Annotated in this window: 47 protein-coding genes and 2 pseudogenes (1 of these 49 only partly in view); 28 read left to right on the top strand and 21 right to left on the bottom strand. The window is 65.8% G+C overall.

The window, feature by feature from the left end; genetic code table 11:
• A protein-coding gene (locus tag P0Y43_RS25285) for a chorismate mutase (RefSeq protein WP_275639977.1) crosses the window boundary here: on the bottom strand, positions 1–76 show its beginning. Its footprint begins 467 nt before the window's first position; only the first 76 of its 543 coding nucleotides appear in the window; its start codon is at positions 74–76; its stop codon lies off the left edge, out of view.
• A 154-nt stretch (positions 77–230) separates the two neighbouring features.
• A complete protein-coding gene (gene glnA, locus P0Y43_RS25280) occupies positions 231–1,637 on the bottom strand; it encodes a glutamate--ammonia ligase (RefSeq protein WP_275639976.1) in 1,407 nt (468 codons plus the stop codon).
• Positions 1,638–2,094: 457 nt separating this feature from the next.
• Between glnA and thiI the strand changes: the two genes are divergently transcribed.
• Together thiI and typA are read left to right on the top strand one after the other, a co-directional pair.
• Positions 2,095–3,549: a tRNA uracil 4-sulfurtransferase ThiI gene (thiI, locus tag P0Y43_RS25275; RefSeq protein ID WP_275639975.1), complete on the top strand. Its 1,455-nt coding sequence runs from the start codon at positions 2,095–2,097 to the stop codon at positions 3,547–3,549.
• Positions 3,550–3,675: 126 nt separating this feature from the next.
• On the top strand, positions 3,676–5,496 hold the full coding sequence (typA, locus tag P0Y43_RS25270; RefSeq protein ID WP_275639974.1) for a translational GTPase TypA: 1,821 nt from the start codon (positions 3,676–3,678) through the stop codon (positions 5,494–5,496).
• A gap of 129 nt (positions 5,497–5,625) precedes the next feature.
• On the opposite strand, the gene P0Y43_RS25265 is transcribed toward typA, so the two are convergent.
• Positions 5,626–6,030 (bottom strand): YkgJ family cysteine cluster protein, encoded by a 405-nt coding sequence (locus tag P0Y43_RS25265; RefSeq protein WP_275639973.1) that lies wholly within the window; start codon positions 6,028–6,030, stop codon positions 5,626–5,628.
• Between the two features lie 201 nt (positions 6,031–6,231).
• Here P0Y43_RS25265 and P0Y43_RS25260 point away from each other — a divergent pair, with 201 nt between their 5' ends.
• From P0Y43_RS25260 to P0Y43_RS25240, 5 genes are all read left to right on the top strand, one after another.
• Positions 6,232–8,697 carry a glycogen/starch/alpha-glucan phosphorylase gene (locus P0Y43_RS25260; RefSeq protein WP_275639972.1) on the top strand — a complete coding sequence of 822 codons (2,466 nt, stop codon included), beginning with the start codon at positions 6,232–6,234 and terminating at the stop codon, positions 8,695–8,697.
• Positions 8,698–8,865: 168 nt separating this feature from the next.
• A complete protein-coding gene (locus tag P0Y43_RS25255; RefSeq protein WP_054895279.1) occupies positions 8,866–9,876 on the top strand; it encodes a class 1 fructose-bisphosphatase in 1,011 nt (336 codons plus the stop codon).
• Positions 9,877–9,879: 3 nt separating this feature from the next.
• On the top strand, positions 9,880–10,476 hold the full coding sequence (locus tag P0Y43_RS25250) for a DUF924 family protein (protein WP_275639971.1): 597 nt from the start codon (positions 9,880–9,882) through the stop codon (positions 10,474–10,476).
• Between the two features lie 281 nt (positions 10,477–10,757).
• Positions 10,758–11,012, top strand: a complete 255-nt coding sequence (bamE, locus tag P0Y43_RS25245) for an outer membrane protein assembly factor BamE domain-containing protein (RefSeq protein ID WP_275639970.1) — start codon at positions 10,758–10,760, stop codon at positions 11,010–11,012.
• Entirely contained in the window at positions 11,009–11,581 is a 573-nt protein-coding gene (locus P0Y43_RS25240; protein WP_275639969.1) for a lipocalin family protein, read from the top strand. The genes bamE and P0Y43_RS25240 overlap by 4 nt, the downstream gene beginning before the upstream one ends.
• Positions 11,582–11,614: 33 nt before the next feature.
• Here P0Y43_RS25240 and P0Y43_RS25235 read toward each other — a convergent pair whose 3' ends face one another.
• Positions 11,615–12,979 carry a formimidoylglutamate deiminase gene (locus tag P0Y43_RS25235; protein ID WP_275639968.1) on the bottom strand — a complete coding sequence of 455 codons (1,365 nt, stop codon included), beginning with the start codon at positions 12,977–12,979 and terminating at the stop codon, positions 11,615–11,617.
• 141 nt (positions 12,980–13,120) lie between these two features.
• Between P0Y43_RS25235 and hutC the strand changes: the two genes are divergently transcribed.
• From hutC to hutG, 11 genes and pseudogenes are all read left to right on the top strand, one after another.
• Positions 13,121–13,831, top strand: coding sequence for a histidine utilization repressor (gene hutC, locus P0Y43_RS25230; protein ID WP_275640227.1), 711 nt, complete (start codon positions 13,121–13,123; stop codon positions 13,829–13,831).
• The gene (locus P0Y43_RS25225; RefSeq protein ID WP_275639967.1) at positions 13,828–14,406 is read left to right on the top strand and encodes a HutD/Ves family protein; all 579 of its coding nucleotides are present in this window, start codon (positions 13,828–13,830) and stop codon (positions 14,404–14,406) included. The genes hutC and P0Y43_RS25225 overlap by 4 nt, the downstream gene beginning before the upstream one ends.
• Positions 14,407–14,820: 414 nt before the next feature.
• Complete coding sequence (gene hutU / locus P0Y43_RS25220; protein WP_275639966.1) at positions 14,821–16,500, top strand: urocanate hydratase; 1,680 nt, start codon at positions 14,821–14,823, stop codon at positions 16,498–16,500.
• Between the two features lie 91 nt (positions 16,501–16,591).
• The gene (locus P0Y43_RS25215) at positions 16,592–17,560 is read left to right on the top strand and encodes an ABC transporter substrate-binding protein (RefSeq protein ID WP_275639965.1); all 969 of its coding nucleotides are present in this window, start codon (positions 16,592–16,594) and stop codon (positions 17,558–17,560) included.
• A 26-nt stretch (positions 17,561–17,586) separates the two neighbouring features.
• Positions 17,587–18,438 carry an ABC transporter permease gene (locus P0Y43_RS25210; protein WP_275639964.1) on the top strand — a complete coding sequence of 284 codons (852 nt, stop codon included), beginning with the start codon at positions 17,587–17,589 and terminating at the stop codon, positions 18,436–18,438.
• The gene (locus P0Y43_RS25205) at positions 18,435–19,265 is read left to right on the top strand and encodes a quaternary amine ABC transporter ATP-binding protein (RefSeq protein ID WP_275639963.1); all 831 of its coding nucleotides are present in this window, start codon (positions 18,435–18,437) and stop codon (positions 19,263–19,265) included. The genes P0Y43_RS25210 and P0Y43_RS25205 overlap by 4 nt, the downstream gene beginning before the upstream one ends.
• A gap of 9 nt (positions 19,266–19,274) precedes the next feature.
• Positions 19,275–20,798: an HAL/PAL/TAL family ammonia-lyase gene (locus tag P0Y43_RS25200; protein ID WP_275639962.1), complete on the top strand. Its 1,524-nt coding sequence runs from the start codon at positions 19,275–19,277 to the stop codon at positions 20,796–20,798.
• Positions 20,799–20,825: 27 nt separating this feature from the next.
• Complete coding sequence (gene hutH, locus P0Y43_RS25195; RefSeq protein WP_275639961.1) at positions 20,826–22,358, top strand: histidine ammonia-lyase; 1,533 nt, start codon at positions 20,826–20,828, stop codon at positions 22,356–22,358.
• 207 nt (positions 22,359–22,565) lie between these two features.
• Positions 22,566–22,814, top strand: a pseudogene (gene proY, locus P0Y43_RS25190) (proline-specific permease ProY); the annotation flags it as partial.
• 15 nt (positions 22,815–22,829) lie between these two features.
• The gene (gene hutI, locus P0Y43_RS25185) at positions 22,830–24,035 is read left to right on the top strand and encodes an imidazolonepropionase (protein ID WP_275639960.1); all 1,206 of its coding nucleotides are present in this window, start codon (positions 22,830–22,832) and stop codon (positions 24,033–24,035) included.
• 10 nt (positions 24,036–24,045) lie between these two features.
• Entirely contained in the window at positions 24,046–24,849 is an 804-nt protein-coding gene (hutG, locus tag P0Y43_RS25180) for an N-formylglutamate deformylase (RefSeq protein WP_275639959.1), read from the top strand.
• A 102-nt stretch (positions 24,850–24,951) separates the two neighbouring features.
• Here hutG and P0Y43_RS25175 read toward each other — a convergent pair whose 3' ends face one another.
• Positions 24,952–30,513: a dermonecrotic toxin domain-containing protein gene (locus tag P0Y43_RS25175; RefSeq protein ID WP_275639958.1), complete on the bottom strand. Its 5,562-nt coding sequence runs from the start codon at positions 30,511–30,513 to the stop codon at positions 24,952–24,954.
• A gap of 168 nt (positions 30,514–30,681) precedes the next feature.
• Here P0Y43_RS25175 and pip point away from each other — a divergent pair, with 168 nt between their 5' ends.
• The 7 genes from pip (at position 30,682) to P0Y43_RS25140 (ending at position 39,540) form a co-directional block, all read left to right on the top strand.
• Positions 30,682–31,653 (top strand): prolyl aminopeptidase, encoded by a 972-nt coding sequence (gene pip, locus P0Y43_RS25170; protein WP_275639957.1) that lies wholly within the window; start codon positions 30,682–30,684, stop codon positions 31,651–31,653.
• Positions 31,650–32,087 (top strand): D-aminoacyl-tRNA deacylase, encoded by a 438-nt coding sequence (gene dtd, locus P0Y43_RS25165; protein ID WP_275639956.1) that lies wholly within the window; start codon positions 31,650–31,652, stop codon positions 32,085–32,087. Before pip ends, dtd begins: the two co-directional genes overlap by 4 nt.
• A gap of 262 nt (positions 32,088–32,349) precedes the next feature.
• Positions 32,350–34,098, top strand: coding sequence for a glucan biosynthesis protein G (locus tag P0Y43_RS25160; RefSeq protein WP_275639955.1), 1,749 nt, complete (start codon positions 32,350–32,352; stop codon positions 34,096–34,098).
• Entirely contained in the window at positions 34,091–36,664 is a 2,574-nt protein-coding gene (mdoH, locus tag P0Y43_RS25155; protein ID WP_275639954.1) for a glucans biosynthesis glucosyltransferase MdoH, read from the top strand. The genes P0Y43_RS25160 and mdoH overlap by 8 nt, the downstream gene beginning before the upstream one ends.
• Before the next feature lie 241 nt (positions 36,665–36,905).
• Positions 36,906–37,703: a transporter substrate-binding domain-containing protein gene (locus P0Y43_RS25150; protein ID WP_275640226.1), complete on the top strand. Its 798-nt coding sequence runs from the start codon at positions 36,906–36,908 to the stop codon at positions 37,701–37,703.
• Between the two features lie 147 nt (positions 37,704–37,850).
• Positions 37,851–38,813 carry an amino acid ABC transporter permease gene (locus P0Y43_RS25145; RefSeq protein ID WP_275639953.1) on the top strand — a complete coding sequence of 321 codons (963 nt, stop codon included), beginning with the start codon at positions 37,851–37,853 and terminating at the stop codon, positions 38,811–38,813.
• Positions 38,806–39,540, top strand: a complete 735-nt coding sequence (locus tag P0Y43_RS25140) for an amino acid ABC transporter ATP-binding protein (protein WP_275640225.1) — start codon at positions 38,806–38,808, stop codon at positions 39,538–39,540. The genes P0Y43_RS25145 and P0Y43_RS25140 overlap by 8 nt, the downstream gene beginning before the upstream one ends.
• Positions 39,541–39,644: 104 nt before the next feature.
• Here the strand turns inward: P0Y43_RS25140 and P0Y43_RS25135 are convergent, their stop codons facing one another.
• The 12 genes and pseudogenes from P0Y43_RS25135 to ubiE form a co-directional block, all read right to left on the bottom strand.
• Positions 39,645–41,588: a methyl-accepting chemotaxis protein gene (locus tag P0Y43_RS25135; RefSeq protein WP_275639952.1), complete on the bottom strand. Its 1,944-nt coding sequence runs from the start codon at positions 41,586–41,588 to the stop codon at positions 39,645–39,647.
• Positions 41,589–41,768: 180 nt separating this feature from the next.
• Positions 41,769–42,632 (bottom strand): methyl-accepting chemotaxis protein, encoded by an 864-nt coding sequence (locus P0Y43_RS27215; protein ID WP_430540288.1) that lies wholly within the window; start codon positions 42,630–42,632, stop codon positions 41,769–41,771.
• A pseudogene (locus P0Y43_RS27210) lies at positions 42,627–43,685 on the bottom strand (methyl-accepting chemotaxis protein); the annotation flags it as partial. The gene P0Y43_RS27215 and the pseudogene P0Y43_RS27210, both read right to left, overlap by 6 nt.
• Before the next feature lie 99 nt (positions 43,686–43,784).
• Complete coding sequence (locus P0Y43_RS25125; RefSeq protein ID WP_275639950.1) at positions 43,785–44,492, bottom strand: 16S rRNA (uracil(1498)-N(3))-methyltransferase; 708 nt, start codon at positions 44,490–44,492, stop codon at positions 43,785–43,787.
• Positions 44,489–45,280, bottom strand: coding sequence for a twin-arginine translocase subunit TatC (gene tatC, locus P0Y43_RS25120; protein ID WP_275639949.1), 792 nt, complete (start codon positions 45,278–45,280; stop codon positions 44,489–44,491). Before tatC ends, P0Y43_RS25125 begins: the two co-directional genes overlap by 4 nt.
• Entirely contained in the window at positions 45,277–45,648 is a 372-nt protein-coding gene (gene tatB, locus P0Y43_RS25115) for a Sec-independent protein translocase protein TatB (RefSeq protein WP_275639948.1), read from the bottom strand. Before tatB ends, tatC begins: the two co-directional genes overlap by 4 nt.
• Before the next feature lie 3 nt (positions 45,649–45,651).
• The gene (locus P0Y43_RS25110; RefSeq protein ID WP_275639947.1) at positions 45,652–45,936 is read right to left on the bottom strand and encodes a twin-arginine translocase TatA/TatE family subunit; all 285 of its coding nucleotides are present in this window, start codon (positions 45,934–45,936) and stop codon (positions 45,652–45,654) included.
• 79 nt (positions 45,937–46,015) lie between these two features.
• Positions 46,016–46,348 carry a phosphoribosyl-ATP diphosphatase gene (locus P0Y43_RS25105; RefSeq protein ID WP_275639946.1) on the bottom strand — a complete coding sequence of 111 codons (333 nt, stop codon included), beginning with the start codon at positions 46,346–46,348 and terminating at the stop codon, positions 46,016–46,018.
• 2 nt (positions 46,349–46,350) lie between these two features.
• Positions 46,351–46,743, bottom strand: a complete 393-nt coding sequence (hisI, locus tag P0Y43_RS25100) for a phosphoribosyl-AMP cyclohydrolase (RefSeq protein ID WP_275639945.1) — start codon at positions 46,741–46,743, stop codon at positions 46,351–46,353.
• 74 nt (positions 46,744–46,817) lie between these two features.
• Complete coding sequence (gene ubiB / locus P0Y43_RS25095; RefSeq protein ID WP_275639944.1) at positions 46,818–48,428, bottom strand: ubiquinone biosynthesis regulatory protein kinase UbiB; 1,611 nt, start codon at positions 48,426–48,428, stop codon at positions 46,818–46,820.
• Positions 48,425–49,048 (bottom strand): ubiquinone biosynthesis accessory factor UbiJ, encoded by a 624-nt coding sequence (locus P0Y43_RS25090; protein WP_275639943.1) that lies wholly within the window; start codon positions 49,046–49,048, stop codon positions 48,425–48,427. The genes ubiB and P0Y43_RS25090 overlap by 4 nt, the downstream gene beginning before the upstream one ends.
• A complete protein-coding gene (gene ubiE, locus P0Y43_RS25085) occupies positions 49,048–49,818 on the bottom strand; it encodes a bifunctional demethylmenaquinone methyltransferase/2-methoxy-6-polyprenyl-1,4-benzoquinol methylase UbiE (RefSeq protein ID WP_275639942.1) in 771 nt (256 codons plus the stop codon). The genes P0Y43_RS25090 and ubiE overlap by 1 nt, the downstream gene beginning before the upstream one ends.
• 125 nt (positions 49,819–49,943) lie before the next feature.
• Here ubiE and P0Y43_RS25080 point away from each other — a divergent pair, with 125 nt between their 5' ends.
• The 3 genes from P0Y43_RS25080 (at position 49,944) to P0Y43_RS25070 (ending at position 51,612) form a co-directional block, all read left to right on the top strand.
• Positions 49,944–50,219: a polyhydroxyalkanoic acid system family protein gene (locus tag P0Y43_RS25080; protein WP_275639941.1), complete on the top strand. Its 276-nt coding sequence runs from the start codon at positions 49,944–49,946 to the stop codon at positions 50,217–50,219.
• A 153-nt stretch (positions 50,220–50,372) separates the two neighbouring features.
• On the top strand, positions 50,373–50,795 hold the full coding sequence (locus tag P0Y43_RS25075; RefSeq protein ID WP_275639940.1) for a phasin family protein: 423 nt from the start codon (positions 50,373–50,375) through the stop codon (positions 50,793–50,795).
• 10 nt (positions 50,796–50,805) lie between these two features.
• Positions 50,806–51,612: a phasin family protein gene (locus P0Y43_RS25070; RefSeq protein WP_275639939.1), complete on the top strand. Its 807-nt coding sequence runs from the start codon at positions 50,806–50,808 to the stop codon at positions 51,610–51,612.
• Between the two features lie 118 nt (positions 51,613–51,730).
• On the opposite strand, the gene P0Y43_RS25065 is transcribed toward P0Y43_RS25070, so the two are convergent.
• The 4 genes from P0Y43_RS25065 to phaC (P0Y43_RS25050) form a co-directional block, all read right to left on the bottom strand.
• A complete protein-coding gene (locus tag P0Y43_RS25065; RefSeq protein ID WP_275639938.1) occupies positions 51,731–52,345 on the bottom strand; it encodes a TetR/AcrR family transcriptional regulator in 615 nt (204 codons plus the stop codon).
• A gap of 4 nt (positions 52,346–52,349) precedes the next feature.
• Positions 52,350–54,032, bottom strand: coding sequence for a class II poly(R)-hydroxyalkanoic acid synthase (gene phaC / locus P0Y43_RS25060; RefSeq protein WP_275639937.1), 1,683 nt, complete (start codon positions 54,030–54,032; stop codon positions 52,350–52,352).
• Positions 54,033–54,185: 153 nt separating this feature from the next.
• Positions 54,186–55,037: a poly(3-hydroxyalkanoate) depolymerase gene (phaZ, locus tag P0Y43_RS25055; protein ID WP_275639936.1), complete on the bottom strand. Its 852-nt coding sequence runs from the start codon at positions 55,035–55,037 to the stop codon at positions 54,186–54,188.
• A gap of 61 nt (positions 55,038–55,098) precedes the next feature.
• On the bottom strand, positions 55,099–56,778 hold the full coding sequence (gene phaC, locus P0Y43_RS25050) for a class II poly(R)-hydroxyalkanoic acid synthase (RefSeq protein WP_275639935.1): 1,680 nt from the start codon (positions 56,776–56,778) through the stop codon (positions 55,099–55,101).
• Positions 56,779–56,943 lie beyond the last annotated feature (165 nt).

The following is a 56,943-nucleotide window of genomic DNA, read 5'->3' as shown; positions in this document are numbered from 1 at the left end:
TGGGGTGGGGCACGCTGCTGCGCATGCAGCCGGATAGCGCGAGCAGGCAAAGCAGGGGCAGGGAAAGGGAGCGCATGGGGTGTTCTCCGGGGGTAGGGGAGGCCCAAGTGTGCTGGCTGATACTTGCGCTGCGGGTAGGACGCGTCCGATCTGGCTGAGTGTAAAAGCAGAAACGGCTTCCCGAGGGAAGCCGTTTCCAGTGATGAAGGCGGCGGCAGGCGCCGCTCACATCAGACGCTGTAGTACAGGTCGTATTCCAGCGGGTGAACGAAGGTGCGGACCTTGATTTCTTCTTCGGACTTCAGCTCGATGTAGGCATCGATGAAGTCGTCGGAGAACACGCCGCCCTTGGTCAGGAACGCGCGGCCTTTGTCCAGCTCTTCCAGGGCCTCTTTCAGGCTGCCGCACACCTGCGGGATTTCCTTGGCCTCTTCAGGCGGCAGGTCGTACAGGTTCTTGTCGGCGGCATCGCCTGGGTGGATCTTGTTCTGGATGCCGTCCAGGCCGGCCATCAGCAGGGCGGCGAAGCACAGGTACGGGTTGGCTGCCGGGTCCGGGAAGCGCGCTTCGATGCGGCGCGCTTTCGGGCTGGAAACGTACGGGATGCGGATCGAGGCGGAGCGGTTGCGAGCCGAGTAGGCCAGCATCACCGGGGCTTCGAAGCCAGGCACCAGACGCTTGTAGGAGTTGGTGGCCGGGTTGGTGAAGCCGTTCAGGGCCTTACCGTGCTTGATGATGCCGCCGATGAAGTACAGGGCGGTGTCGGACAGGCCGGCATAGCCTTCGCCGGAGAAGGTGTTCTTGCCGTCTTTGGAGATCGACATGTGAACGTGCATGCCCGAGCCGTTGTCGCCGTACAGCGGCTTCGGCATGAAGGTCGCGGTCTTGCCGTAGGCGTCGGCGACGTTGTGCACGCAGTACTTCAGGGTCTGAACTTCGTCAGCCTTGGCGACCAGGGTGTTGAACTTCACGCCGATCTCGTTCTGGCCGGCAGTCGCCACTTCGTGGTGGTGAACTTCGACGACCAGGCCCATTTCTTCCATGGCGTTGCACATGGCGGTACGGATTTCGTGGTCGTGGTCGCACGGCGGAACCGGGAAGTAGCCGCCTTTGACGGCAGGGCGGTGGCCCTTGTTGCCGCCTTCGACGTCGCCGTCGGTCATCCACGAGCCTTGCTCGGAGTAGATCTTGAACATCGAGCCGGAGATGTCGGACTTGAACTTGACCGAGTCGAAGATGAAGAACTCTGGCTCCGGGCCAACGAAGACGGTGTCACCGATACCGGTGGTCTTCAGGAACTCTTCGGCGCGCTTGGCGATGGCGCGCGGGTCGCGGTCGTAGCCTTGCATGGTGGACGGCTCGATCACGTCGCAGACCAGGATCAGGGTCGGCTCTTCGGTGAACGGGTCCAGCACGGCGGACGCGTCGTCCGGCAGCAGGATCATGTCGGAGGCTTCGATGCCTTTCCAGCCTTCGATCGACGAACCGTCGAACATCTTGCCGGCTTCGAAGAACTCGTCATCCAGCGCATCGCGAGCGGGCATGGTGACGTGGTGCTGTTTGCCTTTGGTGTCCGTGAAACGCAGATCAATCCACTTGACGTCATGATCTTTGATGAGTTGAACCGACTTCGACATGTTGTCCTCCGGATGGTCTAGGGCGCGGTGGGCCGCTGCCCTGGAAAAAGGGTGTCGCCGGGCGCGCATAGTCGGCCAAGCTTACCTGCCTCACAAGAGAGCAAATTGCATGCCAGTGCCCGAAAATGGCGAGGGCGGGACAAAAAAGGGCGTTTGCGGGCATCTGGCAGGGTGATTTGCCATTTCCGTGCACCTATAAGAGGCGTTTTTGGCATTGGTTGCACCATTATGGTGCTCGCCTGTTTGTGCGGGCCTCATCCCGGGGCAAGCCCGCTCCTGACAGGTATCCCACTGCTCTCACGGACAACGGCGTGGGTGTAGGAGCGTGCTTGCCCCGGGATGAGGCCGGTAAGGCCCACCGATCAACCTTCTGTACAAAAGTTGCTCAAACCTTGAGCAATTTCCGCTATAATTCGCGCCCCTCATTTTCGGCAGGCCGTGGGCGCGCTGTTTACCAATGAAACTTATCGTCAAAGTCTTCCCCGAAATCACCATCAAGAGCCGGCCGGTGCGCAAGCGCTTCATTCGCCAGCTCGGCAAGAACATCCGCGTCGTGCTCAAGGATCTGGACCCTGAGCTCGCGGTCGATGGTGTCTGGGACAATCTCGAAGTGGTCACCCGCGTCGAAGACGAGAAAGTCCAGCGCGAAATGATCGAGCGCCTCACCTGCACCCCGGGCATCACCCACTTCCTGCAGGTCGAGGAATACCCCCTGGGCGACTTCGACGACATCGTCGCCAAGTGCAAGCAGCACTTCGGCCACCTGCTGGCCGGCAAGCGCTTCGCCGTGCGCTGCAAGCGCGGCGGCCACCACGACTTCACCTCGATGGACGTCGACCGCTACGTCGGCAGCCAACTGCGCCAGCAGTGCGGCGCCACCGGCATCGACCTGAAAACCCCGGAAGTGCTGGTGCGCATCGAGATCCGCGACCAGCGCCTGTACGTCATCCACAACCAGCACAACGGCATTGGCGGCTACCCCCTGGGTGCCCTGGAGCAAACGTTGGTGCTGATGTCCGGTGGCTTCGACTCCACCGTGGCGGCCTACCAGATGATGCGCCGCGGCCTGATGACCCACTTCTGCTTCTTCAACCTCGGCGGCCGCGCCCACGAGCTGGGCGTGATGGAAGTGGCCCACTACCTGTGGAAGAAGTTCGGCAGCAGCCAGCGCGTGCTGTTCATCAGCGTGCCGTTCGAGGAAGTGGTCGGCGAGATCCTCAACAAGGTCGACAACAGCTACATGGGCGTGACCTTGAAGCGCATGATGCTGCGCGGCGCCGCGCGCATGGCCGAGCGCCTGGACATCGACGCGCTGGTCACTGGCGAGGCGATCTCGCAGGTGTCCAGCCAGACCCTGCCGAACCTGTCGATCATCGACTCGGCCACCGACAAGCTGGTGCTGCGCCCGCTGCTGGCCAGCCACAAGCAGGACATCATCGACACCGCCTACCAGATCGGCACCGCCGAGTTCGCCAAGCACATGCCCGAATACTGCGGGGTGATCTCGGTGAACCCGACCACCCATGCCAAGCGCCACCGCATGGAGCATGAAGAGAAGCAATTCGACATGGAGGTGCTGGAGCGCGCCCTGGCGCGTGCCAAGTTCATCTCCATCGACCATGTGATCGACGAGCTGGGCAAGGACATCGAGATCGAGGAAGTGGCCGAGGCGCTGCCGGGCCAGATCGTCATCGACATCCGCCACCCCGATGCCCAGGAAGACCAGCCCCTGGCGCTGGACGGCGTCGAGGTGCAGGCCCTGCCGTTCTACGCGATCAACAGCAAGTTCAAGCACCTGGATGCCAACCGCCAGTACCTGCTGTATTGCGACAAGGGCGTGATGAGCCGTCTGCACGCCCACCACCTGCTCAGTGAGGGACATGCCAATGTGCGTGTTTATCGTCCGGCATAAAACGCCAGGGCTCTATGGCGGCAGCATCCGCCATCGCCCTCCCGACCCCCGGGCCCGCTGAGCCTTTTACCTTCATATTGGCCGCCTAAGCTGGCGGCAACCGAATCCTCTGATCGAGATACAGTTGTGATCGAAAATCTGCGTAACATCGCCATCATCGCCCACGTTGACCATGGTAAAACCACCCTGGTCGACAAACTGCTGCGCCAGTCCGGCACCCTGGAGCGTAACGAGCTCAACGACGAGCGCGTCATGGACTCCAACGACCAGGAAAAAGAGCGCGGTATCACCATTCTGGCGAAAAACACCGCCATCAACTGGAATGGCTACCACATCAACATCGTCGACACCCCCGGCCACGCCGACTTCGGTGGCGAGGTAGAGCGCGTGATGTCGATGGTCGACTCCGTGCTGCTGCTGGTCGACGCACAAGACGGCCCGATGCCGCAAACCCGCTTCGTGACCAAGAAGGCCTTCGAAGCCGGCTTGAAGCCGATCGTCGTGATCAACAAGGTCGACCGTCCGGGCGCGCGTCCTGACTGGGTGCTGGACCAGATCTTCGACCTGTTCGACAACCTCGGCGCCACCGACGACCAGCTGGACTTCCAGGTTGTCTACGCCTCGGCCCTGAACGGCATCGCCGGTCTGGACCACACCGCCATGGGCGAAGACATGACCGCGCTGTACCAGTCGATCGTCGACAACGTACCTGCGCCGAACGTCGACCGTGACGGTTCGTTCCAGATGCAGATCTCGGCGCTGGACTACAACAGCTTCCTCGGCGTTATCGGCGTTGGCCGCATCGCCCGTGGCCGCATCAAGCCGAACACCCCGGTCGTCGCCATCGACACCGACGGCAAGAAGCGTAACGGCCGTATCCTCAAGCTGATGGGCCACCACGGCCTGCACCGCGTCGACGTCGAAGAAGCCCAGGCTGGCGACATCGTCTGCATCAGCGGTTTCGACGAGCTGTTCATCTCCGACACCCTGTGCGCCCCGGACGCGGTAGAAGCGATGAAGCCGCTGACCGTCGACGAGCCGACCGTTTCGATGACCTTCCAGGTCAACGACTCGCCGTTCTGCGGCAAGGAAGGCAAGTTCGTCACCAGCCGTAACATCAAGGACCGTCTGGACAAAGAGCTGCTGTACAACGTTGCCCTGCGCGTTCAGGAAACCGATTCCCCTGACAAGTTCAAGGTATCGGGCCGTGGTGAGCTGCACCTGTCGGTTCTGATCGAAACCATGCGTCGCGAAGGCTTCGAGATGGCTGTAGGCCGTCCTGAAGTGATCATCCGTGAAGTAGGCGGCGTGAAGCAGGAACCGTTCGAGAACGTCACCATCGACATCCCTGAAGAATCCCAGGGCAAGGTCATGGAAGAGATGGGCCTGCGTAAGGGCGACCTGACCAACATGGTGCCGGATGGCAAGGGCCGTGTTCGCCTGGAATACAACATTCCAGCCCGTGGTCTGATCGGTTTCCGTAACCAGTTCCTGACCCTGACCAACGGTGCAGGCATCCTGACCTCGATCTTCGATCGCTACGACACCATGAAGTCGGGCCAGATGTCCGGCCGTCTCAACGGTGTACTGGTTTCGGTCGAGACCGGCAAGGCACTGACCTACTCGCTGGAAACCCTGCAGGCGCGCGGCAAGCTGTTCGTCGAGCACGGCCAGGAGATCTACAACGGTCAGATCATCGGCCTGAACAGCCGTGACAACGACCTGGGCGTTAACCCGACCAAAGGCAAGAAGCTCGACAACATGCGTGCTTCGGGCAAGGACGAAGTCATCGCCCTGGTGCCGCCGGTTCGCCACACCCTCGAGCAGGCCCTGGAGTTCATCCAGGACGACGAGCTGTGCGAAGTCACGCCGAAGTCGATCCGTCTGCGCAAGAAGATCCTCGACGAAGGCGAGCGTACCCGCGCTGCCAAGAAAGCCAAGAACTGATCCTGGTTCTAGCTGAATGAAAAACGCCCCCGGTCGAAAGGCCGGGGGCGTTTTTTTTGGTGCCGTGTATCTGTGTCGGCCCTATCGCGGGGCAAGCCTGCGATAGGGCGCCGTGCCGGGGCTACAGGGCTATCGCCCTGCCACCTTGGGCTTGTACGCGCAGTACCCCGGCCGCGGCCCGACCTTGGGGTGGTTGCGGCAGGTGTCCGGGCGCTTGTCATAAATGGTGCACAGCCGGCTTTTGCGGTCCAGATAAAGGCAGTCGTCGTTGCTCATGCGGGTCAGGGTGAAGATCCCCGACTTCTGGTTGAAGCGCTCGATGATGCCCTCTTTTTGCAGGCGCTTGGCGATGTTCTTCGGTGGCTCGTCCTGCTCGAACGCGTCCACCACGCCAATGCGGATCAAGTCCTTGATCTTCACTTCGACGGGCAGCGTGCAGCAGGTCGAGTGGCAACCCCCGCACATGTGGCTGGCATAGCGCTGCCAGGTTTCCAGGCGGTCGACTTCGGCGGCGGCGATCAGGGTCGGTTTCATGGTTGCGGTTTTATTCTTGCAAGGGAAATCACGGTTTTGGGGCGCGCGATGATACCGGAGTTGTTCAATTTGTGAACAACCTTTTGCCCGATTCAGCCTGGGTGGATGAAAACCGCGAACCGTCGCTGTCGCTCCGTGTCAGAGCGTCTAGGCTGAACACTCTCCCAGCGCTTTCGCCCACTTGCCCCCCGAGGATGCCTCATGTCCCAGGAACCCAAAGCCCGTGACGCCAAAGCTCATGCCGCCGAGGTGGCGGATTTCCGCGCCGCCGTGCTGGCCAAGCTGACCTATGCGGTCGGCAAGGACCCGGAGCACGCATTCGACCACGACTGGTTCGAGGCCATTGCCCTGGCCGCCCGCGACCACATGGTCGACCACTGGATGGACCACACCCGGCAGGCCTACCGGCGTAGCCAGAAACGCGTCTACTACCTCTCCCTGGAATTCCTCATTGGCCGGCTGCTGTACGACAGCCTGAGCAACCTCGGTTACCTGGAGATCGCCCGCGAGGCCCTCGAGGGGCTGGACGTGGACCTGGAACGCATCCGCCTGCTGGAGCCGGACGCGGCGCTGGGCAACGGTGGCCTCGGGCGTTTGGCCGCGTGCTTCATGGAAAGCATGTCGACCCTGGGCATCGCCGCCCACGGCTACGGCATCCGCTACGAGCACGGCCTGTTCCGCCAGGCGGTGGTCGATGGCTGGCAGCAGGAGCAGACCGAGAATTGGCTGGACTTCGGCAACCCCTGGGAGTTCGAGCGCGCCGAGGTGATCTACCCGATCAGCTTCGGTGGCAGCGTCGAGACCGTGCAGGACGCCCACGGCCAGCAGCGCCAGGTGTGGTGGCCGGGCGAGACGGTGCGGGCGGTGGCCTACGACACGCCGGTGGTCGGCTGGCGCGGGGCCAGTGTCAACACCCTGCGCCTGTGGCGCGCCCGCGCCCTCGAGGAATTGCACCTGGAGCGCTTCAACGCCGGCGACCACCTCGGTGCGGTGGCCGAAGTGGCGCGGGCCGAGAGCATCTCGCGGGTGCTGTACCCCGCCGACAGCACCGAGGCCGGCCAGGAACTGCGCCTGCGCCAGGAGTACTTCTTCGTCTCGGCCTCGCTGCAGGACCTGCTGCGCCGCCACCTGAACATGCACAAGGACCTCTCCAACCTGCCCGGCGCGGCGGCGATCCAGCTCAACGACACCCACCCCTCGATCGCCGTGGCCGAACTGATGCGGCTGCTGGTCGACCAGCACGAGGTGCCGTGGGACAAGGCCTGGGAGTTGACCGTCGGCACCCTGGCCTACACCAACCACACACTGTTGCCCGAAGCCCTGGAAACCTGGCCGGTGGCGCTGATGGAGCGCATGCTGCCGCGGCACATGCAGATCATCTACCTGATCAACGCCTACCATATCGATGCCCTGCGGGCCAAAGGGCTGCACGACTTCGACGTGCTGCGCGCGGTGTCGCTGATCGAAGAGGACAACGGCCGCCGGGTGCGCATGGGCAACCTGGCGTTTCTCGGCTCGCACAGCGTCAACGGCGTGTCGGCGCTGCACAGCAAGTTGATGAAGAGCACGGTGTTCGCCGAGCTGCACAAGCTCTACCCGCAGCGCATCAACAACAAGACCAACGGCATCACCTTCCGCCGCTGGCTGTACCAGGCCAACCCGCCGCTCACCGCGATGCTGGTCGAAGCCCTCGGCGCCGAGGTGCTGGACGACCCGGAAGGCAAGCTCAAGGCCTTGGCGCCGTTCGCCGACAAGGCCACCTTCCGCAAGCAGTTCGCCGCCCAGCGCCTGCACAGCAAGCGCGCGCTGGCGAGCATCATCCAGGACCGCATCGGCGTCACGGTCAACCCCGAAGCGCTGTTCGACGTGCAGGTCAAGCGCATCCACGAGTACAAGCGCCAGTTGCTCAACCTGTTGCACACCGTGGCGCTGTACCAGGCCATCCGCAACGACCCGGGCATCAACTGGGTGCCGCGGGTGAAGATCTTCGCCGGCAAGGCGGCGGCCAGCTACCACCAGGCCAAGCTGATCATCAAGCTGGCCAACGACATCGCCCGGGTGGTGAACAACGACCCGACCGTGCGCGGCTTGCTCAAGGTGGTGTTCCTGCCCAACTACAACGTCAGCCTGGCCGAGAGCATCATCCCGGCGGCGGACCTTTCCGAGCAGATCTCCACCGCCGGCTACGAGGCCTCGGGCACCAGCAACATGAAGTTCGCGCTCAATGGCGCGCTGACCATCGGCACGCTGGATGGCGCCAACGTCGAGATGTGCGAGCAGGTGGGGGCGCAGAACATGTTCATCTTCGGCCTTACCGCCCAGCAGGTCGAGGCACGGGGGCGTGCCGGGGACTTCGGCGCCGCTGCCGCGATCGCCGCCTCGAACCGGCTGAGCGACGTGCTGCAGGCGATTCGCAGTGGGGTGTTCTCGCCCGACGACCCAGGGCGTTACGCGGGGCTGATCGACGGGCTGGTGGCCTATGACCGCTTCCTGGTGTGCGCGGATTTCGATGCCTACTGGGATGCCCAGCGGCGGGTCGAGGAGCTGTGGCATACACCGCAGGAGTGGTGGCGGATGGCGGTGCTCAACACTGCGCGGATGGGCTGGTTCTCGTCGGACCGGACCATTCGCGAATATGCCAGCGAGATCTGGAAGGCCTTGGATTAGTGCGAGGCGCCAGTGCCGGCCCTATCGCGGGGCCGCCGCCGACCAACTGCCTGAACTCATTGCCCGAACCGCCGTCTGATCCGCCAGGCGAGTCTCTTCGCTCGCTAGGCTGTCACTCTCCCTGTAAACTGCGGGGGTTTTCTACCCCTTTCCACTTCGGAGCCATACATGTCCCGCGTTACCCTGAGTCGCTATCTGATTGAGCAGACCCGCAGCAACAATACCCCTGCCGATCTGCGCTTCCTGATCGAGGTGGTGGCGCGTGCGTGCAAGGAGATCAGCCACCATGTGTCCAAGGGCGCCCTGGGCGGCGTGCTGGGCAGCATGGGCACCGAGAACGTGCAGGGCGAGGTGCAGAAGAAGCTCGACGTGATCTCCAACGACATCCTGCTCGAAGCCAACGAGTGGGGCGGCCACCTGGCCGGCATGGCCTCGGAGGAGATGGACAATGCCTACCAGATCCCCGGTAAATACCCGAAAGGCGCCTACCTGCTGGTGTTCGACCCGCTGGACGGCTCGTCGAACATCGACGTCAACGTCTCGGTCGGCACCATCTTCTCCGTGCTGCGTTGCCCGAACGAATACCTGAGCCAGAACGAGACCCTCAACGAGAACGCCTTCCTGCAGCCAGGCACCCAGCAGGTCGCCGCCGGCTACGCGATCTACGGCCCGCAGACCATGCTGATCCTGACCCTGGGCAACGGCGTCAAGGGCTTCACCCTGGACCGCGAGCTGGGCAGCTTCGTGCTCACCCACGAGAACATCCGCGTGCCGGAAACCACCGCCGAGTTCGCCATCAACATGTCCAACCAGCGCCACTGGGAAGCCCCGGTGCAACGCTACGTGGGCGAGCTGCTGGCGGGCGAGACCGGCCCATTGAAGAAGAACTACAACATGCGCTGGATCGCCTCGATGGTTGCCGACGTGCACCGCATCCTGACCCGTGGCGGCCTGTTCATGTACCCGCGCGACGCCCGTGAGCCAAGCAAGCCGGGCAAGCTGCGCCTGATGTACGAGGCCAACCCGATGTCGTTCATCATCGAGCAGGCCGGCGGCGCCTCCACCAACGGTTACGAGCGTATCCTCGACATCAAGCCTGAGAGCCTGCACCAGCGTGTGTCGGTGATCCTCGGCTCGAAGGAAGAGGTCGAGCGCGTCACCGCCTACCACAAGGAGTAAACCATGCTCGCACCTTGGCAGCCGTTGCTGGAATGGTGGTTCGGTTGGGGCACCAGCCCCCAGGCCGTGGCTGACGAGAAGAGCACGCTGTGGTTCGGCAAGCACCATGACGACGAGGCGCGCGAGCGCTTCGGCGATCTGTGCGCGCAGGCGCTGGCGGGCGGTCTCGACGAATGGCAGCAGAGCCCCCAGGGCTGGTTGGGGCTGATCCTGCTGCTGGACCAGCTGCCACGCATGCTCCACCGTGACACGCCGCTCGCCTTTGAAGGCGACCGCCGCGCCCAGGTGGTGGCGATGCAGGGTTTGCAGAAGGGCTGGGACTACCAGTTGCTGCCGATCCAGCGGGTGTTCGTGCTGCTGGTGCTGGAGCACGCCGAGGTGCTGGACTGGCAGAACCTGTGCGTGGAGCGCTACCAGGCACTGCTGGAAGAGCAGCCCGAAGCCAACCGCCGGCTGTTCGAAGGCTTCCTGGATTACGCCGAGCAGCACCAGCGGGTGATCGCCCGGTTCGGCCGCTTCCCGCACCGCAACCTGGTGCTGGGGCGGCCGAGCACCAGTGAAGAGATGGATTTCCTGTTGGAGCCTGGCTCCAGGTTCTGACGCTGAGGCGCCCCCAATCGCGGGGCGCCGCTGTTTTCAGGTGCTGAAACTCCCCACCCACTGCTTCAACCGCTCGACCTGGTGCTCCAGGGTCATTGCAGGCACGCAAGGTGCTCTGCAGGTTATGCACCCCTTCCTGGTGCAGACATGAATCGGTTGCGTGCCCGCCGACCAACGGCGCAGAAACAAAGGCGACCTGCCAGGGAACCGGGGAGGCATTTTCCCTTCTAAGCTGTCTGCAGGCCGCCTCGCCTGTGTGTCCCACCTCCAGGAGTGTCCCCATGTCGTTGCGTTCCCTCGCCTTGTTGTCCTTGTGCGTCGTCCTGACCGCGTGCAGCAAGATCAACCAGGAAAACTATTCCAAGCTCAAGGCCGGCATGAGCAAGGCCGAGGTCGAGCAACTGCTTGGCTCGCCCAAGGAGTGCTCTGGCGCGCTGGGCATGAGCAGCTGTACCTGGGGTGACGAGAAGAGCTTCATCAGCGTGCAGTACGCCGCCGACAAGGTGCTGATGTATTCCGGGCAGGGCCTCAAATGAGGCGCGCGCACCTGCTGCTGGCGCTGTGCGCGGCGCTGCTGCTCGGTGGCTGCGCAAGCTCGGCGAGCGACCCGTTGGCACCGAAGACGGCAGGCCGCGTCGACCTCAAGCGCTACCAGGGCAAGTGGTTCGAACTGGCGCGTCTGCCCATGTACTTCCAGCGCGATTGCGCGCAATCCGAGGCGCACTACAACCTCAAGCCCGACGGCACCGTGGGCGTGCTCAACCGCTGCCGCACCCAAGGTGACGAGTGGCTGCGCGCCGAGGGGCATGCCTGGCCGCAGGAGGCGGGGCATACCGACAAGCTGTGGGTGGAGTTCGACAACTGGTTCACCCGCCTGGTGCCGGGGCTGGCCAAGGCGGACTACTGGGTGCTGTACGTGGACGAGCGCTACCGCACGGCGATCGTCGGCAGCCCGAACCGCAAGTACCTGTGGATTCTGTCACGCACGCCGAACCTGCCGGCGTGGGAGCGCGAGAACCTGCTGTCGAGGGCGCGCCAGCAGGGGTATGACACCAATCGGTTGATCTGGCGGGTGGCCGACAAGGACATCGTCGCCCGGCATTGAATGCGCTGGGGCCGCACAGCGGCCCCGAGTTCATCAGCCCAGCAGCTCCCGCAGCACCCCCACGAACGCCCGGGCACTTTCCTCTTCCTGCGCATGCCGCCCCTGGCGCACCACCCACTGGCCATTGACCATCACCTCACGTACCTGACGGTCGCCGCCGGCGAACAGCCAGCGGTTGAGAATCGCATCCCCGGTCGAGGTGGCCAGGTACGGGTCCTGGCCATCCAGTACCAGCCAGTCGGCCCGCTTGCCGACCGCCAGCGCGCCGATCGGCTGCCCCAGCGCCTGGGCGCCGCCTGCCAGGGCCGCGTCGTACAGGGTGCGCCCGACCATCGGCTGGTCGCCGCGGTACAGGCGGTTGCGCCGCTGGTCGCGCAGGCGCTGGCCGTATTCCAGCCAGCGCAGTTCCTCGACCACGCTCAGCGACACATGGCTGTCCGAGCCGATGCCCATGCGCCCGCCCTGGGCGAGGAAGTCCACCGCCGGGAAGATGCCGTCGCCCAGGTTCGCCTCGGTGGTCAGGCACAGGCCGGCGACCGCACCGCTGCGGGCCATCGCGCTGACCTCGTCGGCTTCGGCGTGGGTGGCGTGGACCAGGCACCAGCGTTCATCCACCGCCACATTGTCGTACAGCCACTGCAACGGGCGGCGCCCGCTCCAGGCCAGGCAATCGTCGACTTCCTTCTGCTGCTCGGCGATGTGGATATGCACCGGGCCGTGCGCGGCGCCGGCCTTGAGCACGGTGTCGATCTGTTCGGGCGTGACCGCGCGCAGCGAGTGGAAACACAACCCCAGGTGCTGCGCCGGTTGTGCGGCGAGCAAGGGCTCGAGCTGCGCTTGCAGGCGCAGGTACTGCTCGGTGGAATTGATGAAGCGCCGCTGCCCGTCGTTGGGCGCCTGGCCGCCGAAGCCGGAGTGGCTGTACAGCACTGGCAGCAGGGTCAGGCCGATGCCGCTGGCGCTGGCTGCGGCGCTGATGCGCCGCGACAGCTCGGCCGGGTCGGCATAGGCCTGGCCGTCGTGGTCGTGGTGCACGTAGTGGAATTCGGCCACCGAGGTGTAGCCGGCCTTGAGCATCTCGATGTACAGCTGGCGGGCGATGACCTGCAACTGTTCGGGGCGGATGCGCCCGACCAGGCGGTACATCAAGTCGCGCCAGGTCCAGAAGCTGTCATTGGGGTTGCCGGCGACCTCGGCCAGGCCCGCCATGGCGCGCTGGAAGGCGTGCGAATGCAAGTTGGGCATGCCCGGCAGCAAGGGCCCGGCCAGGCGCTCGGCGCCCTCGGCGCTGGCATTGGCCTCGACCTGGGTGAGCCGCCCGTCGGGTGCGACTTCGAGGCGGACATTGCTGGCCCAGCCAGTGGGCAGCAGGGCGCGTTCGGCGAAATAGGCGGACATCACTCGGAACCCCGTTCTGTTATTTGTATATACATATACAGACGTTTGCCTGCCGGGTAAACTCCGGCAAGCTACCGTCAATCAATTGCACAAGGATGCATAGCCGTGCCGACACCTTCCGTCTCCGCGCTGGTTGCCCAGATGGGCGAAGGGCCGGCGCCGCTGTATGCCCGGGTCAAGCAGATGATCGTCCAGCAGATCGAAAATGGCAGCTGGCCGCCGCATCATCGCGTCCCCTCGGAAAGCGAACTGGTCAGCCAGCTGGGCTTCAGCCGCATGACCATCAACCGCGCGTTGCGCGAGCTGACCGCCGAGGGCCTGCTGGTCCGCATGCAGGGCGTCGGCACCTTCGTCGCCGAACCCAAGACCCGCTCGGCGCTGTTCGAGGTCAACAACATCGCCGACGAGATCGCCAGCCGCGGCCACCAGCATAGCTGCAAGGTGATGATCCTCGCCGAGGAGGCCGCCGGTTCCGAGCGTGCGCTGGCCTTGGACATGCGCGAAGGCCAGCGGGTGTTCCATTCGCTGATCGTGCACTATGAGAACGGCGTGCCGGTGCAGATCGAGGACCGCTTCGTCAACGCCGCCATTGCCCCGGACTACCTCAAGCAGGACTTCACCCGGCAGACGCCCTACGCCTATCTCTCCCAGGTCGCGCCGCTGACCGAGGGCGAGCACGTGGTCGAGGCGATCCTCGCCGAGCCCGACGAGTGCCGCCTGTTGCAGATCGAGCGTGGCGAGCCCTGCCTGCTGATTCGCCGGCGCACCTGGTCCGGCCGCCAGCCGGTGACCGCCGCGCGGCTGATCCACCCCGGTTCCCGTCATCGCCTGGAAGGACGTTTCAGTAAATGAGCCAGTTGCAGTTGTTGCGTGCCCGGGATTACCCGCGCATGCCCTGGAAGAACGGTGGAGGTTCCACCGAAGAGATCACCCGCGATGCCGGCGAAGGCCTGGAGGGTTTCGGCTGGCGCCTGTCGATCGCCGACATCGAGGCCTCGGGTGGCTTCTCCAGCTTCAACGGGTACCAGCGGATCATCAGCGTGCTGCAGGGTGATGGCATGCGCCTGAGCGTAGACGGGCATGAAAGCCGCGCGCTGCTGCCGTTCGATGCCTTTGCCTTCAGTGGCGAGAGCCAGGTGGCCTGTACCCTGCTGGGCGGGGCGATCCGCGATTTCAACCTGATCTATGCGCCGCAGCGTTACCACGCGCGGTTGCAGTGGTTCGAGGCGGCGACCCGGTTGTTCAGCGCGGCGGGCACGGTGCTGGTGTTCAGTGCCGAGGCCGCCTTGACGGTGGGCATCGAAGGGCAGGGCGCGTCGGAGCTGGGGTTGTATGACTGTTTGCAACTGAGCGGTAACGCGCGTTTGTTGGAGGTCGAGGTATCCGGGCGGTGCTGTGTGATCGAGTTGGTCGAGCGCGCCGCCTGACGGGTTCTGGCCCCGTGCCGTCCACATAGGCCCTGTCGCGGGGCAAGGCAGATCTCCGCGATAGGGCCCGCAAAACCACTCGAAACAGTTACCCGGTAACGCCCGCAAACAGCGCACCCTGTTACCGAATGCCCCAGAATGGCGCAAAGCCAGCTCCTGCTGAATTCCCCCGCAAAACCCGTCCACGATTTTTCATCTTCCTCTCCGGGCCCCAATTCATGCGGCCTGCGGACCATATTGCGAACATCCTTCCGCGCCTTTTTGGTGACTTGGCAATTCAATTGCATATGCTTGTATGTACAAGTAAAGATAAGTGCGCGAAAGTGGATAGGCCGTCCCTTCCGCGCGGTACAGACCGCCCCATTGGCCCGCCGATCTCGCCGGGTTTGAATAGATCGCTCAAGGAGCACTTTCGTGACTGACAACAAGCTCAACAAATTCCGTGACGTCGAGATCCGCGCCCCGCGTGGCACCAAGCTGAACGCCAAGAGCTGGCTGACCGAAGCGCCGCTGCGCATGCTGATGAACAACCTCGACCCGGAAGTGGCCGAGAACCCCAAGGAGCTGGTGGTATACGGCGGTATCGGCCGCGCCGCGCGCAACTGGGAGTGCTACGACAAGATCGTTTCCAGCCTCAAGGAACTGAACGACGACGAAACCCTGCTGGTGCAGTCGGGCAAGCCGGTCGGCGTGTTCAAGACCCACCGCGACGCCCCGCGCGTGCTGATCGCCAACTCCAACCTGGTGCCGCACTGGGCCAACTGGGAGCACTTCAACGAACTGGACGCCAAGGGCCTGGCCATGTACGGCCAGATGACCGCGGGCAGCTGGATCTACATCGGTAGCCAGGGCATCGTCCAGGGCACCTATGAAACCTTCGTCGAAGCCGGTCGCCAGCACTACAACGGCAACCTCGCCGGCCGCTGGGTGCTGACTGCGGGCCTCGGTGGCATGGGCGGCGCCCAGCCGCTGGCCGCGACCCTGGCCGGCGCCTGCTCGCTGAACATCGAATGCCAGCAGACCAGCATCGACTTCCGCCTGCGCACCCGCTACGTCGACGAGCAGGCCAGCGACCTGGACGACGCCCTGGCGCGCATCGCCAAGTACACCGCCGAAGGCAAGGCCGTCTCCATCGCCCTGCACGGCAACGCCGCTGAAATTCTGCCGGAGCTGGTCAAGCGTGGCGTGCGCCCGGACATGGTCACCGACCAGACCAGCGCCCACGACCCGCTCAACGGCTACCTGCCGATCGGCTGGACCTGGGAGCAGTACCGCGACCGCGCCAAGACCGACCCCGCTGCCGTGGTCAAGGCCGCCAAGCAGTCGATGGCCGTGCACGTGCAGGCCATGCTGGACTTCCAGAAAGCCGGCGTGCCGACCTTCGACTACGGCAACAACATCCGCCAGATGGCCCAGGAAGAGGGCGTGACGAATGCCTTCGACTTCCCAGGTTTCGTGCCGGCCTACATCCGTCCGCTGTTCTGCCGTGGCATCGGCCCGTTCCGCTGGGCCGCGCTGTCGGGCGATGCCGAGGACATCTACAAGACCGACGCCAAGGTCAAGGAGCTGATCCCGGACGACGCCCACCTGCACCGCTGGCTGGACATGGCCCGCGAGCGCATCAGCTTCCAGGGCCTGCCGGCGCGTATCTGCTGGGTCGGCCTGGGCCTGCGTGCCAAGCTGGGCCTGGCGTTCAACGAAATGGTACGCAGCGGCGAGCTGTCGGCGCCGGTCGTCATCGGCCGTGACCACCTCGACTCCGGCTCGGTCGCCAGCCCGAACCGCGAGACCGAAGCCATGCAGGATGGCTCGGATGCGGTCTCCGACTGGCCGCTGCTCAACGCCCTGCTGAACACCGCGGGCGGCGCCACCTGGGTTTCGCTGCACCACGGCGGCGGCGTGGGCATGGGCTTCTCCCAGCACTCGGGTGTGGTCATCGTCTGCGACGGCACCGACGAAGCCGCTGCGCGTATCGCCCGGGTGCTGACCAACGACCCGGCCACCGGTGTGATGCGTCATGCCGACGCCGGTTACCAGATTGCTATCGATTGCGCTAAAGAGCAGGGTCTGAACCTGCCGATGATTACTGGCTGATAGCCCTTGGGGGCTGCGCTGCAGCCCCCAATGAGCCACTTTCTTGCAAGGACTGCCGATTTCCACTTCTTAAGTTTGGGAGCGTCACGCAATGAAAACCAACAAGACCTTGCTCGCGTCGCTGTTCGCCCTTGGCCTGCTCGGCGCCACCAGCGCCACCCAGGCCGCCACCTGGTGTGATTCCGGCAAGCCGGTGAAATTCGCCGGTCTGAACTGGGAAAGCGGCATGCTGCTGACCGACGTCATGCAGATCGTGCTCAAGGAGGGCTACGGCTGCAACGTCGACAGCCTGCCCGGCAACTCCATCACCATGGAAAACGCCCTGGGCACCAACGACATCCAGGTGTTCGCCGAAGAATGGGTCGGCCGTAGCGAGGTGTGGAAGAAAGCCGAGGCCGCCGGCAAGGTGGTCGGTGTCGGCGCGCCAGTGGTCGGTGCGGTCGAAGGCTGGTACGTCCCGCGCTACGTGATCGAAGGCGATGCCAAGCGCAAGCTCGACGCCAAGGCGCCGGAGCTGAAGAACGTCGCCGACCTGGCCAAGTACGCCAGCCTCTTCAAAGACCCGGAAGAGCCCAGCAAAGGCCGCTTCTACAACTGCCCGGCCGGCTGGACCTGCGAGTTGGACAACACCCAGATGCTCAAGGACTACGGCCTGGAAGCCAGCTACACCAACTTCCGCCCGGGCACCGGCCCTGCGCTGGATGCCGCGGTGCTGTCGAGCTACAAGCGCGGCGAGCCGATCCTCTTCTACTACTGGACCCCGACCCCGCTGATGGGCCAGGTCGACCTGGTCAAGCTGGAAGAGAAAGCCGGCGTGGACAAGAGCGTGTCGATCAAGGTCGGCCTGTCCAAGGCCTTCCACGACGAAGCCCCCGAGCTGGTTGGCGTGCTGGAGAAGGTCAACATCCCGATCGACATCCTGAACCAGAACCTGGGTCGCATGACCAAGGAGCGCATCGAGTCGCCAAAACTGGCCAAGATCTTCCTGAAGGAACATCCTGAAGTCTGGCAGGCGTGGGTCAGTGAAGAGGCTGCCAAGAAGATCAATGCGGCGCTCTGAGCGTCCTCACCTGATGAGTGGAACCTATGTTTCCTGACAACCTTACCTTCTCCATCGCCGACTGGGTCAACGGCTGGGTCGATGCGCTGGTAACCAACTACGGCGATGTGTTCCGGCACATCTCCGACACCCTGCTGTGGGCCATCGTCAACCTCGAAGGCCTGCTGCGGGCCACCCCCTGGTGGCTGATGCTCGGCGTGGTGGGGGTGATCGCCTGGCATGCCACGCGGCGCATCCTGCCGACCGTGGTGATCATCGGGTTGCTGTTCCTGGTGGGCGCCGTCGGCCTGTGGGACAAGCTCATGCAGACCCTGGCGCTGATGCTGGTGGCGACGCTGATCTCGGTGCTGGTGGGCATCCCGCTGGGCATCCTCTCGGCGCGCAGCAACCGCTTGCGCGCGGTGTTGATGCCGCTGCTGGACATCATGCAGACGATGCCCAGCTTCGTGTACCTGATCCCGGTGCTGATGCTGTTCGGCCTGGGCAAGGTGCCGGCGATCTTCGCCACCGTCATCTACGCGGCGCCGCCGCTGATCCGCCTGACCGACCTGGGCATCCGCCAGGTCGACGGCGAGGTGATGGAGGCGATCAACGCCTTCGGCGCCAACCGCTGGCAGCAGCTGTTCGGCGTGCAATTGCCGCTGGCCCTGCCGAGCATCATGGCCGGCATCAACCAGACCACCATGATGGCCCTGTCGATGGTGGTGATCGCCTCGATGATCGGCGCCCGTGGCCTGGGCGAGGATGTGCTGGTGGGCATCCAGACCCTGAACGTCGGCCGCGGCCTCGAAGCCGGCCTGGCCATCGTGATTCTCGCGGTGGTGATCGACCGCATTACCCAGGCCTACGGTCGGCCACGGCATGAGGTGAGCAAATGAGCACGCAGGCGATCAGCAAGATCGAAGTCAAGAACGTCTACAAGATCTTCGGCGACCGCGCCGGGGAAGCCCTGCAACTGATCCGCGAACAGCGCAGCAAGGAGCAGGTGCTGGCGCAGACCGGCTGCGTGGTCGGGGTCAACGACCTGTCGCTGTCGATCGGCAGTGGCGAGATCTTCGTCATCATGGGCCTTTCCGGTTCGGGCAAGTCGACCCTGGTGCGCCACTTCAACCGCCTGATCGACCCCACCAGTGGGCAGATCCTGGTCGACGGCGAGGACATCCTGCAGTACGACATGGACGCCCTGCGTGAATTCCGCCGGCGCAAGATCAGCATGGTGTTCCAGAGCTTCGGCCTGCTGCCGCACCGCAACGTGCTGGACAACGTCGCCTATGGCCTGAAGGTGCGCGGCGAAACCAAGGAGCTGTGCGCCCAGCGCGCCCAGCAGTGGATCGAGACCGTGGGCCTGAAGGGCTACGAGAAGAAGTACCCGCACCAGCTCTCCGGCGGCATGCGCCAGCGCGTGGGCCTGGCCCGGGCGCTGGCCGCGGACACCGACATCATCCTCATGGACGAGGCCTTCAGCGCCCTCGACCCGCTGATCCGCGCCGAGATGCAGGACCAGTTGCTGGAACTGCAGAAGACCCTGCACAAGACCATCGTGTTCATCACCCACGACCTGGACGAAGCCGTGCGCATCGGCAACCGCATCGCCATCCTCAAGGACGGCCGCCTGATCCAGGTCGGCACCCCGCAGGAAATCCTCCACTCGCCGGCCGACGAGTATGTCGACCGCTTCGTCCAGCGCCGCGCTGTTGCCGTGTAAGGGGTCGTGATGTCGCAACTTGAAACCGTGGTGATCGCCGACGCCCCCGTGCGTTGGCAGGATATCGCCGCCGTCGCCCGTCACGGCGCGCGGCTGCAATTGGCGCCGGTGGTGTGGGCGCGTATCGACAATGCCCAGGCCATCGTGCGGCGCATCGTCGACAGCGGCGAACGCGCCTACGGCGTGAACACCGGCCTCGGCGCGCTGTGCAACGTCTCGCTGCAGGGCGAGCAGCTCAGCGCGCTGTCGCGCAATACCCTGCTCAGCCACGCCTGTGGCGTCGGCCCGGCGCTGCCGGACGAGCAGACCCGGGCGATCATCTGCGCCGCCATCGTCAACTACAGCCACGGCAAGTCCGGGGTGCAGCGCGGGGTGGCCGAAGCGCTGCTGGCGCTGCTCGAGCGTGGCATCACCCCGCAGGTGCCAGCGCAGGGCTCGGTGGGCTACCTGACCCACATGGCCCATGTTGGCGTGTGCCTGCTGGGCGTGGGCAAGGTCAGCTACCAGGGGCGCATCGTCGAGGCGGCCGAGGCGCTGGCCGCCGAAGGCCTGGCGCCGGTGACCCTGGGCGCCAAGGACGGCCTTTGCCTGGTCAACGGCACGCCGTGCATGACCGGCCTTGCCAGCCTGGCGCTGGACGACGCCACGCGCCTGCTGCAATGGGCCGACGTGATCGGTGCCATGAGCTTCGAGGCGCTGCGCGGGCAGATCGCCGCCTTCGACCCGGAGATCATCGCGCTCAAGCCGCACCCGGGCATGCAAGTGGTCGGCGAGAACCTGCGCGGCCTGTTGTTCGGCAGCGAGGTGATCGCCTCGAGCAAGGGCATTCGCACCCAGGACGCCTTGAGCATCCGCTCGATCCCGCAGGTGCACGGCGCCGCCCGCGACCAGCTGGCCCACGCCGCCCGGCAGATCGAGGCCGAGCTCAACGGCGCCAACGACAACCCGCTGCTGCTGGGCACCCCGGAGGCCTTCCGCGTGGTGTCCCAGGCCAACCCGCACGGCCAGTCGGTGGCCATGGCCGCCGACCTGCTGGCGATCGCCGTCGCCGAGATCGGCTCGATCGCCGAACGGCGCCTCGACCGCTTGATCAACCCGCACGTCAGTGGCCTGCCGGCGTTCCTGGTGAGCAACCCGGGGGTCAACTCCGGGATGATGATCGCCCAGTACGTCGCCGCTTCGTTGTGCGCGCAGAACCGCCAGTTGGCGCAGCCGGCGGTGCTGGACAACTACGTCACCTCGGGCCTGCAGGAAGACCACCTGAGCCTGGGCACCAACGCCGCGCTGAAGCTGTACCAGGTACTGGAAAACTGCACCCAGGTGCTGGCCATCGAGTACCTGCTGGCCGGCCAGGCCTTCGAGTTCCTCACGCCGCAGCGCTTCGGCGCCGGTACCGACGCCGCCTGGCGCCTGTTGCGCGAGCAGGTGCCGGCCTACCTGGAAGACCGCTGGCTGGCGCCGGACATCGCGCGCGCCGCCGCCCTGCTCAAAGACGCGCGCCTGCCTGGCCCCGTGCTGGCGACGCTGCGCTGAACAACGATTAGAAAAAGGAGCGTGAACATGGAAGCTTTGAACCTCACCCCTGGCCAGCTGACCCTGGCCCAGCTGCGCCGCATTCACCAGGCGCCGGTGCGCCTGAGCCTGGATGCCGGCGCCGGCAAGGCCATCGACGCCAGCGTCGCCTGCGTCGAGCGGATCCTCGCCGAGGACCGCACCGCCTATGGCATCAACACCGGTTTCGGCCTGCTGGCCTCGACCCGCATCGCCAGCCACGACCTGGAAAACCTGCAGCGCTCGCTGGTGCTGTCGCACGCCGCCGGTATCGGCGCGCCGCTGGACGACGACCTGGTGCGGCTGATCATGGTGCTGAAGATCAACAGCCTCAGCCGTGGCTTCTCCGGCATCCGCCGCAAGGTCATCGACGCGCTGATCGGCCTGGTCAATGCCGAGGTCTACCCGCACATCCCGCTCAAGGGCTCGGTCGGCGCTTCGGGCGACCTGGCGCCGCTGGCGCACATGTCGCTGGTGCTGCTCGGCGAGGGCAAGGCGCGCTACCAGGGCCAGTGGCTGCCGGCCAGCGAAGCCCTGGCGGTGGCCGGCCTGGAGCCGCTGACCCTCGCCGCCAAGGAGGGCCTGGCCCTGCTCAACGGCACCCAGGCGTCCACCGCCTATGCCTTGCGTGGCCTGTTCCAGGCCGAAGACCTGTACGCCGCGGCCATCGCCTGTGGCGCGCTGACCGTGGAAGCCGCGCTGGGCTCGCGTGCGCCGTTCGATGCGCGCATCCATGCGGTACGCGGGCAGCGCGGCCAGATCGACACCGCCGCGTGCTTCCGCGACCTGCTGGGCGACTCCAGCGAGGTGTCGCAGTCGCACAAGCACTGCGGCAAGGTCCAGGACCCGTACTCGCTGCGCTGCCAGCCGCAGGTCATGGGCGCCTGCCTGACCCAGCTGCGCCAGGCCGCCGAAGTGCTGGCCATCGAGTCCAACGCGGTGTCGGACAACCCGCTGGTGTTCGCCGCCGAGGATGAAGTGATTTCGGGCGGCAACTTCCACGCCGAGCCGGTGGCCATGGCCGCCGACAACCTTGCTCTGGCCATCGCCGAGATCGGCGCCCTGAGCGAGCGGCGCATCTCGCTGATGATGGACAAGCACATGTCGCAGTTGCCGCCGTTCCTGGTGGAGAACGGCGGGGTCAACTCCGGCTTCATGATCGCTCAGGTCACCGCCGCGGCCCTGGCCAGCGAGAACAAGGCCCTGTCGCACCCGCACAGCGTCGACAGCCTGCCGACCTCGGCCAACCAGGAAGACCACGTGTCGATGGCCCCGGCCGCCGGCAAGCGCCTGTGGGAAATGGCCGAGAACACCCGTGGCGTGCTCGCCATCGAGTGGCTGGGCGCCTGCCAGGGGCTGGACCTGCGCGAAGGCCTGAAGACCTCGGCCAAGCTCGAGCAGGCGCGCCAGACGCTGCGCCGTGAAGTGCCGCACTATGACCGCGACCGCTTCTTCGCGCCGGACATCGAGGTGGCCACCGAGCTGCTGGCCGAGGGTCGGTTGACCGCGTTGCTGCCGACGGGGGTGTTGCCGAGCCTCTGATCGGTGCCGATGAGGCCTTCGAGAACGACAATGAAGGACGAATCATGCAACCAGCACAGGGCCTCGACCGCGGGCTCAGCGCCCGCCATATACGCTTCATGGCCCTGGGGCGCCCATCGGCGCCGGGCTGTTCTATGGCTTGGCGTCGGCGATCCAGATGGCGGAATGGCCGTGCACAACCCGGCGGCCGGTTCGTTCGGCCAGTACCTGCGCCGGCGCATGAGCCGCGAGCAGGCGGCCGCCCTGCAGTTTCCCGTGCCGTTCTGGCCCTATGGGCCGGCGCTGGCCATCGTGTTCATGTTGTTCATTTTCGGTGTGCTCGGTTACTTCCCCGACACCCAGGCGGCGCTGCTGGTCGGTGTGGCGTGGGTGGTGTTCCTGGTGCTGTCCTACCTGCTGTGGCGCAAACCACGCGGCGGGCAGGGCGAGGCCAGGCGGGCCGAGCCGCACCGCTGACTTGTGGAGATGTGTATGAGAACCCTCTGGCAGCACTGCCACGTGGCCAGCATGGCCCAGGGCAGCTATTCGATCATCGAGGATGCGGCGATCGTCACCAATGCCGGGCTGATCGAATGGATCGGGCCACAGGCCGACCTGCCGAGCGTCGACGCCGCGCGCACGGTCGACCTGGGCGGCGCCTGGGTCACCCCAGGGCTGATCGACTGCCACACCCACGCGGTGTTCGGCGGCAACCGCAGCGGTGAGTTCGAGCAGCGCCTGGAAGGCGTGAGCTATGCCGAGATCGCCGCGCAAGGCGGCGGCATCGCCAGCACCGTGCGCGCCACCCGCGCGGCCAGCGAGGATGAACTGCTGGCCAGCGCCCGCCAGCGCGTGCAGGCGCTGATGCGCGACGGCGTCACTACGTTGGAGATCAAGTCCGGCTACGGCCTGGACCTGGCCAACGAGCGCAAGATGCTGCGCGTGGCCCGACGCCTGGCCGACGAGCTGCCGCTGACCGTGCGCGCCACTTGCCTGGCCGCCCACGCGTTGCCGCCGGAGTTCGCCGGGCGCGCCGACGACTACATCAGCCACATCTGCGACGAGATGCTCCCGGCCCTGGCCGAGGAAGGCTTGGTGGACGCGGTGGATGCCTTCTGCGAGCACTTGGCATTCTCCCCGGCCCAGGTCGAGCGGGTGTTCATCAAGGCCCATGAGCTGGGCCTGCCGGTGAAGCTGCATGCCGAGCAGTTGTCGTCGTTGCACGGCTCGAGCCTGGCGGCGCGCTACCAGGCGCTGTCGGCCGACCACCTGGAATTCATGACCGAGGAAGACGCCATCGCGATGGCCCAGGCCGGCACCGTCGCAGTGTTGCTGCCTGGCGCCTTCTACTTCCTGCGCGAGACCCAGCTGCCGCCGATGGACGCCTTGCGCCGGCACGGCGTGAAGATCGCCCTGTCCAGCGACCTCAACCCCGGCACCTCGCCGGTGCTGTCGCTGCGCCTGATGCTGAACATGGGCTGCACCTTGTTCCGCATGACCCCGGAAGAAGCCCTGGCCGGTGTCACCGTGCACGCGGCCACGGCGCTGGGCCTGGGCGACAGCCACGGCTCGCTGGAAATTGGCAAGGTCGCCGACTTCATCGCCTGGCAGATCGAGCGCCCCGCCGACCTGGCCTACTGGCTCGGCGGCGACCTGCCCAAGCGCGTGGTGCGCCTGGGCCACGAGATATCCAACTGAGCGAGGCGTCATGGACAAGGTATTGAGTTTTCACCAAGGCACGCTGCCGCTGCTGATCAGCATGCCCCACGCCGGCCTCGGCCTGACCCCGGCGGTCAAGGCCGGGCTGGTCGATGCCGCGCAAAGCCTGCCGGACACCGACTGGCACATCCCGCGCCTGTACGACTTCGCCCGTGAGCTGGGCGCCAGCGTGGTGGCGGCGGAGTATTCGCGTTTCGTCATCGACCTCAACCGCCCGGACGACGACAAGCCGCTGTACGCCGGCGCCACCACCGGCCTGTACCCGGCCACGCTGTTCGAGGGTGAACCGCTGTTCAACGAAGGCCAGGCGCCGAGCGCCGAGGAGCGCGCGACCTACCTGGAGCAGGTCTGGCGGCCGTACCACGGCACGATCCGCAGCGAGTTGGAGCGCCTGCGTGAGCAGTTCGGTTATGCCCTGCTGTGGGACGCTCACTCGATCCGCTCGCTGATCCCCCACCTGTTCGAGGGCAAGCTGCCGGACTTCAACCTCGGCACCTTCAATGGCGCAAGCTGCGACCCGGAACTGGCCGCGCGTCTCGAAGGCGTGTGCGCCGAGGCACCGGCCTACAGCCATGTCCTCAACGGGCGCTTCAAGGGCGGGCACATCACCCGTCACTACGGCAACCCGGCCCAGCACATTCACGCGGTGCAACTGGAGCTGGCGCAGAGCACCTACATGCAAGAGGTGGAGCCGTTCGCCTACCGCGAGGACCTGGCCCAACCGACCCAGGTGGTGCTGCGGCGCCTGCTGGAGACGCTGCTGGCCTGGGGGCGTGAGCGCTACGGGCGCTGATCGCGCCGGCCTTGTCGCGGTGCAAGCCCGCGCTCACAGACAGCACGCCGGCCATGACGGCGAAGCGGTGTCGGTGAGCGCGGGCTTGCCTCGCTTGCGCGCTTAGCGCCCTTCGCGCAGGGGCGAGCTGTCTGGGTTGGCCACGATCGTCAGCTCCTGGATAAGACGCCGCTCCTGGGCGAGTTTTTCCTCCTCCAGGGCCTTGAACTCATCGGCCAGCGCCTCGATCGGACGATCCGGGTGCCGCTCGGGAAGGGCGTTCACTTGCGCCTGGTACGCCTGCTCCAAGGCACTGAAGCGCTCGGCATAGGCATGGCGCAGGTAGCGACCCCAGGCCTGGTTGCTGGTGGCGTAGTCGAGAAAGCCTTCCCCTCGCTCTTCGCGTTGCACCCGGTCCATGGCCAATGCCAGTTCGTTGTGGCTGACATCGGCGAAGGCCTGGTACAGCATCCCGTCGTCCGGCACGCCCAGTGCCAGCTCCTGGTTCAGACCGCGCCGATAGGCCAGGCGCACTTCTGCCTCGTCCCTGCCCCTGGCGTTTTCGCGCGCGATCTCATCCAGCCTGTGCAGCCGGTACAGGCGTCGCAGCTCCTGGTAGAGCGTGCCTTCGGAGTCTGCGTGCTCGCTCAGCAGGCGGCGGTTGTCGATCAGCAGCTCGATGCTCTGGAACACCAGCAAAGCCCCGTCGTGGCAGGTCTGGTTGCCAGTATCGGGTTGCACCAGGGCCTCTTCGGCGATCGCGTTGAAGAGGCTGCGCTCCTGCGTTTGGGCAACGGCGATGACCAGCACCTTGCGCACGCGCTGGCAGAAGGCCGGGCGCGTCTGGCCGTTGCGGTAGGGCGCGGCTTGCCGCAGCCGACCCACCAGCGACAGCAGGTTGCCTGCGTCGCCGGCCTGCTGCAGCCCCTGCCAGGCGTCGCGCAGGGCTTCGTTCTCGGCGGGCGAGCCGCGCAGCCAGTCGTCGAGCTGGGGCTCATCGCCGGCGGCGGGGAGAATGGGGTTGTGCAGGTGACCGCCGTTCAGTTCATCGTCCGAAGAGGTCAGCAACAGCAGGTCTTCCGGGAGGTTCATCGCGAAGGTATAGCTGCGCTGGCTGTCCGAAGAGGTGCGGGCACGGAACATCGTGTCGTGGCTCAGCGGGTTGTCGTACAGCGAGATCGACGAGATCGGGAAGTCGTTGTCGAGGTTGCTGAGGATGTACGGGGGCAGTTCGGTGAGCTGGTTCTCGCTGAGGTCCAGCAGGTCCAGCGGCAACAGGCTGTCGACCCAGGCCGGCCACTGCCGTATGCCCATGTTGTTCAGGTCGAGCCGGCGCAGCGTGCGCAGCGCCTCGGGGGCCTGGGCGATGTCGCCCAGGCGGTTGCCGGCCAGCTCCAGCATGACCAGGTCGGGTAGCTGGGCGAAGACACCGAGCATGCCCTCGTCCACCACCAGGCCCATGTCGCGCAACGAGAGGTGGGTGAGCCTGGGCAGCTGCAGCAGCACCGTGGGCAGTGCCTGGTCCGCCGGGGCGTGTTCGACGAGGGTAAGGCTCTGCACGGCGGGAAAACGCTGGAGGAAGGCTTGCAATCGCTGGGTGGAGCCGCTTGTCCTGGCCAACGACAGGTTGCGCACCCGCTCGTGGAAAAACGTCGGCAACTGTGGCGGGAAGTCCTCCAGCGCCATGTTCTCCAGGCGCAGGACCGTTTGGCTCATGCCCAGTTCCTGGTTGCGCCAGAACGTGTTGAGGGTGGTGCCGATACGGGTGCGCGCGATCACCGCGGCCTGGCTCAGGGGCGCCGTTGAACTGGAGGCGTTCGCCCAGTGGTCGACGGCGTCGCGCAATGCCTGGCGTTGCTGGAGGTGATGGCGCAGCCGGACGTCGAGCGCCTCGGGCAGGTCCACGCTGAACCGGCTGGGCACGCTTTCGTCGTTGAGCAACAGGCGCAGCAGGTGCTCTTCGAGGATGTCGTTGCCCTGCAGCGAGATCACCGTCGAAGGCGCCGCGTCGCGCTCTTCGCTCAGCAGGAAGCCGGGCAGCGTGCGGACCGCGTTGTCGCGCAGCGAGACTTCGCGGATTCGCGACAAGGCATTCAGGCCCAGGCCTTGGGGCCATTGATCCAGCCCCATGCGCTCGAGCCCCAGGTAGTCCAGCGACAGTTCGGCGAACGCGGCCTGGTAGCGCTGCGACAGCCGGTTGCCGCTGAGGTCCAGCCACCGCAGGTGCGCCAGCTGCGACAGGCTTTCGATGTCGCGGCCCGACAAGGCGAGGTTCTGGTTGGTGAGGCTCAGGGATTCGAGGTGCGGGAAGTGCGTGGCGAGGGTGCCGACGGCGAACAGAAACGCTGATGGCGCGTTGGCAGGGTCGTACGGACGGCTCACTTCCAGGGTGCGCAGTTCGGGAAACTGGCGGAACAGGTTGAGCAACTGCCGCTCGTATTGCACCCAGCTCGCGGCATTGCCGAACCCTGGCGCGATCAGGCGCAGGTGCCTGACCTGTGCGCCGAAGAACTCGGGAAGGTCAGGCGGGAAGGTGCTCAGGTCCACCTGGTCAAGCTGCAGCGGCGACCGTTGCTCATCCAGGCCGGGCAGGGCGTTGGCATGCCAGTGCCGTGTGAGCGTGGCGTGCAAGGCGTCGAGCGCTTCGAGGGCCTGGGGCCCCTCTGGCGCGATCGACGCGCGCCAATCGTCGAGACGGCTTTGCAGGGTATCGCGCTGCTCCAGCAACTGCTGTAGCCGGCCCTGGATATCGGCGCGGTTCATGCCGCTGTTCTCCAGGCCGGTCAAGATCTGCTCGGCGGAGCGCGCGGTGTGGCCGGGCAGGTCGAGTGTCCTGATCATGCGCAGCAGGGCGTGGCGGGTGAAGTTACTCCCCGTTGCGCCCGCGCCCCCTAGCGGGTAGCCCAGGCGACCGTCGGCCAGGCGCATCGGCGAGCGATAGCCGGGGCGCACCGGTTGCATCTGCAGCAGGCTTCGCAACGTCGCGCGTGAGCAGGGTGCTGCTTGCTGGACCCGGCGCCTGAGCGCCAGGGCGGCATCGCTGTCGCCGAGCGTCGCGCGCACCGGCGCGGGGAGCACCTCGGCCAACGCGGCGTAGAGGCTGTCGTGGAGCGTCAGCGGGGCTTGCGCATCGTCGCCCAACACCCGATAGCCGGCTGCTGAACTGATCAGGGTCGCGTCTGCCGGGGCCTGTGCCGGGCCGCACCTGTAGGTCTCACCCGGCGAGTGGATGCGCTGTTGCAGTTCGATCACGGTATCGGCGGGCCAGCCCTCCAGCTGTTCGAGGGTGTTCAGCACCAGCCGGTCGGTGTCGGTGTTGCGCACCGCGTCCAGGTACAAGCCCTCGAAGGCCCGGGTCAGGCGCACCTGCTGCTGGTAGGCGCGGCTCTCCTCGGCCAGGCGGCGCGGGACCTTGCCGGCGGTCAGTGCCTGCAACTCGTCGGGCGTGGCATTGCGCAGCAGCTCATCGGTGATGGACGCGGGCATCTGCGGGTATACCCGCTGGAGCACCCCGGCATCGCTTGCCTGGCCTGCGCTGAGTGGCCGGTAGCGTTGGTCGAATTCAAGCTGTCGCGCCACAGCCGGCGCTTGCGGCAACGCTTGGGCGACTTCCTGGTCCAGCCTGAAACGCTGCAGTGTGTCTTCCAGGATCGCCGGCATGCGCTGGTTTTCGCTCAGCGCGCGGCGCAGCACCGCTTCATCGACCCCGCTGACCTGCAGGAGGCGCCGCGCGGTGACTTCGTCGAGCGCCGCGCCGAGGGGGCCAAGGCGCCGGAACAGCGCTGCGCCCTGCCAGGTCAGGGGGCGGTCGAGCGGGTGCAGCCAGGCGCCGGCGCCATTGTGTCGTAGCGGCGGCTCGTAGCTCAGTGGCTTGGTCGGATGCGCCAGCCGGTACCGATCAGCGGCCGGATCGTGCTTGATGGCATAGACCTTGTCGTCCAGCACCAGCCAGCGCTTGCCTTCGTGGGTATAGACGCCCGTGGCGTCCGGCACCAGGTCGGCGGGCAGGGGCGTATCGTGGGCGAACCCGGCGAGGTCGGGCTGCCACAACCGCCGTTGGCCATCGGGCAGTTCGACCTCTTCGAGTGCTTCGATGAAGGAGGGCGTTTCGACCGTCGGGATTTCACGCACCGGCGCCTGCGGGTTGCCTTCCAGAACCGCGCCCACACCGGCCTTCAGTACATAGCCCGCCGCCGCCCAGGCCGTCAGGGTGGCGATGTTCTCCACCACGTCCATCAGGTAGCGGTGGGCTTGCGCCTTGTCGTCTTCGGCCCAGCTCTCGATACCTTCGTAGACCTCGTAGCCCAGCTGTGCGATACACACCGCGAGCATCGCCTCACCCAGTCCGGGCACGAAGAAGCCGGCGATGTTCAGCGCGGTCAGCACCTTGGCGGCGACGTCGGCGCGGTGTTGCGCAGCCGAGCGGCGGTCGACCACCTGGGTCGGCACGGCGTGGAACAGCGCATCCCGCTCGTGGCGGTCGACCTTGCGCATCACCAGGCCCCCGAGCAGCGAATCTTTGAAGGCATGTGGGATGGGCTCCAGGCTGGCCGAAGGGGCCGGTACTCGCTCCCACAGGCCGCGGCTGCTCCAGGCGAAGGGTGCCAGGCGGTCTTCCAGTTTGGTTAGCACCACCGCTTTGTCCCGTTCCGCCAGGCAGTTGTCCAGGTAGGCGCGGTTGGCCAGCAGCGTGTCGCGCAGCGCCTGTTTCAGCGCGTCGAACGATGGATATTCCTTCAGTGGGGTTTCGCCGTCGTCAGGTTTGTACAGGGCGACCTGGCCTGCCGGCAGGTGCAGCAGCGTGAGGCCGAAGAGCTCGGCGCCCCACAAACTCAGGGTGCTGAAGCCAATGGCGTCATCGGACGAGCCGAGGGGCGCGTCGAGCGAGGTGGCAAGCGCGGCCTCGTACAGGGCCTGGCCGATGTCGCCCTTGAGGAGGGCCAGGTGCAGGCTTTGCCGGAAGGCCGACGCCTCGGCCCGGGCGAGCGTTGCGTACACCGCTTCGTCCACCGCATGGGGCTCTTGGTCGGGTTCGGTGCGGGGGAAGTAGATGGCATGCAGCAAGGCATGGTACGTGCCGCCGATGTCCAGGCTGCGACACAGCCCGGCGAAGGCGTCAGGGGAGATATCCAGGGTGTTGGGCAACGGCACGCTGCCCATGAAGCGCCGGTGATCGAGCACCACCGACTTCTTCAGTGGCGCTTGCGGCGCATCCATGCCGCCCGCTGTGGCCGAGTCGGCATCGAAGTTGTGCAAGGCGCAGTGCAGCAGCGAGCGGGTCGCCTGGTCGACGGCGTGTCGAGCATCGGGGGTCCGTTGCGTGTCGATCAGCCTGGCGTCGACCAGGTAGGTGTTGGCGACGTCCAGCTCCAGCCCGAAGCGCGCCTTGATGCCTGCACTGAGTTGCCGGGTAGCGAACGTCTCCAGGTCGGGCAGGGGCTCGAACAGTGCCCTGACGCGGGCTTCGTTCGCGCGGTGCTCGGCATGCGCCTCGGCCAGGGCGCTGGCCACCGAGGGGTGCGCCAGGCAAGCCTTCTCGAACCAGGCGGGCGCACGGCCCTGGGCGTCGCGCGCTGCTTGCAGCGTGGCGGCCGAAGCCGTCTTGAGCCAATGGGGTGTATGGCGTTCGATCGTCGCGTAATGGATGCGGGTATCGTCGAGGGTGTTTGCGCTGGAAAGGGTCATGCCGAAGCCCTGTGGGTGAAGTGGGCTCGGCAGTGTGGGCGTCGGCCCAGGCCATCCTGAGGTAGTTATGTGTGACGCTGCCGCGTTGCATGGCGAGAGGGCATGCTCAAAGCACGATTCAGGTTTATGATGCCCAACGGCAGATAAAATCCTCACACGGAGTGCGCAATGCAGACCCTGTACCCGCAGATCAAACCCTACGCCCGGCACGATCTGGCCGTGCAAGCGCCGCATGTGCTGTATGTCGATGAAAGTGGTTCGCCCGAGGGTCTGCCGGTGGTGTTCATCCACGGTGGCCCGGGCTCGGGCTGCGATGCCCAGAGCCGCTGCTATTTCGACCCGAACCTGTACCGCATCATCACCTTCGACCAGCGCGGCTGTGGCCGCTCCACGCCCCATGCGAGCCTGGAGAACAACACGACCTGGCACCTGATCGAGGACCTGGAGCGTATCCGCGAGCACCTGGGGATCGACAAGTGGGTGCTGTTCGGCGGCTCCTGGGGCTCGACCCTGGCCCTGGCCTACGCCCAGACCCACCCCGAGCGGGTCCATGGCCTGATCCTGCGCGGCATCTTCCTGTGCCGCCCGCAGGAGATCCACTGGTTCTACCAGGAAGGCGCCAGCCGCCTGTTCCCCGACTACTGGCAGGACTACCTGGCGCCGATTCCCGCCGAGGAGCGCGGCGACCTGGTCAAGGCCTTCCACAAGCGCCTGACCGGCAACGACCAGATCGCCCAGATGCACGCGGCCAAGGCCTGGTCCACCTGGGAAGGCCGCACCGCGACCCTGCGCCCCAACCCGCTGGTGGTCGACCGCTTCTCCGAGCCGCAGCGCGCATTGTCGATCGCCCGAATCGAATGCCACTATTTCATGAACAATGCCTTCCTCGAACCGGACCAACTGATCCGCGACATGCCGAAGATCGCCCACCTGCCGGCGGTGATCGTGCATGGTCGCTACGACGTGATCTGCCCGTTGGACAACGCCTGGGAACTGCACCAGGCCTGGCCGAACAGCGAGCTGAAGGTGATCCGCGATGCGGGCCACGCGGCCTCCGAACCTGGCATCACCGATGCCCTGGTGCGCGCCGCCGACCAGATGGCCCGGCGTTTGCTTGACTTGCCGCTGGAAGAAGCATGAAGGGCCTGCTGCAACGGGTACGCTGCGCGCGGGTGGAAGTGCAAGGGGAGGTGATCGGCGCCATCGATCAGGGACTACTGGTATTGGTGGCCGTGGAGCCTGAAGATACGCCGGCGCTTGCCGATAAGCTGTTGCACAAGCTGCTGAACTACCGAGTGTTCAGCGACGAGCAGGGCAAGATGAACCGTTCGCTCAAGGACACCGGCGGCGGCCTGCTGCTGGTGTCGCAGTTCACCCTGGCGGCGGACACGCGCAATGGCATGCGCCCGAGCTTCTCGACCGCCGCGCCACCGGCCCTCGGCGCGGAGCTTTTCGACTATCTTTTAGAACAGGCACGGAGCCAGCACCCGATAGTGGCCAGTGGCCGCTTCGGGGCAGATATGCAGGTGCATCTGGTCAATGATGGCCCCGTAACATTTATGTTACAAATGTGAGGTCAAAAAACCCCTTGTTTGTAGGAAACAAGGGGTTTTGTACGATAAATAGTTTGTTCAGCCTGATGCGTTGTAACGCGGCCTGCTGGATAATCGCGCGCTGCGTGGGCCTGCGTTCGCAGGTTCGTTTTACTCCGACTTGAGCATTGTCTGGATCCGTTTGGGGAATCATTAGGCCCTTACGGGGTCCGAACAGTGCTCGCCAACCCGGCATTGGTCGCTGGCCGTTGGTTTCATGATCTGTTTTCGGCGAGGGTTGCTCGTGATTGTAAGTCCCTGTAATGCACCAAGAATTCCCGGCAATCGGCTGCGCTCGGCCTTGTTGGCAGGCGCAGCGCTGGTTGGCCTGATGAGCGCCGGCCAGCTGTGGGCATTCAATCTTGACGATGTTGCAGCCAAGGCAAAGGATCTGGCCGGCCAGAAATACGAAGCACCGAAGAGCAACCTGCCACCGGTGTTCCGCGACATGAAATACGCGGACTATCAGAAGATCCGCTTCCTCCAGGAAAAAGCCGAGTGGGCGTCGGACAAGACCCCGTTCAAGCTGTCCTTCTATCACCAGGGCATGCACTTCGACACGCCGGTGAAGATCAACGAGGTCACCGCCAACAAGGTCGAGGAAATCAAGTACGACCCGAGCCGCTTCGAGTTCGGTGACGTGCCGCACGACCCGGACGCCACCAAGAACCTGGGCTACGCCGGCTTCCGCGTGCTCTACCCGATCAACAAGGCCGACAAGCAGGACGAGATCATGACCCTGCTCGGCGCCAGCTACTTCCGCGTGGTCGGCAAGGGCCATGCCTACGGCCTGTCGGCCCGTGGCCTGGCGATCGACACCGCGTTGCCGTCGGGCGAAGAGTTCCCGCGTTTCACCGAGTTCTGGGTCGAGAAGCCCAAGCCGGCCGACAAGCACCTGGTGATCTACGCCCTGCTGGATTCGCCGCGCTCCACCGGCGCCTACAAGTTGACCGTGCGCCCGGGCAACGACACCATCGTCGACGTCAAGTCCCGCGTGTTCCTGCGTGACCACGTCAGCCGCCTGGGCATCGCGCCGCTGACCAGCATGTACCTGTTCGGCCCCAACCAGCCGTCGCGGGTGATGAACTACCGCCCGGCCCTGCACGACTCCGAAGGCCTTTCCATCCACGCCGGCAACGGCGAATGGTTGTGGCGCCCGCTGAACAACCCGAAACACCTGGCCGTGAGCAACTTCAGCGTCGAGAACCCGCGTGGTTTCGGCCTGATGCAGCGCCAGCGCGCCTTCAGCGACTACGAAGACCTCGACGACAACTACCAGAAGCGTCCGAGCACCTGGATCGAGCCGAAGGGCGACTGGGGCAAGGGCACTGTCGACCTGGTCGAGATCCCGACCGCCGACGAGACCAACGACAACATCGTTGCCTTCTGGAGCCCGGAAAAACTGCCGGAGCCCGGCAAACCGTTCGAATACGACTACCGCCTGCACTGGACCATCGACGAGCCGAAGTTCCAGGCCCCGGACCTGGGCTGGGTCAAGCAGACCCTGCGTTCGACCGGTGACGTCAAGCAGTCCAACCTGATCCGCCAGCCGGATGGCAGCGTCGCCTTCCTGGTCGACTTCCACGGCCCGGCCCTGGCCGCGCTGCCGGAAGACACCGCGGTACGCAGCCAGATCAGCGTTGGCGAAAATGCCGAGGTGGTCGAGAACAACCTGCGCTATAACCCTGAGATCAAGGGCTGGCGCCTGACCCTGCGGCTGAAGGTGCAGGATCCGAAGAAAGCCACCGAAATGCGCGCCGCGCTGGTGCGTGACGTGCCGGTGGAAGCGCCGAAGGAAGCCGCCCCGGCCAAGGACACCAAGCAGGACAAGGCCGCCGCCAAGCACGCCAAGGCAGAGCACGCCAAGGCCGCCAAGGCCGAGCAGCCTGCCGAGCAACCCGCCGCCGACGCGGCACCCACCAACGGGGCCCCGGCCAGCACCGAGAAGGTGCTGACCGAAACCTGGAGCTATCAGTTGCCTGCCGATGAGTAACTCAAGCGCAAGGCCGGAATCGCTTGGCGAATACCTGGCCCACCTCCCCCTGAGCGATGAGCAGCGTGCGGAACTCGCCAGCTGCGCCTCGTTCAGCGAGCTGCACCAACGTCTGGCGGCCCACCCGGCCGCCACCCCCAGCGAGGCCGTGCAGGCCTCGGTGGGCTCCCGCCTGACCGTCGGCAGCGCCGCCGAACTGGAAGACGCCGAGATGCTCGGCGTCGATGGCGGCGGTCGGCTGTGCCTGAAGATCGCCCCGCCGATCAAGCGCACCAAGGTCCTGCCCGAGCCATGGCGCACCAATATCCTGGTGCGCATGTGGCGGCGCATGACCGGCCGCACCAACGCGCCGCAGCCGCCCAAGCGCGAGCTGCCGCCCGCGCGCTGGCGCCGGGTCGGCTCGCTGCGCCGCTATATCCTGCTGTTGCTGATGCTCGGCCAGACGGCGATCGCCGGCTGGTACATGAAAGGCATCCTGCCTTACCAGGGCTGGTCGTTCGTCGACTTCGACGAAATCGTCAGCCAGCCGTTCCTGGAAACCGTCGTGCAGGTTTGGCCGTATGCCCTGCAGACGTCCATCCTGATCCTCTTCGGCATCCTCTTCTGCTGGGTGTCGGCGGGCTTCTGGACCGCGCTGATGGGCTTCCTCGAGCTGCTCACCGGGCGCGACAAGTACAAGATCTCCGGCAGCAGTGCCGGCAACGAGCCGATCGCCGCCGATGCGCGCACCGCCATCGTCATGCCGATCTGCAACGAGGACGTGCCACGGGTCTTCGCCGGCCTGCGCGCGACCTTCGAGTCGGTCGCCGCCACCGGTGACCTGGACCGTTTCGACTTCTTCGTGCTCAGCGACACCAACGACACCGACATCGCCGTCGCCGAGCAGCAGGCCTGGCTGGAGGTATGCCGCGAGGCCAAGGGCTTCGGGCGCATCTTCTACCGCCGCCGCCGTCGCCGGGTGAAGCGCAAGAGTGGCAACCTCGACGACTTCTGCCGTCGCTGGGGTGGCGACTACAAGTACATGGTGGTGCTCGACGCCGACAGCGTCATGAGTGGCGAGTGCCTGACCAGCCTGGTGCGCCTGATGGAGGCCAACCCGGACGCCGGGATCATCCAGACCGGGCCGAAGGCCTCGGGCATGGACACCCTCTACGCCCGCCTGCAGCAGTTCGCCACCCGCGTGTACGGCCCGCTGTTCACCGCCGGCCTGCACTTCTGGCAGTTGGGCGAGTCGCACTACTGGGGCCATAACGCGATCATTCGCATGAAGCCGTTCATCGAGCACTGCGCCTTGGCGCCGTTGCCGGGCAAGGGCGCCTTCGCCGGTGCGATCCTGTCTCACGACTTCGTCGAAGCCGCGCTGATGCGCCGTGCCGGCTGGGGCGTGTGGATCGCCTACGACCTGCCGGGCAGCTACGAGGAGTTGCCGCCGAACCTGCTCGACGAGCTCAAACGCGACCGCCGCTGGTGCCACGGCAACCTGATGAACTTCCGCCTGTTCCTGGTCAAGGGCATGCATCCGGTGCACCGCGCGGTGTTTCTCACCGGGGTGATGTCGTACCTGTCGGCGCCGTTGTGGTTCCTGTTCCTGGTGCTGTCCACCGCGCTGCTGGCGACCAACACGCTGATGGAGCCGCAGTACTTCATCGAGCCGTTCCAGCTCTACCCGCTGTGGCCGCAGTGGCACCCGGAGAAGGCCATCGCGCTGTTCTCCACCACCATCGTGCTGCTGTTCCTGCCCAAGCTGCTCAGCGTCATCCTGATCTGGGCCAAGGGCGCGACCGAGTTCGGTGGGCGTATCAAGGTCACCGTGTCGATGCTGCTGGAGATGCTGTTCTCCATGCTGCTGGCGCCGGTGCGGATGATCTTCCACACCCGTTTCGTGCTGGCCGCGTTCCTCGGCTGGGCCGCGACCTGGAACTCGCCGCAGCGTGACGACGACTCCACCCCGTGGAGCGAGGCGGTGCGCCGCCACGGCCCGCAGACCCTGCTGGGCATCGCCTGGGCGGCACTGGTGGCGTGGTTGAACCCGAGCTTCCTGTGGTGGCTGGCGCCGATCGTCGGTTCGCTGGTGCTGTCGATCCCGGTGTCGGTGATCTCCAGCCGTGTGCGCCTGGGGCTGCGGGCCAAGGACGAGAAGCTGTTCCTCATCCCTGAGGAATACGCCACACCGCACGAACTGCTGGCCACCGACCAGTACACCCACGAGAACCGCTGGCATGCCCTGAAGGACGGTTTCGTCCGTGCCGTGGTCGACCCACGCCAGAACGCCCTGGCCTGCGCCATGGGCACCGCCCGCCACGGCCAGGCCCAGGCGATCGAGGCGCTGCGCGCCGAGCGTATCGCCAAGGCTCTGGAAGTCGGGCCCAAGGGCCTGGACGGCAACACCCGCCTGGCGCTGCTGAGCGACCCGGTAGCGCTGTCGCGCCTGCACGAGCAGGTGTGGGCCGAGGAGCACGAGGCGTGGATCAAGGTATGGCGCAACTCCATCGCCAGCGATCCGCATTCGCCACTGCTGCCGCTGCACCCGGAGAATGAGGCTCAGCCAGCCCTCGTGGGCGCCTGATCCACCGCATCGCGGGGCAAGCCCGCTCCTGCAAGGGTCTCACACCCCCTGTAGGAGCAGGCTTGCCCCGCGATTGCGTTGCAGTGGCCAAAGCACCGATTTTTGGCCAACAAAGTCCCCCCCGGCTCTAGGTCCAAGGCCGCGCATGCGTTAGCATCCCACCCGACATAACGCACCGATCGGTACGATCGTGCCGAGACAATAAAATTCTGCGTACTTCTTGCTAGGGGACCTGGTGATGATGAAGAAATACCTGTCGCGCATGCTGCTCGGCGTTACCGCGCTGGTCGCGGTCTCGGCCGCCCAGGCGGGCGCCATCGACGATGCGGTCAAGCGCGGCACGCTGCGTGTGGGCATGGACCCGACCTACATGCCGTTCGAGATGACCAACAAGCGCGGCGAGATCGTCGGCTTCGAGGTGGACATCCTCAAGGCCATGGCCAAGTCCATGGGCGTCAAGCTGGAAACCGTCTCCACCGCCTACGACGGCATCATCCCGGCGCTGTTGACCGACAAGTTCGACATGATCGGCAGCGGCATGACCCTGACCCAGGAACGCAACCTGCGCCTGAACTTCAGCGAACCCTTCATCGTCGTTGGCCAGACCCTGTTGATCCGCAAGGAACTGGCGGGTGAGATCAAGTCGTACAAGGACCTGAACAACGAGAAGTACCGCATCACTTCCAAGCTGGGCACCACGGGCGAAATGGTCGCCAAGAAGCTGATCGGCAAGGCCAAGTACCACGGCTACGACAACGAGCAGGAAGGGGTGATGGACGTGGTCAACGGCAAGGCCGATGCCTTCGTCTACGACGGGCCGTACAACGTGGTGGCGGTGGAGAAGGCCGGCGCCGGCAAGCTGTTGTTCCTGGAAGAGCCCTTCACCTTCGAGCCGCTGGCCTTCGGCCTGAAGAAAGGTGACTACGACAGCCTCAACTTCATCAACAACTTCCTGCACCAGATCAAGCATGACGGGACCTACGATCGTATCCACGACAAGTGGTTCAAGAACAAGGACTGGCTGAAGGACATGGAATAAGGCCCAGGCCACAAGCCCAGGCCCCAACCCCGACGCGCAGGTGGCGCCTTGGGTGGTTGGTCGAAGAGGTGGGTTGTCCGTACTGGCCCCCCTGACTGACTGACCTCCAGGCAACCCCTGCGCGTTCGCATTTACGGAAGCACCCACGTGATCAAACACAAGAAAGCCCTGTGGCCCTGGCACGCGCTGACCGCGCTGGTCTTGGTGGGCCTGGCGTTCAGCCTGTACCTGGCCACCTCGATGATCTCCTACGAGTGGCGCTGGAACCGCGTGCCGCAGTACTTCGCCTACAAGGCAGAGGACGTGCAGCGGGCGGCCGGCTACGGCACGGTCGAGGACATCGTCGTCTCCGGCGACAGCGCGCGCGTCACCCTCAAGGACGAAGGCGGCGACCAGCAGGTGCTGGACGTGGCCAAGGACAGCCTGCAACTGAGCCGCGGCGACGACGTTGCCGAGGGCGACGCCATCGGCGTCACCCGCTACTGGGCCGCCGGCCCGCTGGCCTGGGGCCTGTGGACCACCTTGTGGATCTCCTTGGTGTCCGGCGCCCTGGGTTTGTTGATCGGCCTGTTCGCCGGGCTGTGCCGGCTGTCGAACAACCCGACCCTGCGCGACTTGTCCACGGTGTACGTCGAGTTGGTGCGCGGCACACCGCTGCTGGTGCAGATCTTCATCTTCTACTTCTTCATCGGCACCGTGCTCAACCTGTCCCGCGAGTTCGCAGGCGTTGCGGCGCTGGCGCTGTTCACCGGCGCCTACGTGGCCGAGATCGTCCGCGCTGGCGTGCAGTCGATCGCCAAGGGGCAGAACGAGGCGGCGCGCTCGCTGGGCCTGAACGGCGCCCAGTCGATGCGCCACGTGATCCTGCCGCAGGCGTTCAAGCGCGTGCTGCCGCCGCTGGCCGGGCAGTTCATCAGCCTGGTCAAGGACACCTCGCTGGTGTCGGTGATCGCCATCACCGAGCTGACCAAGAGCGGTCGCGAGGCCATCACCACCTCGTTCTCGACCTTCGAGATCTGGTTCTGCGTGGCAGGCCTGTACCTGCTGATCAACCTGCCGCTGTCGCACATCGCCAGTCGGCTCGAGCGGAGGCTTGCGCAAAGTGATTGAAGTTCGTGAACTGCTGAAAGTCTTCGACACCCGGGGCCAGGTGGTGCGTGCGGTGGACAACGTGTCCACCCAGGTGGCCAAGGGCGAGGTGGTGGTTGTGCTCGGCCCTTCGGGCTCGGGCAAGTCGACCTTCCTGCGTTGCCTCAACGGCCTGGAGCACTTCGACGAAGGCCACGTGGCCATCGACGGCCTGCGCCTGGAAGACCCCAAGACCGACATCAACGCCTACCGCCGCGAAGTCGGCATGGTGTTCCAGCACTTCAACCTGTTCCCGCACATGACCGTGCTGGAGAACCTGTGCCTGGCGCAGAAGGTGGTGCGCAAGCGCAACAAGGCCGAGCGCGAGGCCAAGGCGCGGGCGTTGCTGGAGAAGGTCGGCATCGGCCAGAAGGCCAATGAATACCCCTCGCGCCTGTCGGGTGGCCAGCAGCAGCGGGTGGCCATCGCCCGGGCACTGGCGATGGACCCGAAGGTGATGCTGTTCGACGAGCCGACCTCGGCGCTCGACCCGGAAATGGTCGGCGAGGTGCTGGACGTGATGAAGACCCTGGCCCAGGAAGGCATGACCATGGTCTGCGTGACCCACGAGATGGGCTTTGCCCGGGAAGTGGCCGACCGGGTGCTGTTCTTCGATCACGGCAAGCTGCTGGAGGATTCGCCGCCCGAGGCGTTCTTCGCCTCGCCCAAGGACCCGCGCGCCCAGGCGTTCCTGCGCCAGGTGCTGTAAGCGGCGCTGGGCTCATCGCGGGGCAAGCCCGTTTCTGCAGGCACACCGCCGATTTCCAGGGCGGCGCCTTACCTGTAGGGCGGGCTTGCCCCGCGATAGGGCCATCAAAGGCTGAACCGCCCCAGCATCCCGCGCAACTCCTGGCCCAACTGCTCCAGTTCCCCACTGGACGCCGCGGTCTCTTCGCTGGCCGTGCTGGTCTGGTCCGAAACCACGCGCACATTGATCACGCTGCGGTTGATCTGCTCGGCCACCACGCTCTGCTCCTCGCTGGCCGTGGCGATCTGCTGGTTCATGCCCTGGATGGTCGAGACCGTGCGGGTGATCTGCCCCAGCGCATCGCCCGCCCGGCGGCTCAGTTCGACGCTCTGTTCGGTCAGGCGCTTGCTGCTGTCGAGCAGCCCGGTGACCTCGTCGGTGCCGCTGTGCAGGCTGTCGATCAACTGCTCGATTTCCTCGGTCGACTGCTGCGTGCGCTGCGCCAGCCCGCGCACCTCGTCGGCGACCACGGCGAAACCGCGCCCGGCTTCGCCGGCCCGCGCCGCCTCGATGGCGGCGTTGAGGGCCAGCAGGTTGGTTTGCTCGGATACCGACTTGATCACGTCGAGGATGCTGCCGATACGCTGGCTTTCCCCCGCCAGGTGCTGCATGGACGCCAGGCAGCGGTTCATCTGTCCGGCCAGTTGCTCGATCTGCGCGATGGCCTCGTTCACCACCTGGTCGCCCATCTGCGCCTGGTGGTCGGCGTCGGTGGCGGCGAGCGAAGCGTGCTCGGCGTTCTGCGCCACTTCCTGAACCGTGGCGCTCATCTGGTTCATCGCCGTGGCGACCTGGTCGGTTTCCTCGCGCTGCTGGTTGATGCGGTCCTTGGTGTCTTCGCTGCTGGTCGCCAGTTGCGAAGCCGCGATGGACAGGTGGCTGACACTGCGGTCGATGCCACCGATCAGCTCGCGCAGGCTCAAGGTCATGTCGCGCATGCTGTTCTGCAACTGGCCCATCTCGTCGCGGCGCGTGGCCGGCTCCACCTGGCTGAGGTCGCCACGGGCGATGCGCGCCGCCTGGGCCAGGGCTTGGCGCAGCGGCTGGGTGATCTGCAGGGTGATCAGCCAGGCGGCCAGCACCCCGAGCCCCAGGGCCAGCAGGGCCACGCTGGTGATCACCGAGCGCGCTGCCGTTGCCTCGTGGTCGCGCTGGGCGACCTTCTGCTCGGCCAGCGTCAGGCTGGCCTGGCTCAGGTCGTCGCCGATCGCCTCCATGTCGTTGTGCAGCTGTTCGACACGGATCGCGGCTCGCCGGTACTGGTCGAGGCTGGCGCGGTATTGCGCCAGTTCGGTTCTGGGGCGCTCGCTCAGGGCACGTGGAAGGCCCAGCGGCGACAAGGCTTTCAACAACTGCTCAAGGCTGCCGTCCGCAGCATTCAGGGCGGTATCGCCGACCTTGGCGAAGCTGTCCAGGGGCGAGAAGGTGTAGGCGGGAACCAGGCTTTGCTGATTGGCGCTGTCGACGTGGCGGGTGAGCGTGTCCATCATGCCAAGCGCCGCGTTGTCCTGGCTGTCGCCGGGCATCTTGAGCAAAGCTTGGGTCTGCAGGTCGTCGATCACCGTTTCCAGGGTTTGCACCTTGGCTTGCATGGCCTCGCGCAGGGTGATGCGTGTGCCGGTGGCGCGTTGCAGTTCGACGAAGTCCTCGCGCAGGCGCTGCAGCTGTTCAAGCTTTCGGGTGAGCAACTGGCGGGCCTCGTCGACGCGGCTGCGTTGCGTGAGCAAGGTGAGCTTGCTGTCCAGCTGATCGAGGATGCGCGCGATGCGGGCCTTGCTGGTGTCGTCGGCGAGCACGCGGAAGGTGATGCGCTCGGCGCGCAGGTCCTTGGTCAGGTCATTGATCTCGGTGATTTCGCTGAGCTGTTCCGAGCGGATGATGGCGCCGTCCAGGGCGCGCCAGCCGCTGAGGGTGGTTGCCAGGGTGAGAAGCAGGACCACGGCGAAGCCCAGGGCGAGCTTGAGCCTGACGCTCAGGTTGCCAAGCTTGTGGTTGAGGTAGCCGAACATGGCGATTCTCCGTCCAATTGAGAAGGGCTGGGTGATAGTGGTTTGCTATCGCCCAGCCCTTTGCTCATCGGCAGAGAGTGCGTAGGACTCGACCTGAGAATTGCGTAGGAAACGTCGCTATTTGATGTTTCGGCACAGTCCTCGTGGAAGCCGGCTTGCCCCGTGATAGGGGCAAGCCCACTACAGGCGGAAGCGCCCCACCAGCCCCTGCAAGTGCGTGCCCAGCCGCGCCAGCTCGATGCTGGAGCTGGCGGTCTCTTCACTGGCGGCGGAGGTCTGGTCGGAGATGTCCCGCACGTTCATCACGCTGCGGTTGATTTCCTCGGCCACGGCGGTCTGCTCTTCGGCGGCGGTCGCGATCTGCTGGTTCATGGCCTGGATCGACGACACGGTGCGGGTGATGGTCTCCAGCGAGCCGCCCGCGCGGCGGGTCAGTTCGACGCTGCTGTCGGTCAGCTCGCGGCTGCTGTCCATCACGCTGGCCACGCGCTGGGTGCCGCTTTGCAGGCTGGCGATCAGCTCTTCGATTTCCTCGGTCGACTGCTGGGTGCGCTGGGCCAGGCTGCGCACCTCGTCGGCCACCACTGCGAAGCCACGCCCGGCCTCGCCGGCGCGCGCGGCCTCGATGGCGGCGTTGAGCGCCAGCAGATTGGTCTGCTGGGCCACCGACTTGATCACATCCAGCACGCTGCCGATCTTGTCGCTTTCGGCCTTGAGCTGGCTCATCGCTTCGCTGGAGTTCATCACCTCGCCAGCCAGGCGCTCGATCTGCGCGATGGCCTCGCCCACGACCCGATCACCCTCGCGGGCCTGCTGGTCGGCCATCAGCGCCGCCTCGGAGGCCTGTTCCGCGTTGCGTGCGACCTCATGCACGGTGGCGGCCATTTGGTTGATGGCGGTGGCGACCTGGTCGGTCTCGACTTTCTGGTTGTTCACCCCGGCGCTGGTCTGTTCGGTGACCGCCGACAGCTGCTCGGCGGCGCTGGCGATCTGCGTCACGCCGTCGCCGATGCCGCCGATCAGCTCGCGCAGGCCCAGGGTCATGCGCTGCATGCTGGCTTGCAACTGGCCCAGCTCGTCGCGGCGTTCGACTTGCAGGTCCTGGCTCAGGTCGCCGCTGGCCACGCGCTCGGCGGCGCTGAGCGTCTGGCGCAGGGGCACGACGATCTGCCGAGTGATGACCCAGGCGGCAAGCAGGCCCAGCACCAGGGCCAGGCCGGTGGCGATCCCAAGGGTCGATTTGGCCTGGCGGGTGCCCTGGTCGCGGATGTTGGTCTGCGAGTAGGTCAGTTCCTGGCTCGCCTGCATCAATACCTGGCCCAGCTGGACCATGTTCTGCAAGGCCTGCTCGGTGGTGGTTTGCGCTTCGCTGAACTGGTTGACGGCATCGCGGTAGCCGGCCATGGCCTCGGCGGCGTCGTTCAGCGCGGCGGCGTATTCCGGCGGCAGTTTGGTCGGCAGTGCCTTGAGCAGGGCCAGGGCCTTGTCGATGGCATCCAGCGCGGTTTGCTTGAACTCGGCCTTGTCGCTGTAGGTGTAGCCCCGTACCTGGAAGCGTGCCTGTTGCAGCAGCACGCCGACTTCGACGGTGGCGTGGTAGTGGTTGATCTCACCCGATTGCAGCACGCGCTGTTCGACCTGCCCGAGCAGTTCGGCGGCCTTGTCGGCGCTGCTGCCCAGGGTGGCGCGCGCGGCTTCGCGGCGTTGCGCGGCCTGGCGCATGCTGGCGAACGCCTCCTGGTACTGGCGCAGGGCGTCCTGCTGCTTTTGCAGGCGCTGCACGTCGGCCGGCTCTTCGATCTCGTTGACCATGCGCTGCAAACGCCGGTCGAGGCTGCCAAGGGCCTTTTCCATCTCGCCCACGGCGGCGTCGTCGCGGTTGCGCTGGTACTGCTGGCGGGCGATGCGCAGCTCCTGGGTGCTCTGGTAGATCAGCGAGATGTTGCCCAGCTTGTCGCCGCGGCTGGTCACCGCGTCCAGCCCCTGCCAGCCGGTGAGGGTGATGCCCAGGGTCAATAGCAGTACCAGCCCGAAGCCAAGCCCAAGTTTGCTGTTGACGCTGATGTTGCCCAATGTTCGAGCGGCTTGACGGTACATGGTGAACTCCCTGGTGAGCGGCAGCGCTGGTTATTGTTCTCTGGACAATACATCGGCCGCGCCCCGGGGAACTTGACCTCAGGGGTGTGACTTCGGCGCTCAGAACAGCCGGGACAACAGCGCCGTCACGGCGGTCTCCACGCGCAGGATGCGCTCGCCCAATTGCACCGGTTGCAGCCCGGCCTGGCCCAGCAGCTCCACTTCGTAGGGGATCCAGCCGCCTTCCGGGCCGATCGCCAGGGTCACCGCGTCCTCGACGCCACGTGGGCAGGCGGGGTAGGGGCCGGGGTGGCCGACCAGGCCGAGGGTGCCGGCGGCGATGGCCGGCAGGCGGTCTTCGACGAACGGTTTGAAGCGCTTCTCGATGATGACCTCGGGCAGCACCGTGTCGCGGGCCTGTTCCAGGCCGAGGATGAGGTTGTCGCGAATGGCCTGCGGTTGCAGGAACGGCGTCTGCCAGAAGCTTTTCTCGACCTTGTAGCTGTTGACCAGAATCAACCGCGGCACACCCAGGGTGGCGACGGTCTGGAACAACCGGCGCAACATCTTCGGCCGGGGGACGGCAAGCACCAGGGTCAGTGGCAGCTTGGCCGGCGGCGGCTGGTCGAAGCTGACCTCAAGCTCGGCTTCGTGGCCTGCCAGGCGCAGCACCGTGGCCTTGCCCATCAGCCCGCCGATGCGCCCCACGCGCAGGCTGTCGCCCACCGCCACGCGGTGGATCTCCTGCATGTGGGTGAAGCGCCGGTCGGCCAGCACTACGCGGTCGGCCGAGATGAAGTCGGCTTCTTCGAGCAACAGCAGGTTCACGGTTGGGTCGCTGGCGGTTGGTCGTCAGGGTCGCCATCGGCTTCGTTGCGCGTTTGGCTGCGCTTGCGCACCAGGCCGCCGAACAGCACGCCGATCTCGAACAGCAGCCACATCGGCACCGCCAGCAGGGTCTGCGAGAAGATGTCCGGTGGGGTGAGGATCATGCCGACGACAAAGCAGCCGATGATCACGTAGGGGCGGATCTTGCGCAGGTAGGCCACGTCGACCACGCCGATCCACACCAGCAATACCACCGCCACCGGGATCTCGAAGGCGACCCCGAAGGCGAAGAACAGGGTCATGACGAAGTCCAGGTAGCTGGCGATGTCGGTCATCATCGACACGCCCTCGGGCGTGGCGCTGGCGAAGAAACCGAAGATCAGCGGGAATACCAGGAAATAGGCGAAGGCCATGCCGGCGTAGAACAGGATGATGCTCGACACCAGCAGCGGGATGGCGATGCGCTTTTCATGGCGGTACAGCCCCGGGGCGATGAAGCCCCAGACCTGCTGGAGAATGAACGGGATCGCCAGGAACAGCGAGACGATCATGGTCAGCTTGAACGGCGTGAGGAACGGCGAGGCCACATCGGTGGCGATCATCGTCGCGTTGGCCGGCAGGTGGGCGCGCAGTGGCGCCGACACCAGGGTGTAGATCTGCTGGGCGAAGGAGAACAGCCCGGCGAAGATCAGGAAGATGGCGGCGACACAGCGCAGCAGGCGGGTACGCAGCTCGGTCAGGTGCGCGACCAGCGGCATTGGCTGGTCTTGTTCCGGGGTTTCGCTCATGGGGTTCGGGGCGGCTGGCTTGGCTCAGGGGTAGGGGGCACGGGCGTGGCGTCGGCGGCGGGCACCTGCGGTGCGGCGTTGGCCGTTGCTTCGCTGGCGGCCGGCGGCGTGCTCGGCTGGGCCTGCGGGTTGAGGATGCGGCGGGCCTCCTCTTCCATCTGCAGGATGTGCTCGTTGTGCAACTGGCGGCGGATGTCGTCGGCACCGATTTCGCGCTCGACTTCCATCTTGATGCTGTTGAAGCTGCGCTTGAGCCGGCCGATCCACAGGCCCGCGGTGCGCGCAGCGCCCGGCAGGCGCTCGGGGCCGAGCACCAGCAGGGCGACCAGGCCGACGAGCAGCAGCTCGCTGAAGCTGATGCCGAACATGGGTCAGTCTTTCCGTTGTGGCTCTTGGACCGGCGTGGCCTGGCCCTCGAGGGTGTGCGGCTGGTTCAGCGGCGCGGTGTTGTGCGGCTGCTGGGTGGGCTGCACGGACGGTTGCACCGGCGGCGGGGTGGGCTCGGCGGGCTTGTTCTCTTCGTCGTTCATGGCCTTGCGGAAGCCCTTGATCGATTCGCCCAGGTCGCTGCCGAAGTTCTTCAGCTTCTTGGTGCCGAACACCAGCACCACGACGACCAGCAGGACGATCCAGTGTTTCCAGTCAAAGATACCCATGGTGTACTCCCTTGAATGATGTGTCGCCTGAGCGGGCGTTATCGCGGGGCGAGCCCGCTCCTACAGGGGGGCATGGCGCTCAGGTCGGTTGGCGTGCGGCCTTCTCGTCATGGCCGGAAAGGCCGAAGCGGCGGTCGAGTTCGTCGAGTACCGCCTGCGGGTGTTGGCCCAGCGCGCTGAGCATGACCAGGCTATGAAACCACAGGTCTGCGGTTTCATAGATGACATCGCTGCAATCCTTGCTGACGGCGGCGTCCTTGGCGGCGATGATGGTCTCGATGGACTCTTCGCCGAGCTTTTCCAGGATTTTGTTCAAACCCTTGTGGTAAAGGCTGGCCACGTAGGAGCTGTCGGGCGCGGCTTGCTTGCGCGCTTCCAGCACTTCGGCGAGGCGGTCGAGGGTGTCGCTCATGGTCAGTGCCCTGCGTGATAGATGGAGCCCGGGTCTTTGAGCACCGGGTCGACGATGTTCCACTGGCCGTCTTCGTAGACGCGATAGAAGCAGCTTTCACGGCCGGTATGGCAGGCGATCCCACCCAGTTGCTCGACCATCAGGATGATCACGTCGGCGTCGCAGTCCAGGCGCAGCTCATGCAGCTTCTGCACGTGCCCCGACTCTTCGCCCTTGCGCCACAGCTTGCCCCGCGAGCGCGACCAGTAGATGGCGCGCTGCTCGGCGGCGGTCAGGGCGAGGGATTCACGGTTCATCCAGGCCATCATCAGCACGCGCCCGGTCTTGTGGTCCTGGGCGATCGCCGGTACCAGGCCATCGCTATTCCACTTGATCTCGTCCAGCCAGTCTTTCATCGTCGACTCCAAACCCGGGCCGGCTCCTGTACAGGCCCTTTGCGCTCTAGTGTGCCAGCCAGCGGCGCGGCTGGCTATCGGCGCACGATCAGGTACAGGCCGGCGGCGAGCATCAGCCAGGCCGGCCAGGCGGCCGGTGCGCTGAGGCTGACGGCGCCGGCGGCCAGGGTGGCGCCGCCACCGAGCAGGCCGGCGCCCAGCAGGCGCAGCGCCCAGTTGTCGCCCAGGCGCCGACGCTCGGGCAGTTGCGGGTCGTGCAGGTGCGGTTGCGACAGGCGCTCGAGCAGGTCGCGGGTCATGTCGGCCAGGTGCGGCAGTTGCTCGGCCTGGCTGTAGAGGTTGCCGAACACCGCCTTGGGGCTCATGCGCTCGCGCATCCAGCGCTCCAGGAACGGCTTGGCCGTGCTCCACAGGTCCAGGTCCGGGTACAGCTGACGGCCCAGGCCCTCGATGTTGAGCAGGGTCTTCTGCAGCAGCACCAGCTGCGGCTGGACTTCCATGTTGAAGCGCCGGGCGGTCTGGAACAGGCGCATCAGCACCTGGCCGAACGAAATATCCTTTAGCGGTTTTTCGAAGATCGGCTCGCACACGGTGCGGATCGCCGCCTCGAACTCGTTGACCTTGGTGTGCGCCGGCACCCAGCCCGAGTCGATGTGCAATTGCGCCACGCGCCGGTAGTCACGCTTGAAGAAGGCGATCAGGTTGCGCGCCAGGTAGTCCTGGTCCTCGGCGGTGAGGCTGCCGACGATGCCGCAGTCGATGGCGATGTATTGCGGGCTCCACGGCTTGACCGTGCTGACGAAGATGTTGCCCGGGTGCATGTCGGCGTGGAAGAAGCTGTCGCGGAACACCTGGGTGAAGAACACCTCGACGCCGCGCTCGGCCAGCAGCTTCATGTCGGTGCGCTGGTCGGCCAGGGTGGCCATGTCGGTCACCGGCACGCCGTAGATGCGCTCCATCACCAGCACCTTGGGACGGCACAGGTCCCAATAGACCTGCGGCACGTACATCAGCTCCGAGCCTTCGAAGTTGCGTCGCAATTGGCTGGCGTTGGCCGCCTCGCGCAGCAGGTCGAGCTCGTCGTAGATGGTTTTCTCGTAGTCGCCGACCACCTCCACCGGGTGCAGGCGGCGGGCATCGGCGGACACCCGCTCTGCGCCCTTGGCGATCAGGAACAGCCAGGCCAGGTCCTGGGCGATCACCGGCTTCAGGCCCGGGCGCACCACCTTGACCACGACCTCTTCGCCGCTCTTCAGGCGCGCGGCATGCACCTGGGCCACCGAGGCCGAGGCCAGCGGCTCGACGTCGAAGCGGCTGAACAGCTCGCCGACCTTGGCCCCGAGCTGGCCCTCGATCAGCGCCACGGCCTTCTGCGGGTCGAACGGCGGCACGCGGTCCTGCAGCAGCATCAGCTCGTCGGCGACGTCGGTGGGCAGCAGGTCGCGGCGGGTGGAGAGCAACTGGCCGAACTTGATGAAGATCGGCCCCAGGTCCTGCAACGCCAGGCGCAGGCGTGCGCCTCGGGACAGCTCCAGCGGCTTGCGCGGCAGCCAGCGCCAGGGCATCAACAGGCGCAGGCTCATCAGCCACCAAGGCAGGGGCAGGTCGAACAGCAGGTCATCGAGGCGGTAGCGGATCACGACGCGCTGGATGCGCAACAGACGGCGGACGGCGAGCAGCTTCATGCGTTATCGCTGGTATCAAGGGATCGGGAGAGACGGCGGATACGCGCGTCCAGGCGTTCAATGTCGACCTTGAGCGCATCGAGCTCGCTGAAGGCCGCTTCGGCTTCGCGCTGGCCGACGAGGGTGCGGGATTCCTCGGCCAGGTATTCGGAGAGGTTCTGGCTGAAGCGTGCCAGGCCTTGCCGGGTCCAGCGCGCCCGCAGGCGCAGGTGGCCGGCGAGCAGCGCCGTGGGCACCGGGCCCAGCCAGCGTTGCAGCTCGTGCTCCCAGTCCAGCTCCAGGTCTTGCAACACGCCGAACAGGTCGAGCAGCACGGCGCTGTCGCCATGCAGTTCGACCTGGGGGCTGTGCAGCACGGCGTTCTTGTCCTTGGCGAAGGCCAACTGGGCCAGGCTGCCGGCCGGGGCGCGCAGGCTGCAATCGACCTCGCCCTCCCAGTGGGCGGCGAGCATCAGGCCCTCTTCGTCGGGCAGGATGAACACCTGCAAGGCTGGCTGGCGGCAGTCGATGGCGATCACCTTGCCTTCCAGCGCGGCCAGGCGCGGCAGGGCCGTGCTGTCCATGCGCAGCACACGGTTGAGCCCGTGCTCGACGCTGGCGAGCAGGCCGGCCAGGAGCATCAGGGCTTGATTCCCCGGTGCACGGCGACGATGCCACTGGTCATGTTGTGGTAGGTGACGCGGTCGAAGCCGGCGTCGACCATCATGCTCTTGAGGGTTTCCTGGTCGGGGTGCATGCGGATCGACTCGGCCAGGTAGCGGTAGCTCTCGGCGTCGTTGGTGATCAGCTTGCCGGCCAGCGGCATGAAGGCGAACGAGTAGGCGTCGTAGGCGCGCGACATCAGCTTGTTGGTGGGTTTGGAGAACTCCAGCACCAGCAGCCGGCCACCGGGCTTGAGCACGCGCAGCATCGAGCGCAGGGCGTCTTCCTTGTGGGTGACGTTGCGCAGGCCGAAGGCGATGGTCACGCAGTCGAAGTGGTTGTCGGGGAAGGGCAGCTTCTCGGCATCGGCCTGGACGAACTCGATGTTGCCGGCCACGCCACGGTCGAGCAGGCGGTCACGGCCAACCTTGAGCATCGACTCGTTGATGTCGGCCAGCACCACCTGGCCGCTGGGGCCGACCAAGCGCGAGAACTTCGCCGCCAGGTCGCCGGTGCCGCCAGCGATGTCCAGCACCCGGTTGCCGCTGCGCACGCCGGACAGCTCGATGGTGAAGCGCTTCCACAGGCGGTGCATGCCGCCGGAGAGGACGTCGTTCATCAGGTCGTACTTGGCGGCCACGGAGTGGAAGACCTCGGCGACTTTCCTCGCCTTCTGGCTCTCGGGCACGTCCTGGTAGCCGAAATGGGTGGTGGGCTCGGCGTGTTCGCCTTTGCGCTGGTCGTTCATATCGCTTCACCGGGAAAAAATTACCGCCATTCTAGGGTGAACGGGCGGATTTGTCTTGGCGGGGTGTGCCGCCTCGCGGGCGCGGGCATAATGCCGAGTATGTCCCTACTGCCTGGATGCCCCGCATGACCCAGATCAGCGTCGAACGCAAACATTCCCTCGGCCGCGAGGCCGCCCGCGCCAAGGCCGAGGCCCTGGTGGAGAAACTCTCCCGCGAGTACGACCTCAAGGCCAGCTGGAACGGCGACCGCGTCGATGTCACCCGCAGCGGCGCCAACGGCAGCGTGCACATCGGCGACGACAGCATTCGCGTCGAGCTGAAGCTGGGCATGATGCTGTCGATGATGAGCGGCACCATCAAGGGCGAGATCGAGCGCGCGCTGGACAAGGCCCTGGCCTGACTTCAGCTGCGAGCAGCGACGCCTATCAGCTCGCCGCTCGCAGCTCGTAGCTGCTCTTAGGGTGAGGTTTCTAATTTTTCGCCCTACCTTTGTGCTCAAGCCCAACGACCCTGGGCAGTTCCTCCATCCCTTTTCGAGCGTGAGGTGCAGAGCATGGCCAAGTTGAATTTGAAGAAAACCGAAGACGCCGCAGGCAGCTCCCTGGACGACGTGCGCGGCTACGCGCGCAAGGTCTGGCTGGCGGGCCTGGGCGCCTACGCCCGTGTCGGCCAGGAAGGTTCCGAGTACTTCAAGGAGCTGGTGAAGGCCGGTGAAGGCGTCGAGAAGCGCGGCAAGAAGCGCATCGACCAGAAGATCGACGCGGCCAACGGCCAGCTCGATGAAGCCACCCAGGAAGTGAGCCGCGTGCGCGGCAAGGTCGAGGTGCAACTCGACAAAATCGAAAAAGCTTTCGACGCGCGGGTCGGTCGCGCCTTGAATCGCCTCGGCATTCCGTCTAAACATGACGTTGAGGCGTTGTCTATCAAGCTTGAACAGCTGCACGAGCTGCTTGAGCGTGTCGCGCGCAAACCATAAGGAGAGCAGGATGGCTGGCAAGAAGAACACCGAGAAAGAAGGCAGCTCGTGGATCGGCGGGATCGAGAAGTACTCCCGCAAGATCTGGCTGGCGGGCCTGGGTATCTACTCCAAGGTCGACCAGGACGGGCCAAAGCTGTTCGATTCGCTGGTCAAGGACGGCGAGAAGGCCGAGAAGCAGGCCAAGAAGAACGTCGATGCCGCCAAGGACACCGCCAAGTCCGCGACCACCTCGCGGGTGTCCGATGTGAAGGACCGCGCGCTGGGCAAGTGGAGCGAGCTGGAAGAGGCCTTCGACAAGCGCCTGAACAGCGCCATCTCGCGCCTGGGCGTGCCGAGCCGCAACGAGATCAAGGCCCTGCACCAGCAGGTCGATACCTTGACCAAGCAGATCGAGAAGCTGACCGGCGCCTCGGTCACGCCGGTGTCCAAGACGGCCAGCAAGACTGCCGCCAAGCCACTGGCCAAGGCGGCGGCCAAGCCAGCTGCGAAACCGGCGGCCAAGACCGCCGCTGCCAAGCCTGCCGCTAAAGCCGCTGCCAAGCCCGCAGCAGCCAAGCCGGCCGCTAAACCGGCCGCCAAGCCTGCAGTGGCCAAGCCAGCCGCCAAACCGGCCGCCAAACCTGCAGCGGCCAAACCTGCGGCCGCCAAGCCGGCAGCGGCGAAAAAGCCTGCCGTGAAGAAGGCGCCGGCCAAGCCCGCAGCGGCCAAGCCAGCAGCACCGGCAACGCCGGCAGCCACCGCGGCGCCAGCGCCAAGCGTGGCACCGGCCAGCAGCACCCCGTCGGCGCCCGTGAACCCGGCTACCCAGGCCTGATAGCGCGGCGTCTGCATCGCGGGGCAAGCCCGCTTCCATAGATACTCCGCTGTACTCAACGTCAGCGGGGCGTCTGTGGGAGCGGGCTTGCCCCGCGATTGCGTCAGTATTGCCTACCTCACCCTTCCAGGTATTTCCCCGCCAGTTGCTCCGCCGCCTTGCGTGCCGGCGCTTGCAGGTGCGGTGCCACCAGCATCATCACCTGGTACACCACGACCCCCACGTCACCCTCGCGCCCCAGCACGCGCTGGTAATCCAGCGAGAACAGCAACGTCAGGGTGATCTGCTCGACCAATTGCCCCAGTGCCTGCATCTCGCTGACCACCAGCCCCTGCGCCTTCAGGCTCGCCAGCAACGCAGCCAGCGTGCGCTTGAGCGCATTGATCAGGTTGCGCATGCCCCGCGCCAGCTTCGGCAGCTTGCCACTGAGGTTCGACAGGTCCTGGAACAGGAAGCGGTACTGCGCCATGCGCTCGACGATCAGGTGCAGGAACAGCCAGTAGTCCTCGGCATCCAGGCGCACCTCCAGGGGCGGGTCGAGCAGTGGCATCAGTTCTTCTTCGAAGCGCTCGAACAAGCCCAGCACCAGCGGCTCCTTGCCGTGGAAGTGGTAGTACAGGTTGCCTGGGCTGATGCCCATCTCGTTGGCGATTTCCAGGGTCGAGACGTTTGGCTCGCCCTGATCGTTGAACAGTTGCTGGGCACAGGCCAGGATGCGGTCGCGGGTTTTCATTCGGTCAGCGCGCCAGCACGTAGGCGCCCGGCGCCGGGCTCAGCGGCGGGTAGGTGGCATTGCCCAACTGCGCCTTGGGCGCCTTCAGGCTGCCGGAGCGCTGGCCAATCCATTCCACCCACTGCGGCCACCAACTGCCGTCGCTGCGCGTGGCGTCGTGGAACCAGGCGCGCGGGTCGCTCGACAGACGGGGGTTCTCCAGGTAGTACGCCTTGGGGTTGCCCGGCGGGTTGATGATGCTCTGGATATGCCCACTGTGCGACAGCACGAAGCGCCGCTCGCCGCCCAGCAGCAGGGCCGAGCGGTACACCGCGTCCCACGGGGTGATGTGGTCGTTGCTGCCGGCCACCGTGAAGCTGTCGACCGTGACCTGCCTGAGGTCGATCGGCGTGCCGCACACTTGCAGGCCATCAGGGTGAGTGAGCGGGTTGAGCTTGAAGAAGTCCAGCAGGTCGCCGTGCAGCGCCGCCGGCAGGCGGGTGTTGTCGGCGTTCCAGTAGAGGATGTCGAAGGCCGGTGGCGCCTTGCCGAGCAGGTAGTTGTTGACCCAGTAGTTCCAGATCAAGTCGTTGGGGCGCATCCAGGCGAAGATCCGCGCCACCTCGCCGCCGTCGAGCACGCCGCGCTGGTGCGAGCGGCGCTTGGCCGCCTCGATGGTCTGCTCGTCGGCGAACAGGCTGGCGGGGCTGTCGAACTGGCTGTCGAGCAGGCTCACCAGGTAGGTGGCGCTGCGCACCCGGTTGAGCTGCTGCTTGGCCTGCAGGTGGCCTTGCAGCGCGGCCATGGTCAGCCCGCCGGCGCAGGCGCCCATCAGGTTGGGGTCGCGGCTGCCGCTGATGCTGCGGCAGGCATTGAGCGCTTCCTCCAGCGCTTGCACGTAGCTCGACAGGCCCCATTCGCGGTGGCGCGGGTCGGGGTTGCGCCAGCTGACCATGAACACCTGCAGGCCGCTCTTGAGCATGTATTGGACGAAGCTGTTGGTCGGTCCAAGGTCGAAGATGTAGAACTTGTTGATCTGCGGCGGCACCACCAGCAGGGGCCGGGCGAACTGCTTCTCGCTCATCGGCTTGTACTGGATCAGTTCCAGCAACTCGTTGCGAAACACCACGGCGCCTGGTGTGGTGGCCAGGTTGCCGCCGACCTCGAAGGCGCGCTCGTCGACCTGGCGTGGCAGGCCGTCGTTGTGGCGCATGTCGTCCACCAGGTGGGCCAGGCCGCGCACCAGGCTTTGGCCGCCGGTGTTGAGCAGTTCCTTGATCGCCAGCGGGTTGAGCAGGCTGTTGCTCGGCGCCAGGGCATCGGTCAGCAGGTTGAACAGAAAGTGCGCGCGGGCGCGGTCGTCGTCGGCCAGCGAGCTTTCCTCGATCCACTGGCGGGTCTGCTTCTGCCAGGCCAGGTAGGCTTGCAGGCCGCGGCGGTAGAAGGGGTTCTGGCTCCAGGTCGGGTCGCTGAAGCGATTGTCGCGCGGGTGCGGTTGGTGCGGGGTGTCGCCGAGCAACACGCGGCCCAGCTGGCCGCCCAGGCTGAGCAGGTGGTGGGCGGTGTGCAACGGGTTGCGCAGGCCGATGCGGCTCACCTGGCGCAGGGTCGAGACCAGGTCGCGGCCGCGCAGGCCGGTGATTGCGTTCTGCACGCTCATGCTGGTGGCGGGGGGCGGTGCCTTCCCTTTTTCCGGTTTTTCCTTCATGGCAACACTCCCTCGTCGGTCCATTTGTGCGGGGGCCTCATCGCAGGGCAAGCCCGCTCCCACAGAGGCCCCGCTGATTCTGAATACAGCGGGGTCCCTGTGGGAGCGGGCTTGCCCTGGGAGAGGGCCGTGCAGTTACAGCCAGAAACGACCTCACCCGCCAGAGGCGGGGCGCGGGTGCATCACCGCGCGTTGGCGTTCTTGCTGGAGGAATTTCATGATGATCGGCGCGACGGCCTCGGCCCGGGTGATCAGGAACAGGTGACCGTCGTCGATTATGTGTAGCTGGGCGTTGGGAATTCGCCAAGCCAGCAGGCGCATGTTGATCAGTGGAATCAACGGGTCGTCGTCGCCGGCCAGCACCAGGGTCGGTTGGCTGATCTTGTGCAGCCAATGGATGCTGGTCCAGCCAAGGCCGGCGAACAACTGCCAGTAATAGCCCATCTTGCCGCCGGAGCGCACCTTGGCCGCGTGGTGCATGGCCAGCTCCGGGTCGCGGCGGAAACCACCGCCGTAGATCAGCGGCGCGATGCGGATCACGTGGGACGGCTGCACGTAGCGCCGGGGGCTGGCCATCATCCACAGCACCTTGGGCTTGCCCGGCACCATGAAGGCGCCAGCGGCGGTGGCGGCCAGCACCAGCTTCTTGCAGCGCTCGGGGTAGTCGTGGGCGAACTGCTGGGCCAGCGCGCCGCCCCAGGAAACGCCGATGACGTTGACCTGGCCGTAGTCCAGGTAGTCGAGCATGCGTGCGGTCAGCTTGGCCAGGCCGGGGAAGCGGTAGGGGTGGCGCGGCGTCGACGAGCCGCCGACACCGGGCACGTCGAAGGCGATGACTTCCAGGTCCGGGTCCAGCGCCTCGATGAACGGGAACACCAGCTCGAGGTTGGCGCCGATGCCGTTGAAGATCAGCAGCGGCGTCAGGTGCGGCTTGCCGGGGCGGACGGCGGTGCGGATGGACTGGTTGTCCAGCTCGACGGTCCTGAAGATGTACGGTTGCGACATGCACGGAACTCTGGGGTGGATGAAACGCCGTGGCGCGCCCGGGCGGCCACGGCGGTGTGGCTCAGCGCTCGTGGACGTAGGTGCCCGGTGCCGCCTCGCCGGCGGCATAGGCGCGGTTGCCCAGGCGCGTCGGGGCTTTCTTCAGCTCGCCCGCCCGCTCGCCCAGCCAGGTCTGCCAGTGCAGCCACCAGGAGTCGGCGTGCTTGACCGCGTTCTCCTGCCAGGCCAGCGGGTCATCGGGGCGGTCCTCTCCGGTCATGAAGCGTGCCTTGGGGTTGCCCGGCGGGTTGAGGATGCTCTGGATATGCCCGCTGTTGGACAGCACGAACTCGATCTTGCCACCGAACAGGTGCGCCGAGCGGTAGCACGACTGCCACGGGGTGATGTGGTCGGCGGTGCCGGCGACGCTGTAGATGTCGCACTTCACCTGCTTCAGGTCGATCGGCGTGCCGCACACCTCCAGGGCATCGGCGCGGGTCAGCGGGTTGTTCTTGAACATCTCGATCAGGTCGCCGTGGAAGGCGGCGGGCAGTCGCGTGGTGTCGTTGTTCCAGAACAGGATGTCGAAGATCGGCGGCGGGTTGCCGAGCAGGTAGTTGTTGACCCAGTAGTTCCAGATCAGGTCGTTGGGGCGCATCCAGGCGAACACCTTGGCCATGTCGCTGCCTTCGAGCACGCCGGCCTGGTAGGAGTGGCGCTTGGCCGCCTCCAGGGTCTGCTCGTCGACGAACAGCGCGACCTGGGTGTCGACCGTGGTGTCGAGCACGCTGACCAGCAGGGTCAGGGCGTTCACCTTGCTCTCGCCGATCGCCGCGTAATGGCCCACGAGCGCCGTGCAGGTGATGCCGCCGGAGCACGCGCCGAGCATGTTCAGGTCCTTGGCGCCGGTGATCGCCAGCACCGCGTCGACCGCCTCCTTGAGTGCGTCGATGTAGGTAGACAGGCCCCATTCGCGCTGGGCCTTGGTCGGGTTGCGCCAGCTGACGATGAAGGTCTGCTGGTTGGAGCGCAGGCAGAAGCGCGCCAGGCTCTTCTCCGGGCTCAGGTCGAAGACGTAGAACTTGTTGATCTGCGGCGGCACCACCAGCAGTGGGCGGGCATGCACCTGCTCGGTGATCGGGCGGTACTGGATCAGCTCCAGCACGTCGTTGCGGTAGACCACCGCGCCCTCGCTGGTGCCCAGGTTCTTGCCCACCTCGAAGGCGTCCATGTTCACCTGGCTGGGCATGCCACCGTTGTTGACCATGTCCTTGGCCAGGTTGGAGAGGCCGTCGAGCAGGCTCTTGCCGCCGGTCTCGAAGAAGCGCTTGACCGCCTGCGGGTTGGCCAGGGTGTTGGTCGGGGCCATGGCTTCGGTCATCAGGTTGATGACGAACTGGCCGCGGCTGATGTCCTGCGGCGACAGATTGCTCTCGCCAATCCAGTCGTTGAGTTCCTTGCGCCACGCCAGGTAGGTCTGCAGGTAGCGCCGGTACAGGGGGTTCTGGTTCCAGGCCGGGTCGTTGAAGCGGCGGTCGTCGTTTTCCGGCTGCAGGGCGGACTTGCCCAGCAGCACGTTTTTCAGTTCCAGGCCGAAATGCGCCACGTGCTTGGCGCTGTGCAGCGGTTGGCGAACCGCCTGGCGCAGCACGGTCCGCGCCGAAGTCAGCAGGTCCTTGCGGCGGATACCGATGACCGGGTTCAGCCCCAGGGTGTTTTCCGAGGCCTGCCGCTGCAGCTCATCGTTGTTCTTGTTACTCATCTACGACGCTCCGTTGTCCTGAGACGAGTACCGGTTGACTGTGGCGGGTACACAGGCGAATGCCGGTACTGCTGCTCGGGTGACCAGTGATAACGAACAGCGGTTGCGGACCGGATGCAAACGGTGATGAGCGGCGGGTTTTTCTGCGTGTGAAGACAGCCTGCT

It is taken from the genome of Pseudomonas entomophila (assembly GCF_029193575.1).
GTDB lineage: Bacteria > Pseudomonadota > Gammaproteobacteria > Pseudomonadales > Pseudomonadaceae > Aquipseudomonas > Aquipseudomonas entomophila_G.
This window is presented reverse-complemented; position numbering and strand designations above follow the sequence as displayed.

What these genes read in the sequence shown, in the direction of transcription:
- thiI (WP_275639975.1), top strand. Translation starts at nt 2,095, where the DNA reads ATGAAACTTATCGTCAAAGTCTTCCCCGAAATCACCATCAAGAGCCGG.
- P0Y43_RS27215 (WP_430540288.1), bottom strand. Translation starts at nt 42,632, where the DNA reads ATGACCCTGGGCCTGCGCGAGCTGATCGGCGGCATCGGCGACGGCGTG.
- phaZ (WP_275639936.1), bottom strand. Translation starts at nt 55,037, where the DNA reads ATGTCGCAACCGTACATCTTCAGGACCGTCGAGCTGGACAACCAGTCC.
- tatB (WP_275639948.1), bottom strand. Translation starts at nt 45,648, where the DNA reads ATGTTCGGCATCAGCTTCAGCGAGCTGCTGCTCGTCGGCCTGGTCGCC.
- P0Y43_RS25235 (WP_275639968.1), bottom strand. Translation starts at nt 12,979, where the DNA reads ATGTCCGCCTATTTCGCCGAACGCGCCCTGCTGCCCACTGGCTGGGCC.
- P0Y43_RS25225 (WP_275639967.1), top strand. Translation starts at nt 13,828, where the DNA reads ATGAGCCAGTTGCAGTTGTTGCGTGCCCGGGATTACCCGCGCATGCCC.
- pip (WP_275639957.1), top strand. Translation starts at nt 30,682, where the DNA reads ATGCAGACCCTGTACCCGCAGATCAAACCCTACGCCCGGCACGATCTG.
- phaC (WP_275639937.1), bottom strand. Translation starts at nt 54,032, where the DNA reads ATGAAGGAAAAACCGGAAAAAGGGAAGGCACCGCCCCCCGCCACCAGC.
- dtd (WP_275639956.1), top strand. Translation starts at nt 31,650, where the DNA reads ATGAAGGGCCTGCTGCAACGGGTACGCTGCGCGCGGGTGGAAGTGCAA.
- hutC (WP_275640227.1), top strand. Translation starts at nt 13,121, where the DNA reads ATGGGCGAAGGGCCGGCGCCGCTGTATGCCCGGGTCAAGCAGATGATC.
- hutG (WP_275639959.1), top strand. Translation starts at nt 24,046, where the DNA reads ATGGACAAGGTATTGAGTTTTCACCAAGGCACGCTGCCGCTGCTGATC.
- glnA (WP_275639976.1), bottom strand. Translation starts at nt 1,637, where the DNA reads ATGTCGAAGTCGGTTCAACTCATCAAAGATCATGACGTCAAGTGGATT.
- P0Y43_RS25200 (WP_275639962.1), top strand. Translation starts at nt 19,275, where the DNA reads ATGTCGCAACTTGAAACCGTGGTGATCGCCGACGCCCCCGTGCGTTGG.
- hutH (WP_275639961.1), top strand. Translation starts at nt 20,826, where the DNA reads ATGGAAGCTTTGAACCTCACCCCTGGCCAGCTGACCCTGGCCCAGCTG.
- ubiE (WP_275639942.1), bottom strand. Translation starts at nt 49,818, where the DNA reads ATGAACGACCAGCGCAAAGGCGAACACGCCGAGCCCACCACCCATTTC.
- P0Y43_RS25135 (WP_275639952.1), bottom strand. Translation starts at nt 41,588, where the DNA reads ATGTTCGGCTACCTCAACCACAAGCTTGGCAACCTGAGCGTCAGGCTC.
- P0Y43_RS25240 (WP_275639969.1), top strand. Translation starts at nt 11,009, where the DNA reads ATGAGGCGCGCGCACCTGCTGCTGGCGCTGTGCGCGGCGCTGCTGCTC.
- P0Y43_RS25110 (WP_275639947.1), bottom strand. Translation starts at nt 45,936, where the DNA reads ATGGGTATCTTTGACTGGAAACACTGGATCGTCCTGCTGGTCGTCGTG.
- P0Y43_RS25205 (WP_275639963.1), top strand. Translation starts at nt 18,435, where the DNA reads ATGAGCACGCAGGCGATCAGCAAGATCGAAGTCAAGAACGTCTACAAG.
- P0Y43_RS25150 (WP_275640226.1), top strand. Translation starts at nt 36,906, where the DNA reads ATGAAGAAATACCTGTCGCGCATGCTGCTCGGCGTTACCGCGCTGGTC.
- P0Y43_RS25065 (WP_275639938.1), bottom strand. Translation starts at nt 52,345, where the DNA reads ATGAAAACCCGCGACCGCATCCTGGCCTGTGCCCAGCAACTGTTCAAC.
- mdoH (WP_275639954.1), top strand. Translation starts at nt 34,091, where the DNA reads ATGAGTAACTCAAGCGCAAGGCCGGAATCGCTTGGCGAATACCTGGCC.
- P0Y43_RS25175 (WP_275639958.1), bottom strand. Translation starts at nt 30,513, where the DNA reads ATGACCCTTTCCAGCGCAAACACCCTCGACGATACCCGCATCCATTAC.
- P0Y43_RS25260 (WP_275639972.1), top strand. Translation starts at nt 6,232, where the DNA reads ATGTCCCAGGAACCCAAAGCCCGTGACGCCAAAGCTCATGCCGCCGAG.
- phaC (WP_275639935.1), bottom strand. Translation starts at nt 56,778, where the DNA reads ATGAGTAACAAGAACAACGATGAGCTGCAGCGGCAGGCCTCGGAAAAC.
- P0Y43_RS25105 (WP_275639946.1), bottom strand. Translation starts at nt 46,348, where the DNA reads ATGAGCGACACCCTCGACCGCCTCGCCGAAGTGCTGGAAGCGCGCAAG.
- tatC (WP_275639949.1), bottom strand. Translation starts at nt 45,280, where the DNA reads ATGAGCGAAACCCCGGAACAAGACCAGCCAATGCCGCTGGTCGCGCAC.
- P0Y43_RS25250 (WP_275639971.1), top strand. Translation starts at nt 9,880, where the DNA reads ATGCTCGCACCTTGGCAGCCGTTGCTGGAATGGTGGTTCGGTTGGGGC.
- P0Y43_RS25255 (WP_054895279.1), top strand. Translation starts at nt 8,866, where the DNA reads ATGTCCCGCGTTACCCTGAGTCGCTATCTGATTGAGCAGACCCGCAGC.
- bamE (WP_275639970.1), top strand. Translation starts at nt 10,758, where the DNA reads ATGTCGTTGCGTTCCCTCGCCTTGTTGTCCTTGTGCGTCGTCCTGACC.
- P0Y43_RS25080 (WP_275639941.1), top strand. Translation starts at nt 49,944, where the DNA reads ATGACCCAGATCAGCGTCGAACGCAAACATTCCCTCGGCCGCGAGGCC.
- hutI (WP_275639960.1), top strand. Translation starts at nt 22,830, where the DNA reads ATGAGAACCCTCTGGCAGCACTGCCACGTGGCCAGCATGGCCCAGGGC.
- hisI (WP_275639945.1), bottom strand. Translation starts at nt 46,743, where the DNA reads ATGAAAGACTGGCTGGACGAGATCAAGTGGAATAGCGATGGCCTGGTA.
- P0Y43_RS25070 (WP_275639939.1), top strand. Translation starts at nt 50,806, where the DNA reads ATGGCTGGCAAGAAGAACACCGAGAAAGAAGGCAGCTCGTGGATCGGC.
- P0Y43_RS25075 (WP_275639940.1), top strand. Translation starts at nt 50,373, where the DNA reads ATGGCCAAGTTGAATTTGAAGAAAACCGAAGACGCCGCAGGCAGCTCC.
- ubiB (WP_275639944.1), bottom strand. Translation starts at nt 48,428, where the DNA reads ATGAAGCTGCTCGCCGTCCGCCGTCTGTTGCGCATCCAGCGCGTCGTG.
- P0Y43_RS25090 (WP_275639943.1), bottom strand. Translation starts at nt 49,048, where the DNA reads ATGCTCCTGGCCGGCCTGCTCGCCAGCGTCGAGCACGGGCTCAACCGT.
- P0Y43_RS25265 (WP_275639973.1), bottom strand. Translation starts at nt 6,030, where the DNA reads ATGAAACCGACCCTGATCGCCGCCGCCGAAGTCGACCGCCTGGAAACC.
- P0Y43_RS25215 (WP_275639965.1), top strand. Translation starts at nt 16,592, where the DNA reads ATGAAAACCAACAAGACCTTGCTCGCGTCGCTGTTCGCCCTTGGCCTG.
- P0Y43_RS25210 (WP_275639964.1), top strand. Translation starts at nt 17,587, where the DNA reads ATGTTTCCTGACAACCTTACCTTCTCCATCGCCGACTGGGTCAACGGC.